Source organism: Cupriavidus pauculus, from assembly GCF_003854935.1.
GTDB classification, from domain to species: domain Bacteria; phylum Pseudomonadota; class Gammaproteobacteria; order Burkholderiales; family Burkholderiaceae; genus Cupriavidus; species Cupriavidus pauculus_C.
Genome location: NZ_CP033970.1, coordinates 1,423,200 through 1,478,264, shown reverse-complemented (window position 1 = coordinate 1,478,264; position 55,065 = coordinate 1,423,200). Strand labels below are relative to the sequence as shown.

Annotated in this window: 53 protein-coding genes (1 of these 53 cut by a window edge); 28 read left to right on the top strand and 25 right to left on the bottom strand. The window is 70.0% G+C overall.

The window, feature by feature from the left end:
• Positions 1-98: 98 nt before the first annotated feature.
• Positions 99-1,280, top strand: coding sequence for a Fic family protein (locus EHF44_RS24720; protein WP_124686313.1), 1,182 nt, complete (start codon positions 99-101; stop codon positions 1,278-1,280).
• On the opposite strand, the gene EHF44_RS24715 is transcribed toward EHF44_RS24720, so the two are convergent.
• Together EHF44_RS24715 and EHF44_RS24710 are read right to left on the bottom strand one after the other, a co-directional pair.
• Positions 1,255-2,640, bottom strand: a complete 1,386-nt coding sequence (locus tag EHF44_RS24715) for a heavy metal sensor histidine kinase (protein ID WP_124686312.1) — start codon at positions 2,638-2,640, stop codon at positions 1,255-1,257. The genes EHF44_RS24720 and EHF44_RS24715 overlap by 26 nt on opposite strands.
• Positions 2,637-3,326: a heavy metal response regulator transcription factor gene (locus tag EHF44_RS24710; RefSeq protein WP_124686311.1), complete on the bottom strand. Its 690-nt coding sequence runs from the start codon at positions 3,324-3,326 to the stop codon at positions 2,637-2,639. Before EHF44_RS24710 ends, EHF44_RS24715 begins: the two co-directional genes overlap by 4 nt.
• A gap of 178 nt (positions 3,327-3,504) precedes the next feature.
• On the opposite strand from EHF44_RS24710, the gene EHF44_RS24705 reads away from it, so the two are divergent.
• The 4 genes from EHF44_RS24705 to EHF44_RS24695 all read left to right on the top strand — a co-directional run bounded on the left by EHF44_RS24705 (position 3,505) and on the right by EHF44_RS24695 (position 7,451).
• Positions 3,505-5,325 carry a copper resistance system multicopper oxidase gene (locus EHF44_RS24705; protein ID WP_124686310.1) on the top strand — a complete coding sequence of 607 codons (1,821 nt, stop codon included), beginning with the start codon at positions 3,505-3,507 and terminating at the stop codon, positions 5,323-5,325.
• Positions 5,322-6,410: a copper resistance protein B gene (locus tag EHF44_RS24700; RefSeq protein ID WP_124686309.1), complete on the top strand. Its 1,089-nt coding sequence runs from the start codon at positions 5,322-5,324 to the stop codon at positions 6,408-6,410. The genes EHF44_RS24705 and EHF44_RS24700 overlap by 4 nt, the downstream gene beginning before the upstream one ends.
• A gap of 91 nt (positions 6,411-6,501) precedes the next feature.
• On the top strand, positions 6,502-6,639 hold the full coding sequence (locus tag EHF44_RS28490) for a hypothetical protein (protein ID WP_172966177.1): 138 nt from the start codon (positions 6,502-6,504) through the stop codon (positions 6,637-6,639).
• Positions 6,640-6,722: 83 nt separating this feature from the next.
• Positions 6,723-7,451, top strand: coding sequence for a hypothetical protein (locus tag EHF44_RS24695; RefSeq protein WP_124686308.1), 729 nt, complete (start codon positions 6,723-6,725; stop codon positions 7,449-7,451).
• A gap of 21 nt (positions 7,452-7,472) precedes the next feature.
• Here EHF44_RS24695 and nfsB read toward each other — a convergent pair whose 3' ends face one another.
• A complete protein-coding gene (gene nfsB, locus EHF44_RS24690; protein WP_124686307.1) occupies positions 7,473-8,126 on the bottom strand; it encodes an oxygen-insensitive NAD(P)H nitroreductase in 654 nt (217 codons plus the stop codon).
• A 69-nt stretch (positions 8,127-8,195) separates the two neighbouring features.
• On the bottom strand, positions 8,196-9,203 hold the full coding sequence (locus EHF44_RS24685) for a zinc-binding alcohol dehydrogenase family protein (RefSeq protein WP_124686306.1): 1,008 nt from the start codon (positions 9,201-9,203) through the stop codon (positions 8,196-8,198).
• Positions 9,204-9,336: 133 nt separating this feature from the next.
• Here EHF44_RS24685 and EHF44_RS24680 point away from each other — a divergent pair, with 133 nt between their 5' ends.
• Positions 9,337-10,269 (top strand): LysR family transcriptional regulator, encoded by a 933-nt coding sequence (locus EHF44_RS24680; protein WP_124686305.1) that lies wholly within the window; start codon positions 9,337-9,339, stop codon positions 10,267-10,269.
• A 22-nt stretch (positions 10,270-10,291) separates the two neighbouring features.
• Here EHF44_RS24680 and EHF44_RS24675 read toward each other — a convergent pair whose 3' ends face one another.
• On the bottom strand, positions 10,292-10,951 hold the full coding sequence (locus EHF44_RS24675) for a response regulator transcription factor (protein WP_124686304.1): 660 nt from the start codon (positions 10,949-10,951) through the stop codon (positions 10,292-10,294).
• A 4-nt stretch (positions 10,952-10,955) separates the two neighbouring features.
• Entirely contained in the window at positions 10,956-11,363 is a 408-nt protein-coding gene (locus EHF44_RS24670; protein WP_124686303.1) for a response regulator transcription factor, read from the bottom strand.
• Positions 11,364-12,253: 890 nt separating this feature from the next.
• Here EHF44_RS24670 and EHF44_RS28485 point away from each other — a divergent pair.
• The 3 genes from EHF44_RS28485 to EHF44_RS24660 all read left to right on the top strand — a co-directional run bounded on the left by EHF44_RS28485 (position 12,254) and on the right by EHF44_RS24660 (position 14,016).
• Positions 12,254-12,409: a hypothetical protein gene (locus EHF44_RS28485; RefSeq protein WP_172966176.1), complete on the top strand. Its 156-nt coding sequence runs from the start codon at positions 12,254-12,256 to the stop codon at positions 12,407-12,409.
• 148 nt (positions 12,410-12,557) lie between these two features.
• Positions 12,558-13,568, top strand: a complete 1,011-nt coding sequence (locus tag EHF44_RS24665; RefSeq protein WP_124686302.1) for a helix-turn-helix transcriptional regulator — start codon at positions 12,558-12,560, stop codon at positions 13,566-13,568.
• Positions 13,561-14,016, top strand: coding sequence for a DUF3331 domain-containing protein (locus tag EHF44_RS24660; RefSeq protein ID WP_124686301.1), 456 nt, complete (start codon positions 13,561-13,563; stop codon positions 14,014-14,016). The genes EHF44_RS24665 and EHF44_RS24660 overlap by 8 nt, the downstream gene beginning before the upstream one ends.
• Before the next feature lie 20 nt (positions 14,017-14,036).
• Here the strand turns inward: EHF44_RS24660 and EHF44_RS24655 are convergent, their stop codons facing one another.
• From EHF44_RS24655 to EHF44_RS24645, 3 genes are all read right to left on the bottom strand, one after another.
• The gene (locus EHF44_RS24655; protein WP_124686300.1) at positions 14,037-14,441 is read right to left on the bottom strand and encodes an Hsp20/alpha crystallin family protein; all 405 of its coding nucleotides are present in this window, start codon (positions 14,439-14,441) and stop codon (positions 14,037-14,039) included.
• A gap of 32 nt (positions 14,442-14,473) precedes the next feature.
• A complete protein-coding gene (locus tag EHF44_RS24650) occupies positions 14,474-14,914 on the bottom strand; it encodes an Hsp20/alpha crystallin family protein (protein WP_124686299.1) in 441 nt (146 codons plus the stop codon).
• Positions 14,915-15,109: 195 nt separating this feature from the next.
• Positions 15,110-15,583 carry a Dps family protein gene (locus tag EHF44_RS24645; RefSeq protein ID WP_124686298.1) on the bottom strand — a complete coding sequence of 158 codons (474 nt, stop codon included), beginning with the start codon at positions 15,581-15,583 and terminating at the stop codon, positions 15,110-15,112.
• A gap of 241 nt (positions 15,584-15,824) precedes the next feature.
• On the opposite strand from EHF44_RS24645, the gene EHF44_RS24640 reads away from it, so the two are divergent.
• Positions 15,825-17,300 (top strand): sensor histidine kinase, encoded by a 1,476-nt coding sequence (locus EHF44_RS24640; RefSeq protein WP_124686297.1) that lies wholly within the window; start codon positions 15,825-15,827, stop codon positions 17,298-17,300.
• 113 nt (positions 17,301-17,413) lie between these two features.
• Here EHF44_RS24640 and EHF44_RS24635 read toward each other — a convergent pair whose 3' ends face one another.
• On the bottom strand, positions 17,414-17,686 hold the full coding sequence (locus EHF44_RS24635) for a hypothetical protein (RefSeq protein WP_124686296.1): 273 nt from the start codon (positions 17,684-17,686) through the stop codon (positions 17,414-17,416).
• A 608-nt stretch (positions 17,687-18,294) separates the two neighbouring features.
• Between EHF44_RS24635 and EHF44_RS24630 the strand changes: the two genes are divergently transcribed.
• Together EHF44_RS24630 and EHF44_RS24625 are read left to right on the top strand one after the other, a co-directional pair.
• On the top strand, positions 18,295-20,421 hold the full coding sequence (locus EHF44_RS24630) for a di-heme oxidoreductase family protein (RefSeq protein WP_124686295.1): 2,127 nt from the start codon (positions 18,295-18,297) through the stop codon (positions 20,419-20,421).
• 79 nt (positions 20,422-20,500) lie between these two features.
• Positions 20,501-21,475 (top strand): glycoside hydrolase family protein, encoded by a 975-nt coding sequence (locus EHF44_RS24625; protein ID WP_124686294.1) that lies wholly within the window; start codon positions 20,501-20,503, stop codon positions 21,473-21,475.
• On the opposite strand, the gene EHF44_RS24620 is transcribed toward EHF44_RS24625, so the two are convergent.
• Together EHF44_RS24620 and EHF44_RS24615 are read right to left on the bottom strand one after the other, a co-directional pair.
• Positions 21,435-22,451 (bottom strand): hypothetical protein, encoded by a 1,017-nt coding sequence (locus tag EHF44_RS24620; protein WP_124686293.1) that lies wholly within the window; start codon positions 22,449-22,451, stop codon positions 21,435-21,437. The two genes, EHF44_RS24625 and EHF44_RS24620, sit on opposite strands and share 41 nt — an antisense overlap.
• Before the next feature lie 162 nt (positions 22,452-22,613).
• The gene (locus EHF44_RS24615) at positions 22,614-23,363 is read right to left on the bottom strand and encodes an SDR family NAD(P)-dependent oxidoreductase (protein WP_124686292.1); all 750 of its coding nucleotides are present in this window, start codon (positions 23,361-23,363) and stop codon (positions 22,614-22,616) included.
• A 98-nt stretch (positions 23,364-23,461) separates the two neighbouring features.
• Here EHF44_RS24615 and EHF44_RS24610 point away from each other — a divergent pair, with 98 nt between their 5' ends.
• On the top strand, positions 23,462-24,346 hold the full coding sequence (locus EHF44_RS24610; RefSeq protein ID WP_124686291.1) for a LysR family transcriptional regulator: 885 nt from the start codon (positions 23,462-23,464) through the stop codon (positions 24,344-24,346).
• 170 nt (positions 24,347-24,516) lie between these two features.
• Positions 24,517-25,224 (top strand): glutathione S-transferase N-terminal domain-containing protein, encoded by a 708-nt coding sequence (locus EHF44_RS24605; RefSeq protein ID WP_124686290.1) that lies wholly within the window; start codon positions 24,517-24,519, stop codon positions 25,222-25,224.
• Between the two features lie 3 nt (positions 25,225-25,227).
• On the opposite strand, the gene EHF44_RS24600 is transcribed toward EHF44_RS24605, so the two are convergent.
• Positions 25,228-26,034, bottom strand: coding sequence for an IclR family transcriptional regulator (locus EHF44_RS24600; RefSeq protein ID WP_124686289.1), 807 nt, complete (start codon positions 26,032-26,034; stop codon positions 25,228-25,230).
• 101 nt (positions 26,035-26,135) lie between these two features.
• Between EHF44_RS24600 and EHF44_RS24595 the strand changes: the two genes are divergently transcribed.
• Positions 26,136-27,116 carry a Bug family tripartite tricarboxylate transporter substrate binding protein gene (locus tag EHF44_RS24595; protein WP_124686288.1) on the top strand — a complete coding sequence of 327 codons (981 nt, stop codon included), beginning with the start codon at positions 26,136-26,138 and terminating at the stop codon, positions 27,114-27,116.
• Between the two features lie 27 nt (positions 27,117-27,143).
• The gene (locus EHF44_RS24590) at positions 27,144-29,483 is read left to right on the top strand and encodes a cytochrome P450/oxidoreductase (RefSeq protein ID WP_124686287.1); all 2,340 of its coding nucleotides are present in this window, start codon (positions 27,144-27,146) and stop codon (positions 29,481-29,483) included.
• Positions 29,484-29,689: 206 nt separating this feature from the next.
• Here the strand turns inward: EHF44_RS24590 and EHF44_RS24585 are convergent, their stop codons facing one another.
• The gene (locus EHF44_RS24585) at positions 29,690-30,610 is read right to left on the bottom strand and encodes a LysR family transcriptional regulator (protein WP_124686286.1); all 921 of its coding nucleotides are present in this window, start codon (positions 30,608-30,610) and stop codon (positions 29,690-29,692) included.
• A 102-nt stretch (positions 30,611-30,712) separates the two neighbouring features.
• Here EHF44_RS24585 and EHF44_RS24580 point away from each other — a divergent pair, with 102 nt between their 5' ends.
• Positions 30,713-32,134, top strand: coding sequence for an aldehyde dehydrogenase family protein (locus EHF44_RS24580; RefSeq protein WP_124686285.1), 1,422 nt, complete (start codon positions 30,713-30,715; stop codon positions 32,132-32,134).
• Between the two features lie 69 nt (positions 32,135-32,203).
• Here the strand turns inward: EHF44_RS24580 and EHF44_RS24575 are convergent, their stop codons facing one another.
• Positions 32,204-33,271: a VWA domain-containing protein gene (locus tag EHF44_RS24575; protein WP_124686284.1), complete on the bottom strand. Its 1,068-nt coding sequence runs from the start codon at positions 33,269-33,271 to the stop codon at positions 32,204-32,206.
• A 73-nt stretch (positions 33,272-33,344) separates the two neighbouring features.
• Here EHF44_RS24575 and EHF44_RS24570 point away from each other — a divergent pair, with 73 nt between their 5' ends.
• Genes EHF44_RS24570 through EHF44_RS24555 form a run of 4 tightly spaced genes read left to right on the top strand, consistent with a single transcriptional unit; the run spans position 33,345 to position 37,343 of the window.
• Entirely contained in the window at positions 33,345-34,289 is a 945-nt protein-coding gene (locus tag EHF44_RS24570; protein ID WP_124686283.1) for a S1C family serine protease, read from the top strand.
• 12 nt (positions 34,290-34,301) lie between these two features.
• Positions 34,302-35,315 carry an AAA family ATPase gene (locus EHF44_RS24565; protein WP_124686282.1) on the top strand — a complete coding sequence of 338 codons (1,014 nt, stop codon included), beginning with the start codon at positions 34,302-34,304 and terminating at the stop codon, positions 35,313-35,315.
• Entirely contained in the window at positions 35,293-36,294 is a 1,002-nt protein-coding gene (locus EHF44_RS24560; protein ID WP_124686281.1) for a DUF58 domain-containing protein, read from the top strand. The genes EHF44_RS24565 and EHF44_RS24560 overlap by 23 nt, the downstream gene beginning before the upstream one ends.
• Positions 36,291-37,343 (top strand): VWA domain-containing protein, encoded by a 1,053-nt coding sequence (locus tag EHF44_RS24555; protein ID WP_124686280.1) that lies wholly within the window; start codon positions 36,291-36,293, stop codon positions 37,341-37,343. Before EHF44_RS24560 ends, EHF44_RS24555 begins: the two co-directional genes overlap by 4 nt.
• Positions 37,344-37,361: 18 nt before the next feature.
• Here the strand turns inward: EHF44_RS24555 and EHF44_RS24550 are convergent, their stop codons facing one another.
• Complete coding sequence (locus EHF44_RS24550) at positions 37,362-38,612, bottom strand: GGDEF domain-containing protein (protein ID WP_124686279.1); 1,251 nt, start codon at positions 38,610-38,612, stop codon at positions 37,362-37,364.
• Positions 38,613-38,958: 346 nt separating this feature from the next.
• Complete coding sequence (locus tag EHF44_RS24545) at positions 38,959-39,726, bottom strand: IclR family transcriptional regulator (RefSeq protein ID WP_124686278.1); 768 nt, start codon at positions 39,724-39,726, stop codon at positions 38,959-38,961.
• 202 nt (positions 39,727-39,928) lie between these two features.
• Here EHF44_RS24545 and EHF44_RS24540 point away from each other — a divergent pair, with 202 nt between their 5' ends.
• Entirely contained in the window at positions 39,929-41,155 is a 1,227-nt protein-coding gene (locus tag EHF44_RS24540; RefSeq protein WP_124686277.1) for an MFS transporter, read from the top strand.
• On the opposite strand, the gene EHF44_RS24535 is transcribed toward EHF44_RS24540, so the two are convergent.
• The 5 genes from EHF44_RS24535 to EHF44_RS24515 form a co-directional block, all read right to left on the bottom strand.
• Entirely contained in the window at positions 41,156-41,923 is a 768-nt protein-coding gene (locus EHF44_RS24535; RefSeq protein ID WP_124686276.1) for a class I SAM-dependent methyltransferase, read from the bottom strand.
• Positions 41,924-41,990: 67 nt separating this feature from the next.
• Positions 41,991-42,860, bottom strand: coding sequence for an ABC transporter permease (locus EHF44_RS24530; RefSeq protein ID WP_124686275.1), 870 nt, complete (start codon positions 42,858-42,860; stop codon positions 41,991-41,993).
• Positions 42,857-43,711: an ABC transporter ATP-binding protein gene (locus EHF44_RS24525; protein ID WP_124686274.1), complete on the bottom strand. Its 855-nt coding sequence runs from the start codon at positions 43,709-43,711 to the stop codon at positions 42,857-42,859. The genes EHF44_RS24530 and EHF44_RS24525 overlap by 4 nt, the downstream gene beginning before the upstream one ends.
• A gap of 1 nt (position 43,712) precedes the next feature.
• Entirely contained in the window at positions 43,713-44,738 is a 1,026-nt protein-coding gene (locus EHF44_RS24520; protein ID WP_124686273.1) for an ABC transporter substrate-binding protein, read from the bottom strand.
• Positions 44,739-44,791: 53 nt separating this feature from the next.
• Positions 44,792-45,667: a TauD/TfdA dioxygenase family protein gene (locus EHF44_RS24515; protein WP_124686272.1), complete on the bottom strand. Its 876-nt coding sequence runs from the start codon at positions 45,665-45,667 to the stop codon at positions 44,792-44,794.
• A 251-nt stretch (positions 45,668-45,918) separates the two neighbouring features.
• Here EHF44_RS24515 and pdhA point away from each other — a divergent pair, with 251 nt between their 5' ends.
• From pdhA to EHF44_RS24495, 4 genes are all read left to right on the top strand, one after another.
• Positions 45,919-47,010 carry a pyruvate dehydrogenase (acetyl-transferring) E1 component subunit alpha gene (pdhA, locus tag EHF44_RS24510; RefSeq protein WP_124686271.1) on the top strand — a complete coding sequence of 364 codons (1,092 nt, stop codon included), beginning with the start codon at positions 45,919-45,921 and terminating at the stop codon, positions 47,008-47,010.
• On the top strand, positions 47,003-47,983 hold the full coding sequence (locus EHF44_RS24505; protein WP_124686270.1) for an alpha-ketoacid dehydrogenase subunit beta: 981 nt from the start codon (positions 47,003-47,005) through the stop codon (positions 47,981-47,983). Before pdhA ends, EHF44_RS24505 begins: the two co-directional genes overlap by 8 nt.
• 48 nt (positions 47,984-48,031) lie before the next feature.
• Positions 48,032-49,165: a dihydrolipoamide acetyltransferase family protein gene (locus tag EHF44_RS24500; protein WP_124686269.1), complete on the top strand. Its 1,134-nt coding sequence runs from the start codon at positions 48,032-48,034 to the stop codon at positions 49,163-49,165.
• Positions 49,166-49,289: 124 nt separating this feature from the next.
• Positions 49,290-49,946, top strand: a complete 657-nt coding sequence (locus tag EHF44_RS24495) for a peroxiredoxin (RefSeq protein ID WP_124686268.1) — start codon at positions 49,290-49,292, stop codon at positions 49,944-49,946.
• Between the two features lie 379 nt (positions 49,947-50,325).
• Here EHF44_RS24495 and EHF44_RS24490 read toward each other — a convergent pair whose 3' ends face one another.
• A complete protein-coding gene (locus EHF44_RS24490) occupies positions 50,326-51,288 on the bottom strand; it encodes a chemotaxis protein (RefSeq protein ID WP_124686267.1) in 963 nt (320 codons plus the stop codon).
• A gap of 429 nt (positions 51,289-51,717) precedes the next feature.
• Between EHF44_RS24490 and EHF44_RS24485 the strand changes: the two genes are divergently transcribed.
• A complete protein-coding gene (locus tag EHF44_RS24485; RefSeq protein ID WP_124686266.1) occupies positions 51,718-53,097 on the top strand; it encodes an NCS2 family permease in 1,380 nt (459 codons plus the stop codon).
• Positions 53,098-53,695: 598 nt separating this feature from the next.
• On the top strand, positions 53,696-54,010 hold the full coding sequence (locus EHF44_RS24480) for an H-NS histone family protein (RefSeq protein ID WP_124686265.1): 315 nt from the start codon (positions 53,696-53,698) through the stop codon (positions 54,008-54,010).
• A 52-nt stretch (positions 54,011-54,062) separates the two neighbouring features.
• Here the strand turns inward: EHF44_RS24480 and EHF44_RS24475 are convergent, their stop codons facing one another.
• Both EHF44_RS24475 and EHF44_RS24470 read right to left on the bottom strand, forming a co-directional pair.
• The gene (locus EHF44_RS24475) at positions 54,063-54,626 is read right to left on the bottom strand and encodes a hypothetical protein (protein ID WP_124686264.1); all 564 of its coding nucleotides are present in this window, start codon (positions 54,624-54,626) and stop codon (positions 54,063-54,065) included.
• A 255-nt stretch (positions 54,627-54,881) separates the two neighbouring features.
• A protein-coding gene (locus tag EHF44_RS24470) for a LysR family transcriptional regulator (RefSeq protein WP_124686263.1) crosses the window boundary here: on the bottom strand, positions 54,882-55,065 show its final stretch. The gene runs 746 nt beyond the window's last position; only the last 184 of its 930 coding nucleotides appear in the window; the start codon falls outside the window, past its right edge; it ends in the stop codon at positions 54,882-54,884.

Genomic DNA, 55,065 nt, shown 5'->3' with positions numbered 1-55,065 from the left:
TGATGCAAAGACCATTTGCGGGGAATAGACCAGCCAATCACCGCAAATCCTGCGGCGAATAACTTGTGGCTGCGGCGAATAGCGCCGATAATCACCGCATGAATCGCGTCGAATACAAGTACATCTGGGAAGACCCGGACTGGCCGGTCTGGCGGTATGACCTCGCGGCCCTGGCGGAGCCCATGGCCGCCGTCAGTCGTGCCCAGGGCCTGCTCGCCGGTCGACTGGCCGACCTTGGCATGGGCTTGCGCGATCAGGCGTGCCTCATCGCGCTGACCGACGACGTGGTCAAGACGAGCGAAATCGAGGGCGAGAGCCTGAACGCGCAGTCCGTGCGTTCGTCGATCGCGCGCCGGCTCGGGGTAGATATCGGCGCCCTGGCGCCTGTTGACCGCCATGTCGAAGGCGTGGTCGAAATGGTGCTGGACGCCACGGCCAACAGCGACGCCCCCGTCACCAAGGCGCGCTTGCTGAACTGGCATGCCGCGCTGTTTCCCACGGGCTATTCGGGCTTGTCGCGGATCCGCGTTGCCGCTTGGCGGGACGATTCGGCCGGCCCCATGCAGGTGGTTTCCGGCCCCATCGGCCGACAGCGCGTGCATTTCGAGGCACCGCCCGCCGAGCGCCTGGAAGCCGAAACGGCGCGCTTCCTCACATGGATCAACGGCCCGGCCGCCGAGCCGCCGCTGATCCGCGCCGCACTGGCGCATCTTTGGCTGGTGACCCTGCATCCGTTCGACGATGGCAACGGCCGGATCGCCCGCGCGGTCGGGGATCTGATGCTGGCGCGCGCCGATGGCAGTTCGCAGCGCTTCTACAGCTTCTCGGCCCAGATCCAGCGGGAACGGTACGCCTACTACGACATCCTGGAACGCACGCAGAAAGACTCGATGAACGTCACCCGGTGGCTGCAATGGTTCCTTTTCACGCTGCACGAGGCGGTGGACCAGGCGCACGGGACGCTGGACAAGGTACTGGCCAAGGCGCGTTTCTGGCACCACTGGGGCATGGCGTCGCTCAATGCCCGGCAGGTCAAGGTGCTGAATCGCCTGCTGGACGGCTTCGAAGGCAAGCTGACGAGCAGCAAGTGGGCCGCCATCGCCAAGTGCTCCGCCGATACGGCGCTGCGCGACATCAACGATCTTCTGGCGCGGGGTGCCCTGCGCAAGGCGCCGGCGGGCGGGCGCAGCACGAGCTACGAACTGGCCGACGTTCCGCCGCAACAAACCCCGCCCACGACCTACCTCCAGCCCTTCAGCGCCCCGGAAACACCAGTGTGAATCGTGTCCGGCCGGCGGCCGAGGTGGCGGCGATGGTGCCGCCGTGCGCGTCCATGATGGCCTTGGTGATGGCCAGGCCCAGGCCGGTGCGTTCCGACCCGGCGCGGGCGCGGGACTTGTCTTCGCGGTAGAAACGGTCGAACAGCAGCGGCAGCGCGGCGGGGTCGATGGGGTCGCCGTCGTTCTCCACCGCGATTTCGGTGCGGCCGGCGGGCTCGCCGATCTCCACGCGCACCTGGCCGCCTGCCGGCGTGTGCCGGATGGCGTTCGACAGCACGTTGCTGAGCGCCCGGCGCAGCATCAGGCAGTCGCCGACGATGGCGCCGGTGCCGGCCACCCGCAGCGTCACGCCCTGGTCCTCGGCCAGTGCGTCGTAGAAATCGAACAGCGCACGCACCTCGTCGTCGACCTGGATCATCTCCTCGCTCGGCAGCGTGATGCCGTGCTCCATCTTGGCCAGGTCCAGCATCTCGGAGACCATCCGGCCCAGCCGCTGCAGTTCCTCGGCGTTCGATGCCAGCACCTCGCGGTACTTGTGGTCGTCGCGCGGCCGGGACAGCACGACCTGGGTCTGGGTCAGCAGGTTCGTGATCGGCGTGCGCAGTTCGTGGGCGAGGTCCGACGAGAACTCCGACAGCCGCTGGAACGCCGCCTGCAGGCGGTCCAGCATCGCGTTCAGCGTGGCGGCCAGGTCGCCCATTTCGACGGGCACGGCCTCCACGGGCATCCGTGCGTCCAGCCGGTTGGCGGTCACGCCCCGGGCCCGCGACGCCATCATGCGCAGCGGCTGCAGCCCGCGCCGCGCGGCCCACCAGCCCAGCAGCCCGCTCGCAAACACGGCCAGGGCGATGTAGAGCCCCAGCGACCGCCCGAAGGCATGCATGAAGTGGCCGTGGATCTCGGTGTCCAGCGCGGCCACCACCGTCAGCGGGCCGGCCGTCGATGCGGGCAGCGCCAGCCGCGTGCGCAGGCCCCGATAGGCCCGCTCGCCGTCGCGCCAGGCAAACCGTTGCTCGCCGGCCGCGTCTGGCGCCGCCACGCCCGCCGCAGCCGCCGCGCGGGCGAAATCGAAACCGCCGCTGTCGTACAGCACGGTCCCGTCCGCCGCCCGCACCTGGGCCACGAAGCCGGGATGATGGCCGACCATCTCGCCCAGCCGGGCGGGCAACTGGCCCGCAGGCGTCTCGCGTGCCACCTTCTCGATCAGCCGCAGGTTGCCGCGCAGGTTCACGTAGTCCTCGGTGGCGAAATGCCGATCCATCGCCAGCCAGATCAGCACGCCCAGCCCCAGCAGCACGACGGCCGACGACAGCGAGAACAGGACGGTCAGCCGCACCGTCAGCGACAGCCGCCGCGTCATGCCGGCCCCGCTTCGGGCGCCTCCAGCACGTAGCCCATGCCGCGCACGGTCTGCAGCAGCTTCACGTCGAAGTCGTCGTCGATCTTGGCGCGCAGCCGGCGGATGGCCACGTCGATCACGTTGCTGTCGCTGTCGAAATTCATGTCCCAGACCTGCGACGCGATCAGCGACCGCGGCAGCACCTCGCCGCGCCGGCGCGCGAACAGTTCCAGCAGCGCGAACTCCTTGCTGGTCAGCACGATGCGGCGGCCCGCCCGCGTGGCACGGCGCCGGGGCAGGTCCAGCACGAGATCGCCAATCTGGATGCGTTCCATTGCCAGTTGCGCGTTGCCCCGGCGCAGCAGCGTGCGCACGCGCGCCAGCAGCTCCGAGAACGCAAACGGCTTGACCAGATAGTCGTCGGCGCCCAGTTCCAGCCCCTTGACCCGGTCCGCCACGGCGTCGCGGGCGGTCAGGAACAGCACGGGCACCGACTTCTCGGCCGCGCGGATCGACTGCATCACGCGCCAGCCGTCCAGGTCTGGCAGCATCACGTCCAGGATCACAAGGTCGTAAGCCTCGCTGAGCGCCAGATGCCGGCCATCCACGCCGTTGCCGACAAGGTCGACCACGAAACCGGCCTCCGTCAGCCCCTGGCGCAGGTATTCCCCGGTCTTCGGCTCGTCTTCCACGACCAGCAACTTCATCGTCGACCTTCCTGAGATTGGCTATCGGCGGCAGTCTACCGAGACGCCGCCCAACATGACAGCAACCTTACCGGAATGTAATGTTCGAGTCAGTTGCCGGTGAGTCCGCCGCCATTACGCTTGCCCCTGCCCGCCACCGAGGCGGCACGTTTTCGAGCCAAACACGAGGAACATCCTGATGCGACGTGATGGATCGCCGCGCCTGGTCCTGCCCAACCTGCCGCGCCGCCGCTTTGTCCAGGGCCTGGCCGCGGGCGGAGTCCTGGCCGGCATGGCGGGGCTGGTGCTGCCCGCCCGGGCCGGGGCGCCGGGCCAGCCCGCGACCGCCGCGCTGGGCAGCGCGCCGGTGCTGCGCGGCACCGAGTTCGACCTGGAGATCGGCGAGACGCTGGTCAACTACACCGGCACGCCGCGCCTGGCCACCACGGTCAACGGCATGCTGCCGGGCCCCACGCTGCGCTGGCGCCAGGGCGACACGGTCACCGTGCGCGTGACCAACCGGCTGCGCGAGCCGACGTCGATCCACTGGCACGGCATCATCCTGCCGTTCGAGATGGACGGCGTGCCCGGCATCAGCTTTGCCGGCATCCCGCCCGGCCAGACCTTCACCTACCGCTTCAAGGTGCAGCAGGCCGGCAGCTACTGGTATCACTCGCACTCGGGCTTCCAGGAGATGACGGGCGTGTACGGCGGGCTGGTCATCGATCCCGCCACGGGCACCGACGGCCCGGCGGCCGACCGCGACTACACGGTGCTGCTGTCCGACTGGACCGACGAGGACCCGATGCGGATCCTCTCGAAGCTCAAGACCCAGAGCGACTACTACAACTACAACCAGCCGACGGTGGTGGACTTCTTCCGCGACGTCTCCGCCGACGGCCTGCGCAGCGCGCTGGCCAGGCGCCAGATGTGGAACCAGATGCGGATGAGCCCGACCGACCTGGCGGACCTGTCCGGCGCCACGCTGACCTACCTGACCAACGGCACGACGCCGGCCGGCAACTGGACCGGCCTGTTCACGCCGGGCGACAAGGTGCGGCTACGCTTCATCAACGGCGCCGGCAACACGTTCTACGACGTGCGCATCCCGGGCCTGAAGCTCAGGGTGTTCCAGGTGGACGGGCAGAACATCGACCCGGTCACCGTCGACGAATTCCGCTTCGGCCCCGGCGAGACCTGCGACGTGCTGGTGGAACCGCGCGACGACGCCTACACGATCTTCTCACAGTCGATGGACCGCAGCGGCTTTGCGCGCGGCACGCTGGCCGTGCGGCCGGGGCTGGCCGCGCCAGTGCCGGCCCTGGACCCCGTCGAATGGCTCGGCATGACCGACATGATGGGCAGCATGGGCGGTGCGGCTGGCGCGGGCGGCATGGCGATGCACGGGATGGACCATGCGGGCCACGGCGCGCATGCCGATCACGGCGCCCATGCCGCCCACGACGCCGCCGCCCCCGCGTCGCTAAAGGTACCCAGCACGGTTGCCCGCCACGCGCGCACCGAATACGGCGCCAGCACCGATATGCGCGTCGACATGGCGCGGACCAACCTCGACGATCCCGGCGTCGGCCTGCGCCACACCGGCCGGCGCGCGCTGACGCTGGCGGACCAGCACACGATTGGCGGCCCGCTGGACCCGCGCGGCCCGGGCCGCGAAGTCGAGCTGCACCTGACCGGCAACATGGAGCGGTATTCCTGGTCGTTCGACGGCGTGGAGTTCGGCAAGTCCACGCCGGTCCATTTCCGCCACGGCGAGCGGCTGCGCGTGATCCTGCACAACGACACGATGATGACCCACCCGATGCACCTGCACGGCATGTGGAGCGAGCTGGAAGCCCCCGACGGCCGCTTCATGGCGCGCCGCCACACGATTGGCGTGCAGCCGGCCCAGCGCATCAGCTTCCTGGTGACCGCCGACGCGCTGGGCCGCTGGGCCTGGCATTGCCACCTGATGCTCCACATGGATGCGGGCATGTTCCGCGAGGTGGTGGTGGCATGAGCGTCGACCTTCGCACCCTTCGAACCTTTCGCTACGTTCGGATCGCCGCCGCGCTGGTCGCCTGCGCTGCGACGTCCGCCGCGTGGGCCCAGCACGACCATGGCGCGCGCGGCGGCCACAGCAGCCACGGTAGCCACGGCGACCATGCGCAGCACGCCCCGGCCGCCACGCCGGCAGCGTCCACCACGCCCCAGCCGGCCCCGGCGGCGATGCCCGGCATGGACCACAGCCAGATGGAAGGCATGGCCGACATGGCACCGGCCAGCGCGCCCAGCCCCGATACGCCACCGCCCGCGCCATCGCCAGCCCCGTCCATGGACCACGGCGCCATGCGCATGCAGGGCGGCAGCGCCCCGCCCGACGCGCGCGACCCGGACGCCTATTCGGGCGGCTACCGCCTGGGCGTTGGCCAGTACGCGCTGGGGTCGCACCGCTCGCTGCACATGGCGGACGAGCATCTGTTCGCGTCGGTGCTGGTGGACCGGCTCGAATGGACGCACGGCAACGGCAGCAACGCCGCCGCCTACGAGGCGCAGGCGTGGATCGGCAACAGCTTCGACAAGTTCGTGGTCAAGGCCGAGGGCCACGTCGAGCACGGCCGCTTTGCCGAGGCGCGCACCGAACTGCTCTGGGGCCATGCGGTGGCCAGCTACTGGGATACCCAGCTCGGCCTGCGCAACGACGCCGGCTACGGCCGCCCGGCGCGCAACTGGCTGGCCTTCGGCGTGCAGGGCCTGGCGCCCTACTGGTTCGAGGTGGAAGCCACCGGCTACGTCGGCACCGAGGGCCGCACCGCGCTGCGGCTGGCGGGCGAGTACGAGCTGCTCATCACCCAGCGGCTCATCCTGCAGCCGCGCGTGGAAGCCAACCTCTACGGCAAGAACGATCCGGCCACCGGCACCGGCAGCGGGCTGTCCAACGGCACGGTCGGCCTGCGCCTGCGCTACGAGTTCAGCCGCCAGTTCGCGCCGTATGTCGGCGTGGAGCGCTACCAGGCATTCGGCAACACGGCCGACATGCTGCGCGCCGCCGGCGGCCGCAGCGGCGAGACGCGCTTCGTCGCGGGTGTCCGCATGTGGTTCTGAGCCGGCCAGCGGCAGCCAGGCGCCGCTTGGCACACATCCTGCACGTCCTTGCCGCAACGGCCCCTCGGGGCCCACTCTTCCAGGAGGACTCATGCAGCAGAACGACGTGCAGGACCGAGACCAGAAGATGCAGCGACTGCGCGGCAACCGCCGCTATACGTGGACCCATCCCATCTTTCTGATCGCCATCGCGCTGATCGTGGTCGGCTACGCGGCCACGTTCTGGTAGCCCGCGCGGCCGGCTCAGGATTGCAGGGCCGTGTAACGATTACCGGCCCGGCCTGCGCCACCGCCCGCGCTACACTGCCGGGCATGCAGGCCAACTCCCCTTCCCTCGTTTCGTGGTACTGGCAAGACGATGCGCTGCGCAGCCGGCGTGTCGGCGGGCGCGTGATCGCTGGCGTGGTCGACGTTCCCGCGCCGCCGCCCCGCTTGCTGGCCGACTGGGCGCGCGAGATCGCCACGAACATGGTGCTGGAGCCCGGCGAAGTGGAGGTGCTGCCGCTGGCCCGCGCGCGGCTGCGCTGGCCCGACTATCGGCAGTGCGTGCAGGCCGTGGCGGACTGGACCCGCGCGCTGGGCCTGCCCGATGTGCTGGACGACTGCGAGGTGGCCCTGATGGTGTGCCGCGGCGCGCGGTATCACCATGACGGCGGCCAGTATGGCGGCGCCGCGTTCTGCAACCTGTTCCTTGCCGACGACAAGGGCCAGGACGTGCATTTCGTCGCGCTGGACCAGCGCATCGCGCTGCGTCGCGGCACCGTGCTGCTGTTCGATCCCTGCCAGCCGCACGGCGTGATCCGGCGCGGCGGCGCCGGCTTCGACGCCGCCGACTTTCCGGACGGCCAGGACACCACGCAGGTGTTCCTGACCTGGGAATTGCCGATCGAGGACGCCCGCGTCGCGCAGGCGCTGGGCGTCACGTTCGATGCGGCACCCACCGGGCCGGCCGGCGACGCGCCAGGACTGCGCCGCGACGGCCGGCCGGTCGATGTCTGCCCGGCAACCGGCCAGTGGCAGCCCGCCGGCCCGGCCGCCTGACGCACTGGCCGGATGGCGCGGTCAGATGTGCGTGAACACCGTTTCGCGCGGCAGCCGCGACTTCGGCAGGCCGGCGTTGAAGTCCTTCTCGCTGCGGCGGCCCAGCGCCACCAGCACCACGCCGGTCAGGCCCCGCTCGCGCAGCTTCAGCGCCTGGTCCAGCGCCGCGCCGTCAAAGCCTTCCATCGGCGTGGCGTCGATCCCGAGCATGGCGGCGCCCAGCAGCAGCCCGCCCAGCGCCAGGTAGACCTGCTTTTCCATCCATTGCGGCATGTCGCGCTGCACGTAGCGGTGCAGGTCGACGTACGACCGGCGCGACTTGTCCTGGCCTTCGCGCGCACCCTCGGCGCGAAAGCGGCCGTCGGCCTCTTCCTGCGCCAGCACGGCGCGCAGGTGCGCCTCGTCCAGATCGGTCCGCATGCACAGCGCGATCACGTGCGACGCATCGACGATCTTCGGATGGTTGTAGGCAAACGTGCCCGTGGCGGCCTGGGCGATGGTGTCGCGGCCTTCCGGCGTCGACGCCACGACAAAGTGCCAGGGCTGCGAATTGACCGACGACGGGCTGTTGTGCAGCCACGTCAGCAGCGTGTCGACCTGCTCTTGCGGCAGCGTCTGGCCGGCTTCGTACGCCTTGACGGTATGGCGGGACAGGATGGCGTCCTTGACTTGCATGCTTCTCTCCTCGAATGACAGTGAAAATGGGTGGCACGGCGGCGGGCCCGGCCGGGGCGCGCCGCGCGCTCAGAATCCTTCCAGCACGATCTTGCCGCGCGACCGGCCGCTCTCGATCAGCGCGTGGGCGCGCCGCAGGTTGTCGGCGCGGATGGTACCGAAATGCTCGCCCCTGGTGGTGCGCAGCACGCCGGCATCCACCAGTTCGCCCACGCGGTTCAGGATCTCGTGCTGGCGCACCATGTCCGGCGTCTCGAACAGCGAGCGCGTGAACATCAGCTCCCAGTGCAGCGACGCGGCCTTGCGCTTGAGCGGCACCACATCCAGCGTGTCGGGGTCGTCGATGACGCCCAGGCGCCCCTGCGGCGCCAGCGCCTCCACGATCTGCGCGTAGTGCTCGTCGGTATGGGTCAGGCTGGCCACGTAGTCCACCTGCGGGGCGCCGATGCCGCGCAGCCCTTCCAGCAGCGGGCGGGCATGGTCGATGACGTCGTGCGCGCCCTGGTCGCGGATCCACGCGTCGGTCTCCGGGCGCGAAGCGGTGCCGATCACGCGCAGGCCGGTCAGCTGCCGCGCCAGTTGCGTCAGGATCGATCCCACGCCACCCGCCGCGCCGATGATCAGCAGCGACTGGCCCGCGCCGCCGCCTTCGGCCACGCCCAGCCGGTCGAACAGCAGCTCCCAGGCGGTCAGCGACGTCAGCGGCAGCGCGGCGGCATCGGCGGCCGACAGCGACGCCGGCTTGCGGCCCGCGATGCGCTCGTCGACGAGCCCGTATTCGGCATAGGCGCCCGGCCGGGCAATCGAGCCGGCGTAGTAGACCGCGTCGCCCGGGCGGAACAGCGTCACGCCGGCGCCCACGGCCTCGACCGTGCCCACCGCGTCCCAGCCCAGGATGCGCGGCTGGTCGGCCGGAGAGCCGGCGCGCACCTTGGTGTCGACGGGGTTGACCGCGATCGCCTCGATCTTCACGAGCAGGTCGCGCGAGCCCGGCGTGGGCCGGGCGACGTCGGCGTCGTAGAGCGACGCGGGGTCTGCAATCGGCAATCCGTGCTGGCTATAGACAACGGCTTTCATTTCCGCAACTCCGATAGTGTTTTCCGCCCGCCCAGGCCGATGCACGGCGGCGGGGTACGGGTTGCATGATCGCCACTGCGCCGCGTCCGAAAAACTGGGAGAATCCGGCAGGACTTTCACTGCCAGAGTGAAAATGATCAGACTCGACGACCTCCATCTTTTTGTCCGCACGGCCGCGCTGGGCAGTTTCTCGAACGCCGCCCGCGAGGCCGACCTGCTGCCCGGCCAGGTCAGCGCGGCCATCCAGCGGCTGGAACGGGAGCTCGATATCCGCCTGTTCGCGCGGTCCACGCGCAGCCTGCGGCTGACCGCCGAGGGCGAGCAGTACCTGCCCTATGCGGACGAGGTGCTGTCGATGCTCAAGGAGGGGCGGGAGCGGATGCATGGCGAGCCCACGGCGCTGCAGGGCACGCTGAAGATCTCGGCGCCGTCCGACCTGGGCCGCAACGTGCTGCTGCCGGTGCTGACCGACTTCCAGGCGTCGCATCCGAAGCTGGTGCTGCGGCTGTCGCTGTCCGACCAGGTGACCGATGTGTTCCGCGATCCGGTGGACATCGCCATCCGCTACGGCGTGAACGAGGGCGCCAGCTACGTGGCGCTGCCGCTGGCCGAGAACAACCGCCGCGTGCTCGTGGCCTCGCCCGACTACCTGGCGCGGCACGGCCGCCCGGCCATGCTCGACGACCTGCTGATGCACCGCTGCCTGCCGTACGTGCTGGGCGGGCGCGTCTACGACCGCTGGATCTTTCCCACCGCCGGCATGCGGCGCCAGATCACGGTCAAGGGCACGCTGCTGTGCGACGACGCGGAGATTGCCCGGCGCTGGGCGCTGGACGGGCGGGGCATCGCCTACAAGTCATGGATCGACGTCAGCGACGACGTGGCGCAGGGCCGGCTGGAACTGCTGCTGCCCGACCAGCCCGGCGAGCCGGTGCCGCTGAACCTGGTCTGCCCGCACCGCAAGCAGTTCTCGCCGGCGGTGCGCTACCTGCACGCGGCGCTGCGCGCGCACCTGCTGCCCATCAGCGCCCGGATGCTGGACCACACGCGGTTCGCCGGGCACTGACGGCCCGGGCGGTGGATGGCGGCTAGGCGCCGGCGCCGCTGCGCGCGGCATCGATGATGCCCAGCGCCTCGGCCTTCAGCACAAAGTCGGCCAGCGACTTGGCGCCCATCTTCTTCATGGCCTGGGCGCGGTGAATCTTCACCGTGATCTCGCTAAGCGCCAGTTCGGCGGCAATCTGCTTGTTCAGCAGGCCGCGCACCACGTAGGCCATGACTTCCTTCTCGCGCGGCGTCAGCTCGTCGTAGCACTGGCGCAGGCCGGCCTCGGTGGCGTCGGACTGCCGCCGCGCCGCGTCGCGCGCCAGCGCGCTTTCCACGGCGTCGAGCATGTCCTGGTCGCGGAACGGCTTGGCCAGGAAGTCCATCGCCCCGGCCTTCATGGCCTTGACCGACATGGCGATGTCGCCGTGCGCGGTCATGAAGATGATCGGGATTGGCATCTTGCTGGCCGCGAACTGCTCCTGCACGGCCAGCCCGCTCTGGCCCTTGAGCCGCACGTCCAGGATCAGGCAGCTCGGCACATCCGGGCGCGGCGCGGCCAGGAAGTCCGTGGCCGACGCGAAGGTCTCCACCTGGTAGCCGACCGAGCGCAGCAGCATCGACACCGCGCGGCGCATCGACTCGTCGTCGTCGACCACGTAGACCATCGATGGCGCGTCGCCCGACGCAATCGGTTTGTTCATGGATTCACTTTATTCCGTGGCAGCCGGGGGGAACGGCGGGAAGCCGCCCGGACGCCACGTCGTCCAGGAACCGCTGGACAGCCGCCTCGTCGACAGGCTTGCTCAGGCATGCCTGCGCGCCGGCACGCAGGGCCTCCCGGCGGATCGCTTCCGTGCAAAACGCGGTGATGAATACTACCGGAACCCGGCTGCCCTGGGCATTCAGGATACGCAGCAGCTCCAGCCCGCTGGTGCGGGGCATCTGCACATCAGAAAGGATGCACTGCACCAGCGACGCGCCGCCGGTGTCCAGAAAGGCCTGCGCCGAATCGTAGGTGTGCGCGTCCCATCCCAGCGAGCGCACCAGCCGGGAAGTCGCCGCGCGGATCGATTCATCGTCGTCAATGATGGCGACTACCTGTTTCTTGGCCAAGGCCGGTACCTCACAACAATCTCATGGCGCCATGGTAACGAGCTACCCCTGCCGCCAACACTATGCCTTCGTATAGGCGGACGGGCGGCGTTGCGGCGGGGCCGCGGCGGCGGCTTTCGGGGCGCCGCCGAGCTGTGGCTCGGCTTGTTTTTCTCCGCGCTCCCGCGTCGCGGGAGAGGGGAGCCAAACCATCGCGATCGTTCCAGGCCCGGTGGCGAGTTCCATGCCCGCGGCTGATTCTCCATGCCCGTGGTTTTCTCCCCTCTCCCGCCTGCGGGAGAGGGGTCGGGGGTGAGGGCAAGGCGTCTCAAGACCCGACCTGTTCGGATCACAACCGCCGGCCCTCACCCCCAGCCCCTCTCCCGCGTCGCGGGAGAGGGGAGCCAAACCATCGCGATCGTTCCAGGCCCGGTGGCGAGTTCCATGCCCCCGGCTGATTCTCCATGCCCGTGGTTTTCTCCCCTCTCCCGCCTGCGGGAGAGGGGTCGGGGGAGAGGGCAAGGCGTCTCAAGACCCGACCTGTCCGAATCGCAACCGCCGGCCCTCACCCCCAGCCCCTCTCCCGCGACGCGGGAGAGGGGAGCCAAACCATCGCGATCGTTCCAGGCCCGGTGGCGAGTTCCATGCCCCCGGCTGATCCCCCATGCCCGTGGCTTTCTCCCCTCTCCCGCCTGCGGGAGAGGGGTCGGGGGTGAGGGCAAGGCGTCTCAAGACCCGACCTGTCCGAATCGCAACCGCCGGCCCTCTCCCCCGCCCCATCCCGGTGCACCCGGGTGGCCAGACCTATACCTTCGTTTGATTGCGTACCTCCTACGCGGCGATTGTGGGCATCCGTGCCCGGCTCCTAGGATTCGTTCAACGCACCGACTGCTTCCCTGGGAGCCACCGACATGAACCGCCATCAACGCTGGATACCGGCCCTTGCCGTCGTCCTTGCCTTCGCCACGGTAGGCGTGGCCGGCGCGACGGTGTATCGCATGTGGGCGCAGGCCATCGCCCCCGTCCACGCCACGGCGCCGGCCGGGCGCACCCATTCTCCTGCATGAGGCCCGCCATGAACGACCAGGAAAGCCTGCTGCTGATGTACGGCTGGATCGTCCTCGCCGTGCTGAACCTGATTCTGATCGCCACCGCCTTCATCCAGTACGCCGGATGAACGCCCGCCCACCGATTTCCGTATCCGGGAGCATCGCCATGAAAGAGGTATCGACCAACGTTCTGGAGGCGCCCGCCCGCGCCGACGCCTCGCGCCCCGCGCAGCGGCTGCAGTGCCGCGTGGCCGCCGCGCAGGCGCCCGCGTTCGTGCGCCGCGAGACGCGCTGGCGCGAGGCCCCGGATGCCGAGGCCGCCGGCCAGCGGCCGGACACCATCGTCGTATCGCGCTGGACGTGCGAGGGCGAGCCGCCCGACATGGTGTCGCACCCGGGCGATGACACCCGTCACTGCATCTCGATCAACCTGCGCTCCAGCTCGGTACGATTCCTGTGCGGCGGCATGCCGGTGTTCGACGGCCGGCTCGGTGCCGGAGCGGTGCACGTGGCGGCGCCCGGCACGCCCACGGCCGCGGTCTACGCGTCGGCCGCCGACGTGCTGCACCTGTTCGTGCCGCAGCCGGTGCTGGCGGCCTGCTACGCCGACCAGTTCGGCCACCCGTACGAAGGCGACCTGCGGCTCGACGACCCGTTCTTCCACGCCGATCCGGCGCTCGAACGGCTGGGCCAGGCGCTGGCCGTGGCGCATTCGCAGGACCCCGGCCTGGGCCGGATCTTTGCCGACAGCGTCGCGCTGGCCATCGTGGCGCGCGTGGTTGCCAACCACTTCCAGCGGATCGAATCGAACACGCGGGCCGTCACCATGCTGCCGCAATGGCGCCTGCGCCGGGCCATCGCGTTCATCGACGACAACCTGGCCGCGCCGATCGGGCTGGCCGACATCGCGCGCAGCACGGGCCTGACGCGCATGTACTTTGCGGCGCAGTTCCGCCGCACGACGGGCATGCGCCCGCACGAATACCTGGTCCGGCGCCGCATCGAGCACGCGCAGGACCTGCTGCGCAGCGGCGACGGCAGCGTGCTGGAAGTGGCCATGCGCTGCGGCTTTCGCTCGCAGGCCCACTTCACCACCGTCTTCAAGCGCTTTGTCGGCGACACGCCGCACTGCTGGCGCGTCAAGGTCACCTCGATTCCCGGGAGCTCCCATGGCTGAACTGCTGCAATCCGCGCGGGCCGAAGACGTCCGCGACAGCGCCTGCGACACCTGGCTGCGCACCATCGCGCTGCTCGGCCCGCAGCACCCCACCCCCAGCGGGCATGCGCAGCCTTACGCGCCGCGCGCGCACGCCCCGATCGTGACGATCATCGAGCGCCTCAGCACGGCCATGGCCGTGGTGAGCTGGCGCGATGCCACGCACTGCCGCTACGGCGCCCAGGTGTGGACCATCGGCACCGCGCGCGACCCCGGCCAGTGCGCGCTGAGCGGCGCCCCGATCGATCGCAACGACCTTGTGTTCCGGCCGCAGCGCAGCCGGCCGCCCGCGCTCAATGCCGACGCGATGATCCTGGCCTCGGCCATGGACGACGCCTCGGCGCCCGAGCTGCCGGCCGCCGAGCCGGCCCCGCGCCACGCGTTCCACTACCGCTCGAACGCGCGCTGAGGCGGCCCGTGCGCGGGGGATCAGCCCGCGCTGACCTCGATGCGGCGCGGACGGGCCTCCTCGCGGCGCGGCACGAACACCTTCAGCACGCCGTCGTGCAGGTTGGCCGAGATCCGCGACGTGTCGAAGTCCGGGCTCACCGCGAACGCGCGGGAAAAGCGCGGCTGCTGCAGCTCCAGGTACTGGACGCGCAGGTTCGGCGGCACCGGCACCGATGCCTCGCCCTCGATCGACAGCGTGCCGTCATGCACCTTGACTTCCAGGTTCTCCAGCGCCACGCCGGGCAGGTCGGCCCAGACGGTCACGCCCAGCGCGTCCTCGTAGATGTCGACGGGCGGCGTCACCGTGGCGCGCCGCGCGGCGGCCTCCTGCGACGGCGCCGGCTGTTGCGGATTGGCCTGGGTCAGCTGGTTCGCGTTGCTCATGATGTTCTCCTGACGTTGACTGCGCCACATGGTTACTGGACCTGGATCGCGCGCGGCTTCGACGCCTCGCGCTTGGCCACCGACACGACCAGGCAGCCGTTGGTGTATCGCGCCGTGACCTTCTCGGGGTCGGCGTTCTGCGGCAGCTCGATCACCCGCCGGAAGCTGCCGGCAAAACGCTCCTGCGCGTAGGTGCGCGTGCCCTCGGCGGCGGCGTCCTGCACCGGCTTGCGCTCGCCGCTGACCGTCAGCAGGCCCTTGTCGATGGACACGTTGAAGTCGGATGCCTGCATGCCCGGCGCAAAGGCGACGATTTCCACCGAGTCGTCGGTGGCGCCGATGTTGAGCTGCGGAAAGGCCCCCTGGCGCGAGGCCCGGAGGCTGGAGGGGAAGCCGCCCATCAGGCCGGCCATCTGCCGCTGGACGCGGTCGATCTCCGAAAAAAGGGCGTTCCCGAAGAGGAAGTCGTTCATGTCTGTTCTCCCAGTCAGCATTGGAGGGCATGTGAAAATCCGTTCACATGCCAGCCTCCGGCCTTGCCGGATCGACCCCAAACTATTGGCGCCGCGCCGGTTTTCAAGAGGGAGAAAGACGGGGTGCGCGCGGCCCTTGAAGACCCGCGCGGGCGCCCCGACATCGGACGGGCAGGCGCCCGTCCCGGTGCCGCGCTACCGGACCGATTCCGCCAGGAACCAGGCGCGGCGCTGCGCCTCGTCGATCCAGTTTTCCAGCAGGCTGGCGGTGGCCACATCGGCGTGGTCGTCGCAGATCGCGTGGGCGTCCAGCATGGCTTCCACGAGTTGCAGGTTGTCGGCGTGCAGCTCGCGCAGCATGGCCTTGGGCGACACGTCCTCGGCGTCGTTGTCGCGCACGCGCTGCAGGCGGGCGATGGCGCCAATCGAGCGCAGCGTGGTGCCACCCAGCTTGCGCACGCGCTCGGCCACGTCGTCGGTGATGGCGAAGATCTGCGACGCCTGCTCGTCAAGCATCAGGTGGTAGTCGCGGAAGTGCGGGCCGGACATATGCCAGTGGAAGTTCTTGGTCTTCAGGTACAGCGCAAAGACGTCGGCCAGCAGGCGGTTCAGGTGGTCGGCAATCTCGGTGACGGCCAGGCCGGCGTCGTCGATGGGGGATGGGGTCATCACGGCTCCTTGGGAACGATAGGGCGACACGCCGACTATGCCCCGGGCCGCGCGCGGCGGTTTCCGCGGCGGGCCGACCGGTTTCAGATACGCCCGCGCCGGCCCGGCGGCCCCATGATCCATACGTTCTCCTATACCTTCATATGATTCCTCGACCAGTCATGCAGGGCTAGTATCATCGTCGATCCATGCCGCCGGCCGGGCGCATGGCAACCAGAACAACAAAGAGAGGCGGAAGGGCATGTACAACCCAGCATCGAACCGGCTGTTGATGGGCGCCGCGGGCGTCCTGGCCTTGTGCGTGTTCGTGATCGACGCCTTCACGCCGCTGGACTTCGCCATTGCCGTGGTCTACGTGCTGGTGATCCTGCTGGTGGCGCTGACCGGCTCGATCGGCGCCACCCGCGTGACGGCCGCCTCCGCCATGGTGTTGACCGTGGTGGCCTACGTGGCATCGCCCAACCCGGCCGAGCCCGATCACGGGCAGGTGGCCCGCTTCATCTTCGCGCTGCTGGCCATCGGCACCACCACGCTGCTGGCGCTGCGCAACCTGGCCGACATGGAGCGCCGCCGCCGCACCGAGGCCGCGCTGGCCCGCAGCGAAGCCTTTCTGGCCGAGGCGCAGCGCCTGAGCCGCACCGGCAGTATCGCGCTGCGCCTGCCGGGCAACGCCATGACGTGGTCCGACGAGGCGTTCCGCATCCTGGGCTATCCGCGCGGCGAGCCGCCCCACTTCGGCATGATGCTGACGCGCGTGCACCCCGACGACCTGGCCGAGGTGCAGCGCATGCACGCCGCCATGCTGGGCGGCACCGACAGCGTCGACCTGCGCTACCGGCTGCAGATGCCGGACGGCGCCATCCGCCACGTGCACGTGGTGGCGCGCCGCAGCGCATCGGCCGGCGACCAGCACGAGTACGTGGGCGCGCTGATGGACACCACCGAGGCCACCGAGATGCAGCAGACGCTGCACCGCACGCTGACCGAACTGGCGCACGTGTCGCGCGTGACCACGCTGGGCCAGCTCGCGGCGTCCATCGCGCACGAGGTGACGCAGCCGATGGCGGCCATCGTCACCTGCGGCAGCTCGGCGCTGCGCTGGCTGCGGCGCGAGACGCCCGACATCGGCGAGGCCACGGAATCCATCGAGCAGGTGATCCGCGACGCCAGCCGCGCGAACGACATCATCCGCCAGATCCGTGCCATGGCGCAGAAATCGGAACCCAAGTACGTGGAGATTGCGGTCGACAAGCTCGTGACCGATTCGCTGGAACTGGTGCGCCGCGAGCTGCAGGACCACCAGGTGTCGGCCGTGCTGGACCTGGACGCCGGCACCACGCAGATTCACGGCGACTGGACGCAGTTGCAGCAGGTGCTGGTCAACCTGATGGTCAACGCCGCGCAGGCCATGGCGCAGATGTCCGGCCGGCGCCGGCTGACGCTGGCCAGCCGCGTCCTGCCCGACCAATCGGTGGTCGTGGTGGTCAGCGATACCGGCCCGGGCATCGCGCCGAAGGACATGGACCGCCTGTTCAACGCGTTCTACACCACCAAGCCGGACGGCATGGGCATGGGGCTGTCGATCTGCCGGAATATCGTGGAATCGCATGGTGGCAGCATTGCCGCGGAGTCGCCGCCGGAAGGCGGGGCCCGGATGATCGTCCGCCTGCCGCAGCATGCGGCGCAGGCCGAACAGGCCGGCGCGCAAGCCGCCTGAACCGCGCGCTCACACGCCGCCCCACAACGCCGTGACCAGCGCCATGCCGACGCTGGTGGCGCATACGCCAAGCCACGCCAGCGTGGCCTGGATGCCGTCGAACGATGCCGCGATCATGCCGGCGCGCCGCCCGGAGGCGCGGATACGCCGGTCAGGTCGCGGCCGGTCAGAATCAGCCGGCCCTGCGTGGCGGGCGTTACCTCGAAGCGCGCGCCCTGCGTGAACGGGTCGCGCGGCTGGTCGATGTTGTACGACGGATGCGACGGCTTGGCCGGATGCCGGCCGCCGTCGTTCGCGCTGGCCGCGCTCGCGGTGCCGGCGCCGAACGCGCCGGCGACGCCCAGCGCGGCTGCCACGATGACGGGAACCATGTGTCTGCGGATCATGATCTGCTCCTGTTGGACTTGCCTGGAGGGCCGGACCATCGTGGCCGGCCGCCGGGGCCGCATTGCCGGCCCGTGCTTTGCATCGTAGGCCCCGCGCCCGCGCAGCGCATTCGTGCCTCGGGGGCCTGCCGCTAGTCGATTCGTAGCGGCGTCTCATCCTTTGGTTTGTCCCGCGCGCCGGCGGACGCAAATCCCGCGATTCCGGCCACCATGCGTGACGTGGGCCCGTTTTGGTGCATGCGTGCCTGCGGCATCCGCGCAACGGTTGCGGCCATCGCTACGGCCCTGTACAAAAAATTTCGCGCGTCACCGCTGCCCCGCCCCGGCCGATTTCGACCGCCGGCTGTCATGTACCTGACACGGACGGCGCTGCAGCCCGCATGGCACAAGGCAGTGACGATCCTCGTCACCGCAGGGCGCAAATTTTGTCACCCCGGGCGCCACATAATGACAATTGACATCTATTTGACCCCCTCCCGATAATCGCCGCGGCTTTCAGGGAATGCGCCTTTTTTCCGGCACCGCCAGCGTGCGGGCAGCCGGCCGGGAGGCAAAGACATCGCAAGAGCGGAGCCCCGAGGTTCCCATAAAAAGAAGGGTCAATAACGATGAAACAAGTCGCGCACTATCGCGGCCCGGCGTTGCTGCTGGCCGCAGTCCTGGCGGTTGCCGCGTGTGGCGGCGGCGGTGGCGACAGCGCCAGCGCGCCGCCGCCCCCGACCGTCACGCCGTCGCTCTACGAACCGCTCTACGGCGCCGACACGCCGGTCATGGAGCAGATCCAGTACCGCGAGGCCGACGGCACGCTGGTCACGCTGATGGGCTCGCGCCCGACCGAGCGCCACGCGCGCGAGCGCGGCGAGGCGTGGGACGCCCCCGACGCCGGCCCGGGCCGCTACCTGACCTTCCCGACGTTCTACTTCCAGAACCGCACGTTCGGGCTGGAGATCCGCGACCACGTGCCGGCCGGCAAGCAGCTGATCGAGGTCTACCTGCGCGTGAACCAGGGCATCTTCGACGGCACCACGTTCAGCCTGTTCCGCAACGTGCTGGACCCCACGGTGCGCGACTACGGCTGGTCCCTGAACTACGGGTTCAACAACCCCAAGGAAGGCGGCCTGCCGATCTGCCGCGAGAACCAGCCGCGCGAAGACTGCATGATGACGTTCGACTCGAACTGGCGCACCGACCCGCACAGCCCGCTCAAGATCGGCGACAAGGTGGAACTGGCGCCCGCGCCGCGCCTCAAGCGCGACCCGGTGGTGGACGGCGGCGGCAGCCGCTACTACTCGTTCGAGCAGCTCTACGTCGTGGGCGTGGGCATGCGGCCCTGGTACGGCATCGCGCCGAACCTGGACTCGGAGCCGCTGCCCGACGACGCACTGCTGGGCGGCCAGGCCAGCCTCTCGTACAACTACTCGGAAGAGCCGATGCGCGTCTTCCAGCAGATGGCCAACAACATCGGCATCGCCAACACCCAGCGCTTCGTGGAGGGCCGGCGGCTGTTCCACACGTCGTTCGCCGACGGCACGCACTCCGAGCACGACCGCGACAACCCCGTGTTCACCGCCCACATCGGCCAGCTCGGCGCGCGCTACAACCAGCCGCGCTGCATCGAGTGCCACACCAACAACGGCCGCAGCAAGCCGCTGGCGCTGGGCGCGAAGCTGGACACGATGTCGTTCCTGACGGCCAACGCCGACGGCACCGGCGCCGACCCCACCTACGGCCACAACATCCAGCAGCACGCGCAGGACGCCAAGGCGCCGGCCTTCGACGTCAGCGTGGCGTCGTTCGACACCACGGTGCGCACGCTGCCCGATGGCGAGAAGGTCGAGCTGGTCAAGCCCGTGTTCGCGTTCAAGGGCCCCGCGCCGGCGCGCTACTCGGCGCGGCAGGCGGCGCAGGTGATCGGCATGGGCCTGCTGGAGGCGGTGCCCGAGACCACCATCCTGGCGCAGGCCGATCCGAACGACGCGAACGGCGACGGCATCAAGGGCGTGGCCAACCTCGTGGTCGATCCGCAGACCGGCAAGACGCACGTGGGCCGCTTTGGCTGGAAGGCGTCGAAGGGCAGCATCCGCCAGCAGGTGGCCGATGCGCTGATCAAGGACCTGGGCGTGACGTCGCCGATGTTCCCGGACGCGGGCTGCCAGCGCGGTGCCGCCAACTGCCACAGCGTGACCACGCCGACGTCGGTCAGCGAGTTCGAGCTGGAGCGGATGACGCACTACCTGTCGCTGATCGCGGTGCCGGCCCAGCGCAAGCTGCGCAGCGGCTTTCCGGACGGCGTGCGCGTATCGCCCGAGCATGACGTGAACCCGGCCCAGATTGCGCGCGGCAGCGACCTGTTTGCCCAGGTGCGTTGCGTGGCCTGCCACACGCCGACCATGAAGACCGGCAACACGCACCCGTTTGCCGAGCTGCGCGAGCAGACCATCCATCCGTACAGCGACCTGCTGCTGCACGACATGGGTCCGGGCCTGGCCGACACGCTGGCCGAAGGCCGCGCCTACCCCAGCCAGTGGCGCACGGCCCCGCTGTGGGGGCTGGGCTCGCTGCGCTTCGTCCAGGGTGCCGACGCCAACGTCCGCCTGCTGCACGACGGCCGCGCGCGCACCATCACCGAAGCCGTGCTCTGGCACGGCGGCGAGGCCACCGACAGCCGCACCCGCTACGAGGCCCTGCCCAAGGCCGACCGCGACGCCATCAGCGCGTTCCTGCAGTCGCTCTGATCGCCACCGCGCTGTGCGCGCCCCTCTCCCGCGTGCGGGCGAGGGGCGCCACGCAACCCGTCAATCAACCGCATCCACCATGCACCTCCACCCCTTCCGCAGCCGCTTCCTCGCGCCGCTGCTCCTTGCCTTTGCGCTGGCCGCCTGCGGTGGCGGCGGCGATGGCGGCACGTCGGCCGGCAACTCTGGCGGCGGCAACAGCAACAATGGCGGCACGCTGGTGCCCACCACGCCGCCGGCCAGCCCCGCCCCGCCGCCCTCGGCCACGCCCGGCGTGACCAAGAGCGCCAAGCGCGGCATTGCCTATGACCTTGGCAGCCAGGCCGACTTTGCCGCGCTGGCCCCGGGCGTATCGTGGTGGTACAACTGGTCGCCCCGGCCGAACCCGGCCGCGCCCACGGACACGCGCGCAGCCTACGGCATGGACTTCATCCCGATGCTGTGGAACGACTACGCATTCGACGCCACCGCGGTGCAGGCGTGGCTGCTGGCGCATCCCGAGGTCAAGTACCTGCTGCTGGTGAACGAGCCGAACCTGACCGACCAGGCCAACCTGACGCCAGCCGTGGCCGCCGCCGCGTGGCCGCAGTTCGAGGCCATCGCCGCGCGCACCGGCGTCAAGCTCGTGGGCCCGGCCATCACCTGGGGCACGATGCCCGGCTACAGCGATCCCGTGGTCTGGCTCGATGCGTTCTACACGGCCTACCGCGCCGCCAACGGCAACCGCGACCCACGCATCGACTACCTGGCCTTCCACTGGTACGACTACGGGCTGGGCGGCCAGCTCGACCGGCTGGCGAAGTACGGCAAGCCGTTCTGGGTGACCGAGTTTGCCAACTGGCACGCCAATGCCGACGGCGCGCAGATCGACACGCTGGACAAGCAGAAGGCGCAGATGCGCGAGATGGTGGCCACCTGCGAGCAGCGGCCCGACGTGTTCCGCTATGCGTGGTTCACGGGCCGCTGGCGCCCCGACCCGCATTTCACGAGCCTGCTGGGCGCCGACGGCGAACTCACCGAGCTGGGGCGTTACTACCTGAGCCTGCCGTTTTGAGGGGTGGCGGCGTCGCCGGCGCGGCCCCCGGCGTGCCGCGTGCCGCCTGGATGGCTTCCTGCTCCAGCCGGGCCTGGTCGATATCGGCACCCACGTCGCCGACATTGCCCGCCTCGCTCACGCCCAGCGCGACGACCACCGTGCCCTTGGCCACCGGCACGGGCACCGGCGGCGACATACCGCTGCACTGGCCCGGCGCGCATGTCGTGGCTTCGCCGTCCAGCCGCACGCGCGCGACGGTCGTTGCCGCCGAGCCAAGTTCGGCAAACCGCGCCGCGCCCTGGTTGTCGACGACCAGTTGCCGCGCCACCAGCGCGAACGCCAGCGTTACCTGCGCCGCTTGCCCGCCGCCGCCGGCCGCCGTCTTGGCCGTGGCGTTGGCCGCGCGCACGTGCAGCGGGCGGAAGCGGAAGTAGTCGGTGAACTTGCCGTCCTGCAGTTTCTGTTCGATCGCCAGCACGGCCAGCAGGCCCGGCTGCGCTGGTGCGTCGCCCTCGGCGTAGCGTGCCAGCACCACGCATCGCACGCCCCGGAAGCCTGCAGCGGAGAAGCCCACGTCCACCCCGCTGGCGTCGATCGCGTCGCGCTTGCGCTGTTCGGGCCGGCTGTCGTCGGGATTGGTATAGAGATCGGTGACCAGCCGCGTGCCGCTCACCAGGAATGCCGGGGACGATGCATTGGCCGCCGCCGCCGCGCGCGCCGCAGCCGTGCGGGGCGCGGGCTCCGAGCATTGCGCAGAGGCCAGCACGTCGCGCGCGCCGCGCTGCTCCGGCTGCGCCAGGATCGCGGCAAGCTCCTTGTCCGCCCCCCACGCCCGGTTGGCGGCAATCCAGCCCTGCATGGCGCGCTTGGGCTTGCCGCTGCGCGCGTCGGCCTGAAAGGCGGGCACGGTCGGCGCTTTGGGTGCCGACGTGCTGCAGCCGGCCACGAGCGTGCAGCCGGCGAGGAGCCCGAAGAGCCCCGTGATGATCCTCATGCTGCCCTCCGTTCGAAGAAGCTTGAGGATAGAAGGCGCCGGCGTGCCGCGCCTACCCTCCAGATGATTGAACAGCCAAATGGAGGGTGGTCACGCGGGTTGAATCGTGCCAGCGCCGCACGTCATGCCACATCACACCAAGTCACCGCACGTCACCCCGCGTCAGGTCAGCGCAATGCCGCCGTCGACGCGCAGGTTCACGCCGGTGATGAAGCTGCCCTCGCTGCCGGCCAGCAGCAGCGCCGCCGCCGCGATCTCCTCGGCGCGGCCCAGGCGGCCGAGCGGAATGGCGCCCGCCACGGCGGCCTCGAAGGCGGGGCGGTCGGCCGCCGCCACGCCCAGCTTGCCAAGGATCGGCGTATCGACCGGGCCGGGGCTGATGACGTTGACGCGGATGCCGCGCGCCTTGAACTCCAGCGCCCAGCTCTGCGCAAACGCCTCGATCGCGGCCTTGCTGCCGGCGTAGACCGCGTGGCCGTCCAGCACCTTGGCGGTGGCGATCGAGCTGACCAGCAGGATCGCCCCGCCATCGCGCAGCACCGGCGCAATCTTCTGCACGCCGAAGAACGCCGCCCGCGTGTTGGTGGCGAAATGCGCGTCGTACTCGTCCACGCTCACCTGGTTCGATGCCGTGATCTGGTTCATGCCGGCGTTGGCCACGTAGATGTCGGCGCCGCCGAACTTCTCCGCTACCAGCGCCGCCACGCGGTCGTGCGTGGCCAGGTCGGCGATGTCGCCGGTCAAGCCAACGGCCTGCGGGCCCAGCCCGTCCACCGCCGCTGCCACCGCGTCGGCGCGGCGCCCGACGATGACCACCTGTGCGCCCTCGTCGACAAAACGCCGCGCCATCGCCAGTCCGATGCCACTGTTGCCGCCCGTGACGACGGCGACCTTTCCTGCCAGCTTGCTCATGATGCTGCTCCGTGTTGGGTACGGCGCCGACTCTACGGCAGCGCGCCGGGCCCGGGCAGCCCTACAATGCACCGATCACTTGTGCCAATTTGTCATCCATGTCGATGGAACGCCTGCACGGCCTGTCTGCCTTTGTCCGCGCCGTGGAAGCCGGATCGTTCACCGCTGCCGCCCGGCTGCTCGGTACCACGCCTTCGGCCGTGTCGAAGAGCATCTCGCGGCTGGAGGCGCGGCTGGGCACCAGGCTGTTCCACCGCTCCACGCGCGCGTTCGTGCTGACCGACGAAGGCAACGCCTACTACGGCCGCGTGGCGCCGCTGGTGCGCGGGCTGGAAGAAGCCACCGAGGTGCTGGCCCGCCCGACGGCGGCCGTGGGCCGGCTGCGCGTGAGCATGCCGAGCGATCTGGGGCGGACGCTGCTGGGGCCCATCACGGCGACGCTGCTGCCGCGCCATCCGCGCCTGTCGCTCGATGTCAGCGTGACCGACCAGCACGTCGACCTGATCCGCGAAGGCTTCGACCTGGCCCTGCGTGCCGGGCACCCCGGCGACAGCGGCCTGTACGCGCGCCCGCTGGCAGACCTGCCGCTGATGCTGGTGGCGTCTCCGGCCTACCTGGCCAGCCACGGCGAGCCGCGCACGGTGGCCGACCTGTCCCGCCACCGCCACGTGCGCTACCGGCTGGCCGGCCAGCCGCTGCCGATCACGTTCGCCGACGGGCTGCGGCTACCCGTGGACGGCACGTTCGACACCGACAGCGGCGAGGCCATGCGCGTGGCCGCCGTCAACGGGCTTGGGATCGCGCAACTGCTGCGCACCATCGTGCAGGACGACCTCGCCGCCGGGCGCCTGCGCCAGGTACTGCCCGACGCCCCGCTGCGCGCGGTGCCGCTGCAAGTGCTGCACGGCTTCGGCCGCCGCCTGCCCACGCGCGCCAGGGTCTTCGTGGATTTCGTGGCGGCCGAACTGGGCGGCACAAGGTAATGCTGCGTTTTTGCTCCCCTCTCCCGCCCGCGGGAGAGGGGTTGGGGGAGAGGGCGTCGAGCTTCAAATTGCGACTTGCCCCGAATAGAACCCCCTGCCCTCACCCCCGCCCCAGCAAACAACGCCACCCTGCATTACCATGGCCCCTTTCGCCCAAACGACACCGCCACATGACTGCCCTGTCCGATTTCCCGATCACCGGCAAATGGCCGGCGCAACACCCAGACCGCCTGCAACTCTATTCGCTGAACACGCCCAACGGCATCAAGGTCTCGCTGATGCTGGAGGAAACGGGGCTGCCGTATGAGCCGCAGCTTGTGCGGTTCGACAAGAACGACCAGACCTCGCCGGAATTCCTGTCGCTGAACCCGAACAACAAGATCCCGGCGATCATCGATCCCAATGGCCCGAGCGGCCAGCCGCTGGCGCTGTGGGAATCGGGTGCGATCCTGGTGTACCTGGCCGAGAAGACCGGCAAGTTCATGGCCGCCGATCCGGCGCTGCGCTACGAGACGATCCAGTGGGTCATGTGGCAGATGGGCGGCATCGGGCCGATGTTTGGCCAGGTCGGCTTCTTCCACAAGTTCGCCGGCAAGGACTACGAGGACAAGCGTCCGCGTGACCGCTACGTGGCGGAGTCCAAGCGGCTGCTGAACGTGCTGAATGACCGGCTCAAGGGCCGCCAGTGGATCATGGGCGACGACTACACGATTGCCGATATCGCCACGTTCCCGTGGGTGCGCAACCTGCTGGGGTTCTACGAGGCAGGCGAACTCGTCGGCATCCAGGACTTCCCCGAGGTGTCGCGCGTGCTGGCGGCCTTCGAGGCGCGCCCGGCCGTGCAGCGCGCGGTCAACATCCCCAAGCGTCCGGAATGACGCCTAGGCGGCGTAGCCCAGCAACGTGCTGATGGCCGCCGCCTCTTCGCGCACGGCGCGGCCGATGGGTCCGTCCAGCGACGCATCGAAGCCGCCCGTGGCGCCCAGCGCGGTCAGCACCGCGCAGACGCGGCCCGTGTAGTCGCGCACCGGCGCCGCCACGGCGCTGATCCCCTTCAGGTTGGTATCGCGCACCGCCGCGCAGCCCTGTGCGCGCACGGGCTCGCGCAGCACGCCGAGCGGGTCGTCGGCGTCCAGGTCGGCGCGCTGCGCTGGCGGCAGCGCATCCAGTTCGGCCCGCGCCAGCGCCTGCACGTTCGAGTCGTCGAGCAGGCCCAGGAAGACGCGGCCCGTGGCCGACCACAGCAGCGGCATTACCGATCCCACCCGCACATTCACCGTCACCGGCAGGCCCGGTTCCTCGATCCGTACGATGGTCGGCCCCTTGTTGCCCATCACCGTGATGAAGCACGTCACTTCCAGCCGCTCGCGCAGGCGTACCAGCGGCGCCTCGGCCAGCCGGATCGGGTCGGCCTGGCGCATCGCGGCCAGCCCGATCTGCAGCGCCTCGATACCCAGGTGGTACTGCTGCGTATTGGCCTCCTGCGCCACAAAACCCTGCTCGACCAGGCTCACCAGGTAGCGGTGGACCTTGGCCGGGCTTTCTTCGATCTCGGCCGCGATGGCCGTCAGGCTGGCGCGGCCGCCCAGGCGGGCCAGCGCCTTGAGCACGGCCATGCCGGTTTCGGCGGCCTGCACGCGCTGGCGGCGCTCGCGGGGACGGGGGGTGGAGGCGGCGGACGTAGACATGGGGCCGGAGGTTAACCCTCATTCCTGGATTACGCAATGCGTATATGATTTACGCAAAACGGGCCGACCACCATCCGGCCAAATACCAAGGAGACAACCCGATGCCCCGCTACCAGCCCGCCGCGCTGCTGGCCGTAACCCTTGCCATGGCGCTGGGCGCCGCGCCAGCCGTGGCCGCCGATGCCTATCCCGCCAAGCCCATCCGCTGGATCGTGCCGTATCCGGCCGGCGGCGGCTCCGACTTCCTGGCGCGCACGATCGGCCAGGGGCTGTCCGCCCGCGTGGGCCAGCCCGTGGTGGTGGACAACAAGCCGGGCGGCAACACCGCCATCGGCGCGTCGGAAACCGCGCGCGCCGCCGCCGATGGCTACACCGTGCTGTCCGCCGACAACGGCACGCTGGTCTTCAATCCCGCGCTGTACAAAAGCCTGTCCTACAACCCCACGCGCGATCTGGCCCCCGTGACGCTGCTGGGCCGCTTTCCGATGATCCTCGTGGTCGGCCCCGGTACGCAGGCCAGGACCGCGCAGGAGTTCATCGCGCAGGTCAAGGCGACGCCGGGCGGCGTGAACTACGGCTCGGCCGGCGCCGGCAGCCCGCACCACCTGGCCATGGAGCTGCTGAAGACCGAGGCGCACCTGACGATGACGCACGCGCCCTATCGCGGCGCCGCGCCGGCGCTGTCCGACGTCGCCGCCGGCCAGATTCCCGCGATGATGGTCGACTACGCGGCCGGTGCCGGCTTCATCAAGGGCGCCAAGGTGCGCCCGCTGGCCGTGGCCAATGCCACACGCCTGCCGCAGTTGCCCGACGTGCCGACCTTTGCCGAACTGGGCTACAAGAACGTGGAAGCGGCGGCGCTGGTCGGCATGGTGGTGCCGGCCGCCACGCCACCGGACGTGATCGGCACGCTGAACCGGCAGGTGGTGGCGGCGGTCAGGGACCCAGCCATCAACAAGAAGCTGGTGGACTTTGGCGTGGAGCCGGTGGGCAACACGCCGGCCCAGTTTGCCGACCTGCTGCGCAGCGAGACCGCGCGCTGGACCCGCCTGATCCACGACCTGAAGATCTCGCTCGACTGACGCCCCACATTGCCGTTGGAGTACCGCATGACCCAGCCCACCCCGCCGGCGCCGCGCGCCGGCTGCCCGATCGACCACACCGCGCTGCGCGCGCCCAACGGCTGCCCGGTCAGCCACAACGCCGCCGCGTTCGACCCGTTCGAGGACGGCTACCAGCAGGACCCGCCCGACTACGTGCGCTGGTCGCGCGAGCAGGAGCCCGTGTTCTACAGCCCGCGGCTGGGCTACTGGGTGGTCACGCGCTACGACGACATCAAGGCCATCTTCCGCGACAACCTCACGTTCAGCCCCGCCATCGCGCTGGAGAAGATCACGCCCACCGGCGACGCCGCCAACGCGGTGCTGGCATCGTACGGCTATGCGATGAACCGCACGCTGGTCAACGAGGACGAGCCCGCGCACATGCCGCGCCGCCGCGCGCTGATGGAGCCGTTCACGCCGGCCGAGCTGATGCACCACGAGCCGCTGGTACGGCGGCTGGCGCGCGAGTACGTCGACCGCTTCATCGACGACGGCCGCGCCGACCTGGTCGACCAGATGCTCTGGGAGGTACCGCTGACCGTGGCCCTGCACTTCCTGGGCGTGCCCGAGGAAGACATGGACCTGCTGCGCCAGTACTCCATCGCCCACACGGTCAACACCTGGGGCCGGCCCAGGCCCGAGGAACAGGTGGCCGTGGCCCATGCCGTGGGCAACTTCTGGCAGCTCGCGGGCCGCATCCTCGACAAGATGCGCGCGGACCCGTCGGGCCCCGGCTGGATGCAGTACGGCATCCGCAAGCAGCAGGAACTGCCCGACGTGGTCACCGATTCCTACCTGCACTCGATGATGATGGCCGGCATCGTGGCCGCGCACGAGACCACGGCCAATGCGTCGGCCAACGCGATCAAGCTGCTGCTGCAGCATCCCGACGTCTGGCGCGAGATCTGCGACGACCCCGCGCTGATCCCGAACGCGGTAGAGGAATGCCTGCGCCACAACGGCTCGGTGGCCGCATGGCGCCGCGTGGTGACGCAGGACACCGAGGTCGGCGGCATCCCGCTCGCGGCCGGCAGCAAGCTGCTGATCATGACCGCGTCGGCCAACCATGACGAGCGGCACTTTGCCGATGCCGACCTGTTCGACATCCACCGTGACAACGCCAGCGACCAGCTGACGTTTGGCTACGGCGCGCACCAGTGCATGGGCAAGAACCTTGCGCGCATGGAGATGCAGGTCTTCCTGGAGGAACTGACCAGCCGCCTGCCCCACCTGCGGCTGGCCGAGCAGACCTTCACCTACGTGCCGAACACGTCGTTCCGCGGGCCGGAGCACCTGTGGGTCGAATGGGACCCGGCGCGCAATCCGGAACGCACCAACCCGGCCGTGCTGGCACCGCGCGACGCGGTGCGCATCGGCGAGCCCACCGGCAACATCGGCCGCACGCTGGTGGTGGCATCGGTGACGCCGGCCGCGCAGGACGTGCTGCGCATCCGCCTGGTGGCGCCCGACGGCCGCCCGCTGCCGCGCTGGTCGCCCGGCTCGCACATCGACGTGGAATGCGGCAGCACCGGCATCTCGCGCCAGTATTCGCTGTGCGGCGATCCGGCCGATGCCGGCGCGTTCGAGATTGCCGTGCTGCGCGAAGCGGAAAGCCGCGGCGGCTCGGCCTGGATCCACGCCAGCCTGCGCGCCGGCAACCGGCTCAAGGTGCGCGGGCCGCGCAACCACTTCCGGCTCGACGAAGGCTGCCGCCGGGCGCTCTTCATCGCCGGCGGCATCGGCATCACGCCGGTCAGCGCGATGGCGCGCCGCGCGCGCGAGCTGGGCATCGACTACGCGATCCACTACTGCGGCCGCTCGCGCGCGGCCATGGCCATGCTCGACGAACTGGCCGCGCTGCATGGCAGCCGCCTGCACATACACGCCCGCGACGAGGGCAGCCGCGCCGACCTTGCCGCGATCGTCGGCGCGCCCGACGGCATTACGCAGGTCTACGCCTGCGGCCCGGCCCGCATGATCGAGGGGCTGGAAGCCGCCTGCGCCGCCTGGCCCCCCGACACGCTGCGCGTGGAACATTTCAGCTCGCAGCTCGGCACGCTGGACCCATCAAAGGAACAGCCGTTCACGGTGGAGCTGAAGGACTCGGGCCTGACGCTGGAAGTGCCGGCCGACCAGACACTGCTGACGGCCCTGCGCTGCGCCAACATCGACGTGCAGAGCGACTGCGAGGAAGGGCTGTGCGGATCGTGCGAAGTCCGCGTGCTGGCCGGCGACATCGACCATCGCGACGTGGTGCTCACGCGCACCGAACGCGAGGCCAACGACCGCATGATGTCGTGCTGCTCGCGGGCGAAAACGGGCGGGAGGATTGTGTTGGCGTTGTGAGGGCGCACCAACGACCTGCTACGTCCCGTTGTTTGCTCCCCTCTCCCGCTTGCGGGAGAGGGGTCGGGGGTGAGGGCAGGCGACGCAAGACGCGACCATCGCAGTTTGAACCGCTGGCCCTCACCCCCAGCCCCTCTCCCGCGATGCGGGAGAGGGGAGCAAACCCGCGCAGATCAATACGTCCACCCACCGCCCGACCCCCACGCTCACCCCCTCCCCCGCCGCCCCTTCCGCTGCCCGGCCGCATGTTCCTGGATCACCGCGATCAACGCGCGCAGCGCCGCCGGTGCATGGCGGCGGCTCGGGTAGTACAGGCATAGCCCGTCCAGCGGGGGCGTCCAGTCTTCCAGCACGCGCACGAGCGTGCCGGCTGCCAGGTCGGCGGCCACGTTCCATTCGGTCAGGTAGGCCAGCCCCACGCCCGCACGCGCCGCGGCCAGCATCAGGCCGGCGTCGTCGAGCGTCAGCGCGCCGGGGCCGTCGAGGCGCACCGTTTCGCCGTGGCGCTCGAATTCCCACTGGTAGATCGTGCCGCTCGGCATCCGGCTGCGAATGCACTGGTGGCCCTTCAGGTCGGCCGGTGTGCGCGGCTTGCGATGGCTGGCGAAGTAGGCCGGGCTGCCGACCACGGCAAAGCGCTGGCGGTCGCCGAACGGCACGGCCACCATGTCCTGCGGCACCGTGCCGGCCAGCCGGATGCCCGCGTCGAAGCCCTCCACCACGATGTCGATCAGCTTGCCCTCGGTGACGATGTCGAGCCTCACGTCCGGATAGCGCGCCAGGAACGCGACGAAGACCGGCATCACCTGGTGCGCCGCGCCAGCCGACGTGTTGATCCGCAGCGTGCCGGACGGCTGGCTGCCCAGGCTGCCGGCCTGGTCGATGGCGTCGCGGATTGTCGACAAGGCCGGCGCCACGCTGGCCACGAACTGCGCGCCGGCTTCGGACAGCGACACGCTGCGCGTGGTCCGGTTAAACAGCCGCACGCCGATGCGCGACTCCAGCGCGGCCACCGCATGGCTCAGCGCCGACGTCGACACGCCCATCTCGGCCGCCGCCGCGCGGAAGCTGCGATGGCGCGCCACGGCCAGCACGGCTTCCAGCTCTCCCAGACCCGAAGTACGCATTGTCCTAAATCGTTTAACGAGACATATACGATTGTATGTCTAGTCAACACAATGCCCACGGCCTATCTTGGTCACAACGCAACCACGTCTCAGGCATACACCATGCATCGCATCGACAGGATCTACATTGACGGAGCCTTTGTCACACCGCACGGTGACGAGCGCTTCGACCTCTTCAATCCGGCCACCGAGGCCGTGATCGGCCATGTCCGGCTGGCCGATGCCGTGGACGCCGACCTGGCCGTGGCCGCCGCGCGGCGCGCGTTCCCGGCGTTCTCGCGCACGTCGCCGCAGATGCGGGTCGACATGCTGCGCCGCATGCACGAGGCCGTGCGCGCCCGCGAGGACGACCTGCTGGAGGCCATCGTCGAGGAATATGGCGCCCCGGCGTCGCGCGCGCGGTGGATGGCGCGCCATGCCAGCGAGGTGCTGCGCGACGCCGCCGCCGTGCTGGAAAACTACCCGTTCACGCGCCGCGTGGGCACGTCGGAAGTGGTGATGCAGCCGATTGGCGTGGCCGGGCTGATTACGCCGTGGAACAACGACGCCGGCTTCATCACCGGCAAGCTGGCGGCGGCGCTGGCGGCCGGCTGCACCGCCGTGGTGAAACCGAGCGAAATGAGCGGCCTGCAGACGCAGGTGGTGACCGAGGCGCTGCACGCGGCCGACGTGCCGCGCGGCGTGTTCAACATCGTCACCGGCCGGGGCGATACGGTCGGCGCGGCGCTGGTGGCGCACCCGGACGTGGCCAAGCTGTCGTTCACGGGGTCCACGGCCGTTGGCAAGGGCATCCTGCGCACGGCGGCCGAATCGCTGAAGCGGACCACGCTGGAACTGGGCGGCAAGTCGCCAGTGATCGTGCTGGACGATGCCGACCTGACGCAGGCCGCGACGCTGGCGCTGCAGGCCGGCTTCATGAACAGCGGGCAGGCGTGCATCGCCGGCACGCGCATCCTGGTGCCGCAGGCGCGGCTCAAGGCGTTCGAGGCCAGCCTGGTGTCGGCCATGGCCGATGTCCGCGCGGGCGACCCGCGCGACGCCGCCACGACGATCGGGCCGATGGTCAGCGAGAAGCAGTGGCAGCGCGTGCAGCGCTACATCCGCGTCGGCATTGCCGAGGGTGCCCGGCTGATCGCCGGCGGCGAGGGGCGGCCGGCCGGCATCGGCGCCGGGTGGTTCGTGCGTCCCACGGTGTTCAGCGACGTCACCAACGACATGACGATTGCCCGCGAAGAAATCTTCGGGCCGGTGCTGTCGATCCTGACCTATCGCGACGAGGCGGACGCCATCTCGATTGCCAACGACACGCCGTACGGGCTGCAGGCGTACGTGGTGTCGGCCGACCCGGCGCGCGCCCGCGAGGTGGCCGGCCGCATCGACGCCGGGCGCGTGCTGGTCAATACGGTCGCGCACGATCCGGCCGCGCCGTTCGGCGGGTTCAAGCAGTCGGGGCTCGGCCGCGAATACGGCACTTACGGGATCGAAGCGTTCCTGGAAACCAAGGCGGTGCTCGGTGTGGCGTGATGCCGGCGGCGCCCGGCGCATGACGACCGGGTGTCCGTATCGCCGGCATTCCTCACAGGCGGCGCCCCGTCAGCGCCGGAACCAGATCAGCGACAGCGCGCCGGCCAGCAGCAACAGCAGGCCGGAAGCCGCCGCGAACAGCGCGCCAACCTCGGTCTCGCGCCGTTCCAGCGCAAAGCGGGCGCTCAACTGGCGATAGACGCGGCTCAGGTCGGCCGCCGATCCGGCCTGGAAGTACTCGCCGCCGGTAATCGTCGCCACCGCGCGCAGCGCCGGTTCGTCGAGCTGCATGAAGTACGACAGCACCGGCTCGCCCGGCACCGCGCCGCCCTGCACCGAACCAAAGCCGACCGTGTAGACGCGTACGCCGCGCTGCGCGGCCATGCGCGCGGCGTCCAGCGGATCGGGGCCCGTGGTGCGGCGCCCGTCGCTGAGCAGGATCACCGCGCCGTGGCGATAGGTGCCCGGCTGCACCGGCTGGCGCTGCTTCTCGCGCTTGCGGGCGGCATCGGCCGCGGCGGCCTCGTCCAGCGACGTGGCCGGGCGGCCACCCAGCACCGATGCATCGTTGAACAGCACGGCCTCCAGGTCGATCCCGTCGTCTGGAAACAGCACGGCCAGCGCCTGGATCAGCCCGCTGCCGGTGGCCGTGCCGCGCTGCAACTGAAAGCGGTCCAGCGCGTCGAGCATGTCCTGCCGGTTCTCGGTCGGCGCCAGCACCTGGGCGGCCGTGGCCGCGAACGAGACGATGCCCAGCCGCACGCTCGACGGCAGCCCCACCACGAGGTCGCGCGCGGCCTGCTGCGCCGCGGCGATTCGCGTCGGGGCCACGTCGGTGGCCTCCATGCTGCGCGATACATCCATGGCCAGCACCAGCGTGATGGTGTCCGACGGCAGCGTGATCGTGGCGCTCGGCCGCGCGCACGCCAGCAGCGCCGCGCCAAGCGACAGCAGGAAAAGGACGGGGGGAATATGGCGCCGCAGGCGCTGGCCGGGGCCCAGCGCGGCGCGCGGTAATGCAAGGCTGGCATAGAGCAGGGCCGCCTTCTTGCGCCGGGCGATCAGATACAGATAGGCGGCCGCCAGCAGTGGTAGCAAAAGCAGCAGCCAGAGCATTTGCGGCCAGAGAAACTGCATGCCCTGCTCCTTGGCGCGTGGGTAAGAGGATGGTACTGTATTTTCCACGGCGCGATGGCAACCAGGGGTAGCGATGAAACGCGTGACGATCTACGGGTTCGTTTCCATGGCCGTCGCCCTGGTCTTTGCCGCCGGCGTCGGTGTCGCGTGGCTCACGCAGCCACCCCCGCGCAAGCTCACCCAGGCGGATATCGACGCCGCCGTGATGCACACCCTGCAGACCAAACCCCTGCCCTCGCAGACCGCGCGCGCCGCCGAGGCCATCCGCGAATCGGTGGTCGAAATCCGCAGCTATGCGCCCGACAGGGCCGCCGAAAAGCCGGCCGAGAAACCGCCTGAAGCCAAGCCGGCACCCAAGCCCCGGCGCGGCCAGCCCGAAGCCAAGGGCAAGGCGGCGCCAAAGACGCCGCCGTCGCCGCGCGAGGAATCGGCCATCGTCGAAGCGCCCAAGGGCAAGGACACCCCGGCCAGCAAGTCGGAAGCGCGCCACATTGGCTCGGGCGTGGTGGTCACCGAGACCGGCACCATCATCACCAACTACCACGTCGTGGCCGACGCCACGCGCCTGGAAGTGCGCTTCCACAATGGCCAGACGTCCGAGGCATCGGTGCTGCAGGCCATTCCCGAGAAAGACCTCGCCATCGTCCAGCCAAAGTCGATCCCCGACGACCTGCCGGCCGCCACGCTGGGCTCCAGCCAGGCGCTGGTGCCGGGCACCGAGGTGGTGGCCGTCGGCTTTCCGTTCGGCATCGGGCCATCGGTATCGGCGGGCGTGATCTCGGGGCTGGACCGCCAGTTCGTGTCGCCCGACCGCAAGCAGAACCTGGACAAGCTGATCCAGTTCGACGCCGCGGCCAACCCCGGCAACTCGGGCGGGCCGCTGGTCAACATGAACGGCGAGGTGGTGGGCATCGTCACCGCCATCCTGAACCCGAATCCGAGCGGCACCTTCCTTGGCATCGGCTTTGCCATCACGATCGAAAGTGCCGGCATGGCCCTTGGTTCCTCACCCTTCTAGACGCGGAGGCCTATGAACGACCAATCCTGGGGCGCCCCTGACAGCGCCAGCCTGATGGAACGCCTGCTGTACGAGGTGAAACGCGTGGTGGTTGGCCAGGACCACTTCCTGGAGCGGGTGCTGGTGGCGATGCTGGCCGGCGGCCACCTGCTCGTGGAAGGGGTGCCCGGGCTGGCCAAGACGCTGACCGTCAACACGCTCGCCCGCACCATGAGCGGCACGTTCAAGCGCATCCAGTTCACGCCTGACCTGCTGCCGGCCGACCTGATCGGCACGCGCATGTACAACCAGGGCACCGGCGAGTTCTCCACCGTGCGCGGGCCCGTGTTCGCCCACCTGCTGCTGGCCGACGAGATCAACCGGGCGCCGGCCAAGGTGCAGAGCGCGCTGCTGGAGGTGATGCAGGAAAAGCAGGTGACGATTGCCGGCGAATCGCATCCGGTGCCGTCGCCGTTCCTGGTCATGGCGACGCAGAACCCCATTGAGACCGAGGGCACCTACCCGCTGCCCGAGGCACAGGTGGACCGTTTCATGATGAAGGTGCTGGTGGGCTATCCCAGCGAGGAGGAAGAGGTCGTCATCGTCAACCGCGTCACCGGGCCGCGCATTGCCGTGAGCCCCATCGCCACGCCCGAGCACCTGGCGGCGCTGCAGGAAGAGTGCCGCAAGGTGTACGTGGACCCGGGGCTGATCCAGTACGCGGTGCGCGTGGTGGCGGCCACACGCAAGCCCGGCGGCTACGGGCTGGAAGACCTGGACCGCTACGTGTCGTTCGGCGCCAGCCCGCGCGCGACCATCGGCCTGATCGAGGGCGCCCGCGCGCTGGCGTTCCTGCGCGGGCGCGACTACGCGCTGCCCGAGGACGTGATCGACCTGGTGCCCGACGTGCTGCGCCACCGCGTGGTGCTGTCGTACGAGGCCATCTCCGATGCCGTGACGGCCGACCAGCTCGTCGCCCGCATCCTGCAGGCGCTGCCGGTGCCCGAGCGGCCGATGGAATCCCATGTTCGGGCTGCTGCGCGGTAAGCGCCGCCAGGCGCCGCCGCTGGCCGTGGTACCGGCCAGCCCGGCCGCCGCGCACCTGGGCGCCCGCCAGACCGACGCGCTGCTGCGCCGGCTGGAATGGACCGTCGTGCGCCGGCTGGACGGCCTGCTGCAGGGCGACTACCGCACGCTGTTCCGCGGCTTCGGGCTGGATCTGGCCGACCTGCGCGAATACCACCCCGGCGACGACGTGCGCCACATCGACTGGAACGTCACCGCGCGGCTGCAGGTGCCGCACGTGCGCGAGTACCAGGAGGATCGCGAGGTGGCCGTGTGGTTCCTGCTGGACCTGAGCGGATCGATCGACTTCGGCTCCGGCACCGTGCGCAAGCGCGACCTGCTGGCCGATTTCACCACGGTCATGGCGCTGCTGCTGACGCGCTACGGCAACCGCGTGGGCACCGTGCTCTATGGCGGCGCGGCCGACATCAGCCCGGCGGTGGTGCCCGCGCGCGCCGGCCGCCGGCACCTGCTGCATCTGCTGGACCGCATGCACGCCACGCCGCCCGCCGCGCCCGGCGACACCCGGCTGGAAGACCTGCTCAATCGCGCACGCGCCGTGGCGCGGCGGCGCTCGGTCATCTTCGTCGTGTCCGATTTCATCAGCGCGCCGGGCTGGCAGGCGGCGCTGGCGCTGCTGGCGCGCCGGCACGAGGTGGTGGCGGTGCGGCTGGTCGATCCGCTGGAACGGGCGCTGCCCGACCTGGGGCTGGTAGTGATGCAGGACGCCGAGACCGGCGAGCAGTTGTTCGTCGACACGCACGACCGGGGCTTTCGCAAGCGCTTTGCGGCGATGGCCGAGGCGCGCGAGGCCGAGCTGCATCAGGCGCTGGTGCGCGCGGGCGTGGACTGCCTGACGCTGTCCACCGATACCCGTCTCGATCTGGCGCTGCTGCAGTTTGCCCGCCAGCGCAGCCGACGGCTTGGCGGCGCGCGCGAAGCCAACCGGGGTACAGCGTGATCGACGCCATCGGGCGCCTGCCCGTCTTCAGCTTCCTGTGGCCCATCATGCTCTGGCTGCTGCCGTGTGTGGTGCTGGTGGCCGCGGGCTACGTCTGGCTCGATGCGCGCCGGCGCCGCGCGCGCGCCCAATATCCCACGCTGCGGATGACCGGCGCGGCGGGCAAGCCCGTCACCGGCTGGCGGCGCCACGTGGCCCCGGTGCTGGCGCTGCTGGCGCTGGCCGCGTTCGTCGTCGCCATCGCGCGGCCGCAGGCCGTGATGATGCTGCCGTCGCGCATCGAGACCGTGATCCTGGTGATCGACCTGTCCGGCAGCATGCGGGCACCGGACGTCAAGCCCACGCGCCTGCGCGCCGCGCAGAACGCGGCCAAGGTGCTGCTGGACGCGCAGCCGTCGGGCGTGAGCATGGGGCTGGTGGCGATGGCCGGCACGGCGGCCGTGGCGCAGGCGCCAAGCCGGCGCAAGGACGACGTGGCCGCCGCCATCGACAAGCTGCAGCCGCAGGGCGGCACCGCGCTGGGCAACGGGCTGCTGATTGCGCTGACCGCGCTGATGCCGCAACTGGCCGACGATGCCGCGCGGTTGATGAACGACGACAGCCCGAAGTCCAGGCCGTTCACCCCGGACAGCGACGGCGTGGCGCCGGGGTCGTACGCGTCCGGCGCCATCGTGCTGTTCTCGGACGGCGAGAGCAACGCCGGTCCCGGCGCCGCGCTGGCCGCCCAGCTGGCCGCCGCCCACGGCGTGCGCATCTACACGGTGGGCGTGGGCACGCCCGAGGGCGTGGTGCTGAAGGCCGACGGCATGTCGGCCCGCGTGAAGCTCGACGAGCCCGTGCTGAAGCAGGTGGCCGATGTCACCGGCGCCGAGTACTTCCGGCTGGAGGATGCGTCGCGGCTCAAGTCGATCTACCGGGCCATCAACGCCCGGCTCAGCTACGGCAAGCGCGACCAGGTGGAGGTCACCGCGTTCTTCGCCGCGCTGGGGGCCTTGCTGGCCACCTGCGCCGCGCTGCTGTCGATGTGGTGGTTCGGCCGGGTGCTGTAGCGGCGCGGGCGCCGTGGCTCAGGCCGGCGTGATGCAGTCTGACTCGCCCGCCACCGGCAGCGCGGTGTCGGCCGTGTCGGGCTCGGGACGCATGTGCGAGGCCAGCACGAACTGGTCGCGCCCCCGCTTCTTGGCCATGTAAAGCGCGCGGTCGGCATCGGCGAACAGCCCGCGCCAGAGCGCCTCGCGGCTGGACGCACCGCCCTGCAACTGGGCGATGCCGATGCTGACGCTGGCATGACCGCAGCCGGGGCCATCGCCGTCGGGCAGTGCGATGGCGCGCACCTTGCGCAGGATGCGGTTGGCCAGCGCCGTGGCCTGGTGTTCGTCGGTATGCGGGCAGAGGATGCAGAATTCCTCGCCGCCGTAGCGCGCGGCGATGTCGGAGGCGCGCCGCGAGTTGTCCAGCGCGGCGGCAATGTCGCGCAGAATCTGGTCGCCGGCGTGATGACCGTGGCGATCGTTGACGCGCTTGAAATGATCGACGTCGATCACCAGGCACGACAGCGGGTCGCCGTCGCGCTGCCAGCGCGCCACCAGGCCGATGGCCGTCATGTCCAGCGCGCCGCGGTTGAGCAGGCCGGTCAGCGCGTCCAGCCGGGCGCCGCTTTCGTTGCGGGCGATGATCTGCTCCATCGCCATCAGGCTGAAGCCGAACAGGCCCAGCAGCACGGCCACCAGCGGCGCCAGCGGCCACACGGATGTACTGGTCTGGAGGAAGAACGGCGTGATCGCCAGCCCCTTGAACGCCGCGCCGTAGCTCAGCGCCGCCACCTGCGAGCCGAGCAGGACCAGGTGCGACGCCAGCACCAGCGGCCCGCCGATGCTGGTGCGGCCGCGGCGGCCCCGCAGCATCGTCACGATGGTGCTGAACGAGATCATCGCCAGCATGCCGTAGGCCACGCCGTGCAGCAGCAGCCGGGCGTCGGCCAGGCCGCTGACCAGCAGCAGCAACGCCAGCGTGGCCAGGCCAGTCACCCGCAGCGGCACCGCGTGGTCGGCCAGCCCGTAGTAGACGCGCACGCCGCGATAGATCGTCAGCCGGCCGATCAGGTAGGCGCCGGCCCCCAGCGCCGCCAGATGCAGCGAGCCCTCGGCCGCGCTGGCCGCCACCACCAGCCCGGCACCCGACGCCACCACGTGCCCCACCGCCCATAGCCGGCCGGCAGCACTCGCGCGCAGCGCGAGCACCAGCCCCGCCGCCATGACCAGCGTGCTGGAGAACACCACCATCATGACGACCAGAATCGTCTGCTGAGCCAGGTGCACGGGAATCGGTTTCCTCTTAAAGCTACCGGGGGCGGCTGCCGTTATCCACGTTAACCCGCAAAGGGCAGGCCGCGAAAACGCCGGATTGAAACGAGGCAAAACACGCATCATAGCCCGCGCCGGCGCCGCGGCGCACCCCCGGCAAGCCGGGGGTGGCGGGTGGTGTGGTGGGGGTGGCCGGCCGATGTCTTGCTCCCCTCTCCCGCGCGCGGGAGAGGGGTCGGGGGTGAGGGCATGGAGGTCCAGATGCCAACCTGTCGCGGCAGAACCGCCGGCCCTCACCCCCAGCCCCTCTCCCGCAGGCGGGAGAGGGGAGCCTGCCTGCGGTCAATCGTGGAGAAAAAAATCAATCCTCCTCCGCGCGCCCCTCCACCTCCGCCTCGCCCGGTACCACCTCCGGAAACCGGCCGCCCAGCGTGCGCGTCAGGGCGCGGGCGGCGTCCAGCACCTGCTGGCGGAAGGCGTTGCTGAAGCGGGGCGTGGGACAGGTCAGCGTCAGGGCGCCCTTCAGTTCGCCGTTGGGGCCGAAGACCGGGGCCGAGACGCCGGCGATATCGGGGCTGCGATCGCCCACCAGCGCGATCACGCCTTCGTCGCGGATCTTCTGGTAGATCTCGCCACGGGCGCCGGCGAACGCGCGCAGCACGCGGCCGCCCGCGCCGCGGTTGCGTGGCAGCAGGTCGCCGGCGCGGATGTGGTCGCGCACCGGCTGGGGCGAATCCACGCGGTAGAGGCACAGCCGGTGTTCGCCCTGCTCGACGTGGAACGCGGCCGATTCCCGCGTCACCCGCACCAGTTCGCGCAGCGCCGGCATGACCACCTGCTCCAGCGAGAACGACGCCGCGTAGACCGCGTTGAGCCGGGCGATCTCGGCGCCCAGCGCATACCGGCCGTCGGCCAGCCGCTGGATCAGCCGCGCATGTTCCAGCGACGCCAGCAGCCGCAGCAGCGTGCTCTTGTACAGGCCGCTGCGCTGGGCCAGTTCGGCCAGGCCAAGTGACGTATCGCCCTCGCGGAACACGGACAGCACGAACAGCGCCCGGTCCACGGCCACGGCGCCTCCCTCGGCGGCGTGCTTGTCGGCTTCGGAGAGCTGGGCGGCTTTGCGTGGCATGGATGCAGGGATGGGCGGCAGGCCAATCGGAACGGGCGTCCACCGTATAGAACGGCCAAAGTGTTGTCAATCGGACCACCCGGCGGTATCGGGCGTACGCAAATTGCTGCATTGCCGTATCATGGCGCCTTCCGGGTTTTCCCTGAGTCGTCGTACAGGTTCGGCGATACCCCGGCCCACACAGCGCCCTCCGAATCACCCAATGTCCGCCCCCAGTTCCTTGCCGGCCACGCCGCCGCATGGCGAAGCCGAAACCGGCGACGTCACCCGCCGCATCCTTTCCGTTGTTGCCTTCAACTTCATTGCCTATCTGGCGGTGGGCCTGCCCATCGCGGTCGTGCCGGGGTTCGTCCACGGCGACCTGGGCTACAGCGCCGTGCTGGCCGGGCTGGCCGTCAGCATCCAGTACCTGGCCACGCTGTTGAGCCGGCCGTGGGCCGGCACCCTGTGCGACACGCAGGGCCCCAAGCGCTCGGTGCTGACCGGCCTGGCGCTGGTCACCGGCAGCGGCCTGCTGACGCTGGTGGCCGCGCTGTGCGCCGGCACGGACTGGATCGGGCTGGCGTGGTTGCTGGCGGCCCGGCTGATGCTCGGCGCCGGCGAGAGCCTGGTGACGACCGGCACGATTGCCTGGGGCATCGGCAGCGCCGGTGCGCGCCATACAGCCAAGGTGATTTCGTGGAACGGCATCACCACGTACGGCGCGCTGGCCGTGGGCGCGCCCGTGGGCGTGGTGCTGGCGCACTGGGGCGGGCTGGCCGCCATTGGCGTGGTGACCACGCTGGTGGCCGGCGCGGCGCTGCTGCTGGCGCGCCACCGCGCGCCGGTGCCGATCCTCAAGGGCGACCGCCTGCCCTTCCGCCGCGTGTTCCGCGCGATGACGCCGTTCGGGCTGTGCCTGGCGCTGGGCTCGGTCGGCTTTGGCGTGATCACCGCGTTCATCACGCTCTACTACGCCAGCCACGGCTGGCAGAACGCGGCGCTGGCGCTGACCGCGCTGGGCGTCTGCTTTGTGCTGACCCGGCTGGTCATGGCCGATGCCATCGGCAAGTTCGGCGGCTATCCCGTGGCGCTGGTGTCGTTCGCGGTGGAAGCGGCCGGGCTGGCGATCATCTGGATGGCCCACGCGCCGTGGCAGGCGCTGGCCGGCGCGGCCGTGGTGGGCTTCGGCTTCTCGCTGGTGTTCCCGGCGCTGGGCATGGAGGCCGTCAAGCGCGTGCCGGCCACCAACCGGGGGTCGGCGCTGGGCGCCTATGCGCTGTTCCTGGACTTCGCGCTGGGCCTGACCGGCCCCGTGGCCGGCTTCATCGCCAAGCAGGGCGGCTATCCAACCGTCTACCTGTTTGCCGCGCTCAGCGCGGTGCTGGCGCTGGGGCTGAGCCAGGTGCTGGCCGCCCGCTACCGGGCCCGGCTGGCCCCGGCGGCCTGACTACTCCCGCGTGCAGCAGTACGCTTCGGTGCTGTACGGAAAGGCCACCACGTCGCGGCCCCGCAGCGCCGGGTCGGTGTCGATGACTGCCTGCAGGCGGGCGCGGACGGCGTCCTGCTCCACGGCCGGCAGCGACGCGATAAAGCTGACCGACATCACGCGGTCGACAATGACCTGCGCCGGGGCGCCGGTGTGGGTGTACGGAAAGCGCGCCAGCGCCAGCGGACCGAAGCCCGGCGCCGGAAACACCCGCTTCCAGTCACCCTGGTAGAAGCGCGGCGCGTCGCCCTCGTAGGGCGTCATGATGGCCGTCAGCGCCGCCACCCATGGCGTGGCTTCGTCGCGCACGTTCCAGATCAGGCCCAGCCGGCCGCCCGGCTTGAGCACGCGATGGATTTCCCGCATCGCGGCGGCGTTGGCGAACCAGTGGAACGCCTGCGCGCAGACCACGGCGTCGACGCTGGCGTCGGCCAGCGGCATCGATTCGGCGCTGCCGGCCAGGGCGCGGACGTCGGGCAGGCGGGCGGAAAGCTGGGCGCGCATGGCGTCCACCGGTTCCACCGCCACGACGCTGGCGCCCGATGGCGCCAGCAGCCGCGTGAACTTGCCGGTGCCGGCGCCCAGGTCCACCACGGTGGCGCCGGGCGCCACGCCCAGTGTGTCGCGCAGCCAGTGGCCCAGCGCTTCGGGATAGTCGGGACGCCCGCGGGCGTAGGTGTCGGCCTGGGTCGAGAAACCCTGGGCCGCGGCAGGATGGAGGGTCGTCATGGCCCGTCACGATACGCCGGGCGCATGGCATCGACAAGACGCGCCGCAGCAACCTGGGGCTTCCGCGTCAGTGCTGCTGGCCCCAGCGGCGCACGGTCACGCGCTCCAGCGTGGCGAACACCAGCCCTTCCACGGCCAGCCCGATCAGGATCACCGTCGCCAGCCCCGCGAACACGCGGTCCGTGTAGAGCTCGTTGCGGTTCTGGAAGATGTACCAGCCCAGCCCGCCCTTGCCGGACGACGCGCCGAACACCAGTTCCGCCGCGATCAGCGTGCGCCACGCGAACGCCCAGCCGATCTTGAGCCCGGACAGGATGGCCGGCAGCGCGGCCGGCACCAGGATCAGCACCACATAGCGCAGCCCGCGCAGGCCATAGTTGCGCCCGGCCATGCGCAGCGTCTCGGGCACGCCCCGAAACCCGGCGTAGGTGTTCAGCGCCAGCGGCCAGAGCACCGAATGGATCAGCACGAAGACCAGGCTCTTGGTGCCCAGCCCGAACCACAGCAGCGCCAGCGGCAGCAGCGCGATGGCCGGCAGCGGGTTGAACATCGCCGTCAGCGTGTCCAGCAGGTCGCGCCCGGCGCGCGTGGACACGGCCAGCGTGGTCAGCACGAACGCCAGCGCCACGCCGGCCGCGTAGCCTTGCAGCAGGATCGACAGCGACACCAGCGCCTTGCCGGGCAGCTCGCCACTGACGATGGCGTCGGCAAACGCGCGCGCGGTCGACAGGAAGGTCGGCAGCAGCAGGTCGTTGTCCTGGATGCGGGCGATGATTTCCCACGCCAGCGCCAGCAGCGCCAGGATCACGGCCTTGCGCAGCCACCCCTGCTGCCACAGCCGGCGCGGCCAGGGCAGCGCGCGCGACACCGGCACGGCGGTAAACGGTTCGAGCGCCCGTTCGTACTCCGGACGCAGTGCGGGATGAGCGGTGGTCATGATCCGTGCCTCGCATTGGGGATGGCAACGGCCGGCGCGGCATCGGCCGGCGTCTCGAACAGCATCGCGTGGATGCGCTGCGCCGCCAGCTGGAATTCGGCGCTGCCCTGGCTGGCCAGCGTGAACTGGTGGCTGTTCAGCTCGGCGCGCACACGGCCCGGATGCGGCGACAGCAGCAGGATGCGACTGCCAACCACCAGCGCTTCCTCGATCGAATGGGTCACGAACAGCAGCGTGAACGCGGCATCGTCCCACAGCGCCAGCAGTTCTTCCTGCATGCGCCGCCGCGTCAGCGCGTCCAGCGCCGCGAACGGCTCGTCCATCAGCAGCACCTTGGGCCGCATGGCCAGCGCCCGGGCAATGGCCACGCGCTGCTTCATGCCGCCCGACAGCGTGTGCGGAAAGGCATCGGCAAACGCGGCCAGCCCGACCTTGTCGAGGTAGTGCATGGCGACGTCCGCCGCCTCCGCCTTCGACAAGCCACGCGCCTGCCGCAGCGGGAACATCACGTTCTGCCGCACCGTCTTCCACGGCGGCAACTGGTCGAACTCCTGGAACACGACGATGCGGTCCGGCCCGGGCGCCTGCACGCGGCGGCCGTCGAGCCGAATCTCGCCCTCGGCGGCGGGCACGAACCCGGCCACGGACTTCAGCAGCGTCGACTTGCCGCAGCCGGACGGCCCCAGCAGCACGAAGCGGTCGGCCGCATGGACGTCGAAGCTGACCTGGTGCGTGGCCCGTACCACGCGCTGCGGCGTGCGGTATTCCAGCGATACGTGGTCGACTTCCAGCAGCGGCTGCGGCTGGGGCACGACGCGCAGGCGCGTGCCGGCGGGATGGGCCTCGGCCATGTCAGCTCCCCTGCGCGGTGGCGGCATCCTGGAAGAAGTAGTCCTGCCAGGACTTCGGCTGGTTCTTGATGGCGCCCACGCGGTGCATGAACGCGGCCAGCGGGAACGTGTTCTGCGGCGTGATCTTGAACTGCACCTGCGGATTCCTGAGCACCTTGACCAGCAGCGCACGGTCGATCCTGGCCTTGTTCACGCGGATGTACAGGTCGGCGGCGGCCTCGGGGTTTTTGGTCGCCAAGGCGGCCGCCTCGGCCAGCGCGTCAACGAAGGCGCGGTAGGTCTTGGGATTGTCGTTGCGGAATTTCTCGGTGGCGTAGAGCACGGTGGCCGAGCTGGGCCCGCCAAGCACGTCGTACGAACTCAGCACGATGTGCGCGTTCGGGTTGCCGGCCAGTTCCTGCTCCTGGAACGGCGGATTGCCGAAATGGCCCGTGATTTCCGTGCCGCCGGCGATGATCGCCGCCGCGGCATCGGGGTGCGGCACGGCCACGGTCCACTTGTCGAGCCGGTTGAATTCCTTGTCGCCCCACTGCTTGGCCGCCGCCAGTTGCAGCACGCGCGACTGCACCGACACGGTCACGGCCGGCAGCGCGATGCGGTCCTTGTCGGTGAAGTCGGCAATCGACTTCACCTTGGGATTGTTCGAGACCAGGTAGTACGGGAAGTTGCCCAGCGACGCCACGCCCTTGACGTTCTGGCGGCCGTGCGTGCGGTCCCACAGCGTCAGCAGCGGGCCCACGCCGGCGCCGGCGATGTCGATGGCGCCCGACAGCAGCGCGTCGTTGACGGCCGCGCCGCCCGACAGCTGCGTCCATTCCACCTGGATATCGACGCCCTGCTGCTTGCCGTGCTTCTCGATCAGTTGCTGGTCGCGCGCCACGTTGAGCAGCAGGTACACCACGCCGAACTGCTCGGCGATGCGGATGCGCCCCTCCGCGTGCGCGGTGCCGGACAGGGCCAAGCCGGCGGTCAGCACGGCCAGCGTGGCGCGGCGCGAAAAGGTGGTGGCAAGGGCAATCAGGGACATGCGAAAGGCTCCGGGGACGCGGGATGGAAGAGTGGAAGACGGGCGGGCGAAGATCAGAACGGCGTGTCGCCCTCGATCGTCGTGCGGTACATCACGCGGCGCAGGTGGTCCGGCGTGCCGCCGGCCAGGTGCAGCAGCGAGCGGTTATCCCAGAAGACCAGGTCGTGCGCGCGCCAGTGGTGGCGGTAGACGTACCGGGGCTGCACGCTGTGCGCGAACAGTTCGTCCAGCAGCGCGCGGCTTTCCGCTTCTGGCAGGCCGACGATCCGCGTCGTGAAATGCTCGCTCACGAACAGCGCCTTGCGGCCCGTTTCGGGATGCGTCCGCACCACGGGATGCACCACGGGCCGGACCTGCGCGATCTGCTCGGGCGTCAGGTTGGGCCGCCACGGGCTGCGCTGCTGCAGTTCGGCGTAGCGCGCCAGATACGTGTGCTCGGCGGTCAGCCCTTCGACCCGGCGCTTCAGCGCGTCGGACAAGCCGTCGTACGCGGCATGCATGTTGGCGAACAGCGTGTCGCCGCCCTCGGCCGGCAGTTCGATGGCGTGGAGCAGCGAGCCGAGGCTCGGCTTTTCCTTGTACGACAGGTCCGAGTGCCAGAAATGGCCCGCATCGCCCAGCCCGATTGGCTTGCCGTCGCGCAGCACGTTCGACACGATCAGGATCTCGGGATGGTTGGCAAGCTGGAACTGGTGCAGCACGTGGATCTGCAGCGGCCCGAAGCGGCGGCTGAACGCAATCTGCTGGTCTGGCGTGATGCGCTGGTCGCGGAACACCACCACGTGGTGATCCAGGTGCGCGCGATGGATGCGGCGGAAGTCATCGTCGGACAACGGCTGGCTCAGGTCCAGCCCGACGACTTCGGCACCCAGCGCGGCACCCAGCGGGCGAATCTCGAAATCCTGGCGGGTGGCTACGGCAACGGTCATGGCGGAATCGGCTCCTGGGGGCAAGCACAAGCCTTGCACTGTAGGGACGCGCAGCACCGCAGACAACGAACAAAAAAGCGGGGCGATATGCGGGGAGCGCATATGGGCGCCCTGCTGCTGAGCCTCGGCCGTCCCCAGCCCGTGCGCCACCGCACACCCCCTCCCCGGATTCCTGCCCTATAGTCGAAGGCAGCAGCGTCCACAAGATGCTGCGCCGCACAGGACACAGCGAACCACAAGGGGACCATCACATGGGCACTGTTGCGCGCTTTGACATTGGATTTACCCGCTACCTCTCCCCCGAGGGCAGCCCTGCCCCCGACCTTCCCGACTTTGCCCGCGACCCGGCCGCGCTGCTGCCGCTCTATCGCGCCATGGTGCTCACCCGGCAGTTCGACCTGAAGGCCATCGCGATGCAGCGCACGGGCCAGATCGGCACGTTTGCGTCGGCGCTCGGGCAGGAGGCGATTGGCGTGGGCGTGGCGATGGCGATGCGGGCGGACGACGTGCTGATCCCGTCGTACCGCGACCACGCCGCGCAGTTCGTGCGTGGCGTCACGATGACAGAGAGCCTGCTGTACTGGGGCGGCGACGAGCGCGGCAGCGGCTTTGCGGCGGTGCCGCACGACTTTGGCAACTGCGTGCCGATTGGCACCCAGGTGGGCCATGCGGCCGGCGTGGCCTATGCGTTCAAGCTGCGCCAGCAGCCGCGCGTGGCCGTCTGCATCATCGGCGACGGCGGCACGTCCAACGGCGCGTTCTACGAAGGCATGAACATGGCGGGCGCGTGGCAGGTGCCGCTGGTCATCGTCATCAACAACAACCAGTGGGCCATCTCGATGCCGCGCGCGCGGCAGACGGCGGCGGCCACGCTGGCGCAGAAGGCCATCGCGGCCGGCATTCCCGGCGAACAGGTGGACGGCAACGACGTGATCGCCGTGCGCGAGCGCGCGGGCGCGGCCATCGAACGGGCGCGCGACGGCGCGGGGCCGGCGCTGATCGAGGCCGTCACGTACCGGCTGGGCGACCACACTACGGCCGACGACGCGTCGCGCTACCGCGACGAGGCCACCGTCAAGGAAGCCTGGCGGCAGGAGCCGATCAAGCGGCTGCGCGACTACCTGGCCAGCGTGGGCGCGTGGGATGCCGCGCGCGAGGAGGCGCTGGTGCGCGAGACCCAGGCGGCCGTCGGCGCGGCGGTGCAGGCGTACCTGGACCTGCCCCACCCCGACGTCACCGCGATGTTCGATTGCCTGTACGAGACGCTGCCGGCCGCGCTGGCCGACCAGCTCGATACCGCCCGGCGCTACGCCGCCCCCGCCACGGAGACCGATCATGGCTGAACTCCATCTCGTGGAAGCGGTGAACCTGGCGCTGGCCCACGCGCTGGCGCACGACCCCGACGTGGTGCTGCTGGGCGAGGACATCGGCGTCAACGGCGGCGTGTTCCGCTCGACGGTCGGCCTGCAGGCGCGCTTTGGCGAGGCGCGCGTCATCGACACGCCGCTGGCCGAAGGCGGCATCGTCGGCGCGGCCATCGGCATGGCGGCGATGGGTCTCAAGCCCGTGGCCGAGATCCAGTTCGCGGGCTTCATCTACCCGGCCATCGACAACATCCTGAACCACGCCGGCCACCTGCGGCACCGCACGCGCGGGCGGCTCACCTGTCCGCTGGTGGTGCGCGCGCCCAGCGGCGCCGGCATCCACGCGCCCGAGCATCACTCCGAAAGCCCCGAGGCGCTGTTCGCGCATATCCCCGGCCTGCGCGTGGTCATGCCGTCGTCGCCGGCGCGGGCCTACGGGCTGCTGCTGGCCGCGATCCGCGACCCCGACCCGGTGATCTTCTTCGAGCCGACGCGGCTCTACCGGCTGTTCCGGCAGGAGGTGGCCGACGACGGCGCGGCACTGCCGCTGGACGCATGCTTCACGCTGCGCGAAGGCAGCGACATCACGCTGGTCAGCTGGGGCGCCATGGTGCAGGAGACGCTGGCCGCCGCGGACCAGCTGGCCGACGACGGCATCTCGGCCGCCGTCATCGACGTGGCGACGCTGAAGCCGCTGGACATGGAGACCATCCTCGAATCGGTGGCGCAGAGCGGCCGCTGCGTGATCGTGCACGAGGCGCCGCGCACGGCCGGCGTGGGCGCCGAGATTGCCGCGAACCTGGCCGATGCCGGGCTCTACTCGCTCAGCGCGCCGGTGCAGCGCGTGACCGGCTACGACACCGTGGTGCCGCTGGCGCGGCTGGAGCACAGCTACCTGCCGTCCGTGGCGCAGATTGTGGACGCGGCGCGGCGCGCGCTGGACGCGGCGTAGGCCCGCTCGGGAACCAGCCAGGAACACCGGAGACGACAGGAGACGACCATGCGGATCTTCAAGCTGCCCGACCTGGGCGAAGGGTTGCAGGAGGCCGAGATCGTGACGTGGCACGTGAAGCCCGGCGACGCCATCGACGCCGACCAGCCGCTGCTGTCGGTGGAGACCGCCAAGGCCATCGTCGAGATTCCGTCGCCGTTCGGCGGGCGCGTGGAAAAGCTGTTCGCCCGGCCCGGCGACATCGTCCACCTGGGCGCGCCGCTGGTGGGCTTCGAGGGCGCGGGCGCGTCGGAGGATGCGGGCACGGTCGTGGGCGCCGTCAAGGTGGGCACGCACGTGGTGCGCGAGGACACGGCCCGCGTGGGCGCCGCCGGCATCCACGGCGGCCACGGCCTGCGCGCCACGCCCGCGGTGCGGGCGCTGGCGCGCAAGCTGTCGGTCGATCTGGCGATGGTCACGCCGTCGGGCCGCGACGGCGTGATCACGGCCACCGACGTGCAGCGCGTGGCCACCACGCTGTCCGAACTGGGTCCGGCCGAGGTGGTCCGCGGCGTGCGGCGCGCGATGGCGCAGAACATGGCGCGCGCGCAGAGCGAGGTGGCGGCGGCCACGGTCATGGACGATGCCGACCTGCACGCATGGCAGACCGTGGGAACCACCGCCGCCGGCCACGACGTGACGATCCGGCTGGTGCGCGCGCTGGTGGCCGGCGTGCGCGCCGAGCCGGCGCTGAACGCGTGGTACGAGGGGCGCACCGGCCATCGGCATCTGCTGGAACGGATCGACGTCGGCATCGCGGCGGACCTGCCCGAGGGGCTGTTCGTGCCGGTGCTGCGCAACGTCGGCAAGCGGGACGCGGCCGACCTGCGCGCCGGGCTGGAACGGATGCGCGCCGACATCAAGGCGCGCACCATCGCGCCCGAGGAGATGCGTGGCAACACCATCACGCTGTCGAACTTCGGCATGATCGCCGGCCGCTATGCCGCGCCCATCGTGGTGCCGCCCACCGTGGCGATCCTGGGCGCCGGCCGCATCCGCGACGAGGTGGTGGCCGCCGGCGGCGTGCCGGCCGTGCACCGCGTGATGCCGCTGTCGCTGACGTTTGACCACCGCGTGGTCACGGGCGGCGAGGCCGCGCGCTTTCTGCGTGCCGTGATCGCCGACCTGGAGCGGCCCGACTGAGGGAGTGACGAACGCGCTACCGGCGCCGCCCTCGGCCATTGGGCGGACGTGCAATGTCCGCCGCAGTTCCTATACTGGATGGCCGGACCGATCGACAACCGCAACCCATCCAAGGAGCCTGACCATGGCCATCCGCATTGGCGAGACCGCCCCGGACTTCACCGCCGAAACCACCGAGGGCCCGATCCACTTCCACGAATGGATCGGCGACAGCTGGGCGATCCTGTTCTCGCACCCCAAGGACTTCACGCCGGTCTGCACCACCGAACTGGGCTACATGGCGCGGCTCAAGCCCGAGTTCGACAAGCGCAACACCAAGGTCATCGGGCTGTCCATCGACCCCGTGGGCGACCACTCGCGCTGGGCCAAGGACATCGAGGAGACCCAGGGCACCGCCGTGAACTTCCCGATGATCGGCGACCACGACCTGACCGTGGCCAAGCTCTACGACATGATCCACCCCGAGGCCAGCGGCAGCGGCCCGCGCACGGCCGTGGACAACGCCACGATCCGCTCGGTGTTCTGGATCGGCCCGGACAAGAAGATCAAGGCGATGCTGGTCTACCCGATGAGCGCCGGCCGCAATTTCGACGAGGTGCTGCGGCTGCTGGACTCCCTGCAGCTCAATGCCAAACACACGGTGGCCACGCCGGTCAACTGGAAGCCGGGCGACGACGTGATCATCCCGACCTCGGTGTCCGACGAGGACGCAAAGAAGAAGTATCCGGAAGGATTCAAGACGCTCAAGCCGTACCTGCGCACGGTGGCCCAGCCGAAGTAGCCGCGCGGCTAACTGGTTTGAGTTAAGCCTTCTGGCGCGTGGAACTATCCACAGGTTGCGTGGATAATCGCCCTCTTGACAGCCCGCAAACCCGCGCCAGCCCTCACAGGAGCTGGCGTGCCTTTTTTTTGGGCAAAGCCGGTTCAGGGGGTTTTGTTGCGTGCGACGGGGTTTTGTGCGGGGGTGGGGGGTGGCGTTGCCTGTGGCAGGACGCAGGGTTTTGCTCCCCTCCGCCGCCGGCGGGAGAGGGGTTGGGGATGAGGGCCAACGGTCCAGTTCGAGACCGGTCGGCAAGCAGAGCCTCCATGCCCTCTCCCCCGGCCCCTCTCCCGCGTCGCGGGAGAGGGGAGACAACCATCGGTAACTCAATACATCCCGATCACGGGTGCCGCGCCAGCACGCCGCGGATCGTGTCGGCCAGGTCCTTGGCCAGGAACTTCGACACGTAGGCGTCGGCGCCGACCTTGCGCACGTGTTCCTCGCTGGCCTCGCCCGACAGCGACGAGTGGATGACCACGGGCAGCGACTTGAGCCGCGCGTCGGCCTTGATCTTGCGCGTCAGCGTGAAGCCGTCCATCTCGGGCATTTCCAGGTCGGTCAGCACCAGCGACACCTCGTCGCGGATCGACCTGCCCTGGCTTGCGGCCAGGTCGGCGATCTCGCCCAGCATGTCCCACGCTTCCTGGCCGGTCTTGGTCATCACCACGGGCACGCCCATGGCCTTGAGGCCGTTCTCGATCAGGCCGCGCGCCAGGGCGGAATCGTCGGCGCACAGGATCTTGGTGCCCGGGCGCAGGCTGAGCTGCGGGCCCACGGTGGCCGGGTCCACGTCGGGCTGGCGCGTGGGCAGCACGTCGCGCAGGATCTGCTCCACGTCCAGCACCTGCACCAGGCGCGGGTTGTCGCCGCCGGCGTCGAGCTTGGCGATGCTGGTCACCAGCCCGCCCTTGACGCTGTTCTCGGCCGAGATCACCTGGCTCCAGTCCAGCCGCACGATTTCCTCCACGGCCTCGACGGCAAAGCCTTGCGTGGAGCGCGCGTATTCGGTCACGAGCATGATGTTCAGGCCCGACTTCGGCTTGCATTCCAGCAGGCGCGGCAGGTCGATGACCGGAATCACCTGCCCGCGGATGTCCGCCATGCCCAGGATCGCCGGCTCGGCGCCCACCACCGACGTCACCGACGGCATGACCAGGATTTCCCGGACCTTGAAAACGTTGATGCCGAACAGTTCGGACTGTCCGCTGTGCGTCGCGTCGCCAAGTCGGAACAACAGCAACTCGAACTGGTTGTTGTTGGTCAGGTTGGTGCGCTCGTCGATGTCTCTCATCGCGCTGGTCATGCTGGGGCTCCGCTGGCTCGCTGTGTGGATATGAGGGTTGCCAAAGGGCTATCGGCGGCCCGGCCGTGACCTTTAGCGCGGCGTGGCCCGTGTGACCGATGCATGGCCCCGGCGGCCCACCGAGGGAAATCCCTGAGGCGCCGCAGGCACCGCATTACCGTGGATATTCGGCGCCGGGCATGTTCCGCATCCGGGCCCGATGATGACCCGGCAGGACGCCTCGCCTACCTTTGAGCCCGCTGGAACCGGCCCGCCAGAGGCCCGGACCGGCGCCCCGGCCTCACTGGCCGGACACCGAGGAAAGAGACACCCGCACCCCTTGCCCGATGCCGACGGGAACTCCGCCCTCACACCCCGGAACCACGTGAGACGAGGCTGACGCCCGATCCGTACGCGGACGCGCGCAGCGCCCCAGCAAGGAGACTGACCATGATCGAACAGCCCTATCCGTCCGTCACGGACGTGGACGCCGCGCCCCCGGCCAGCGGCCGGATCGACCAGTATTTCGGCATTACCGCGCGCGGCAGCACGCAGCGCCGCGAGGTGGTGGCCGGCGTCACCACGTTCATGGCGATGGTCTACGCCGTGTTCGTGGTGCCCGGCATGCTCGGCAAGGCCGGCTTCGACACCAGCGCCGTGTTCGTGGCCGTATGCCTGACCACCGCGTTCGGGTCGCTGCTGATGGGCCTGTGGGCACGCCTGCCCATCGCCATCGGCTGCGCCATCTCGCTGACCGCGTTCATGGCGTTCGGGCTCGTGCTGGGCCAGAAGCTGTCGCCGGCGGTGGCGCTGGGCGCCGTATTCCTGATGGGCGTGGTCTTCACGGCCATCTCGGTCACGGGCGTGCGCTCGTGGATCCTGCGCAACCTGCCCGCCGGCGTGGCACACGGTGCCGGCATCGGCATCGGGCTGTTCCTGCTGCTGATTGCCTCGAACGAGGTGGGGCTGGTGGTCAAGAACCCCGCGCCGGGCCTGCCGGTGGCGCTGGGCCATATCACGTCGTTCCCGGTGATGATGTCGGTGCTGGGCCTGGCCGCGATCTTCGGCCTGGAGCGCCGCCGCGTACCGGGCGGCATCCTGCTCGTGATCGTCGGCATCTCCGCGCTGGGGCTGGTGTTCGATCCGGCCGTCAAGTTCACGGGCGTGTTCGCGCTGCCGTCGCTGTCCGCGCCGGGCCAGACGTCGCTGATCGGCGCGATGGACGTGCGCGGCGCGCTGTCGGCCGCCGTGCTGCCCAGCGTGCTGGCACTGGTCATGACCGCCGTGTTCGACGCCACGGGCACCATCCGCGCCGTGGCCGGACAGGCCAACCAGCTCGACGCCACGGGCCGCATCCACAACGGCGGCCGCGCGCTGACCGCCGATTCGGTCAGCTCGATCTTCTCCGCGTTCTTCGGCGGCGCCCCGGCGGCGGCCTATATCGAATCCACCGTCGGCGTCGCGGCCGGCGCCCGCACGGGCCTGGCCGCCGTGACCGTCGGCGTGCTGTTCCTGGCCGTGATGTTCTTCTCGCCGCTGGCCGGGCTGGTGCCGTCGTACGCCACGGCGCCGGCGCTGATGTACGTGGGCCTGCTGATGCTGTCGAGCGTGTCGCGCCTGCACATGGACGACCTTGTCGATTCCTTGGCCGGCCTGGTCTGCGCGGTATTCATCGTGCTGACCTGCAATATCGTCACCGGCATCATGCTCGGCTTCTGCACGCTGGTGATCGGCCGCATCGTCGCCGGCGAATGGCGCAAGCTCAATGTCGGCACGGTAGCCATTGCGGTGGCGCTGGCCGCGTTCTATGCCGGCGGCTGGGCCATCTGACGGCATCGTATTTTCCGTAGAACACGGTCCGCCAATATCGACCGGCACACCGAAATTCCGCCCTGCCACGGGGCGGCACCGATGTCTCCTCCACCTGGGATGACCGGTGGATTTGCCAGCCCTCGGGTACTTTCCCCCGGGGGCTTTTTTTATTGGCACGAGCTGCCGTGGCCCGGCCGAATATATCCGCGCCCGGGTGCCAAAACCTGTCAAAAATACCAGCGTCGCCAATCGTGCAAAGCGCCGCGGCGTCCCGGCAAATTTCGGAATCCGCTGAATGGCGGGTCGGACGACCACCGATTTGGTTATCGCGATTGCGGCGGCAGATTCTCGATTATCCGGCGATTCGAGGTTGCCTCGCCTTGCCGATTGTGGTTAGGATGCGAGCCAGCGCGACAAATGCCGGATAGCGCCAGATTCCGCCGGACAATCCCATAACTGGTCATTGCGATACCGTTTCTCCGCAAATCGGTTAGCGGGCCTTTTGCGAATTGGCGTTTGAATGCGTGCTTTTCGCGATAATTCTTGTAATATTTTTGTTATGCGGACCCGTTTGCAGCGTCACGCAACGGCCGCCAATCTGAACGGGGATCCAAAAATGCCGACATACAAGCAACTGCTGGCCGAAAAAGAAGCGCTGGAAGCCAAGCTCAGCGAAGTGCGTGCCAATGAAGTGGCCGGCGTGATCGAACAGATTCGCAAGCTGATGGCCGATTATGATCTCAGCGTCGAGGACATCGCGCCCAAGCGCCGCCGTGGCCGTCCGGCCGGCACCGGTGCCGCGCGCAAGACCGCGTCGGCGCTGCCGCCGAAGTATCGCGATCCCAAGACCGGCAAGACGTGGTCGGGCCGTGGCCGCGCGCCTGCCTGGCTGGGCAAGCGCCCCGAGCGCTTCCTGATCGAACAGGCCTGACCCACCCCTCCCCTGGCCCGGCCGCCCGGCCGGCCGCCATCGCCCGCGCGCCCTAGCGCGCCTCGCACAGGTACTCGGGCCGCAGGGCCCGGAAACCCTGCTGCGAAGGTTCCGGTACCACCGTCGCACCACCATCGGCCGTCGGCCTCAACTGCAACACGCGCGCCGCGCATTGCGTGGCGGCATCGTCGCGGGTGTAACGGATTTCATATTGCTGGTTCACTTGCGGGATGAACGACACCCCGGCCGCGCAGCGGGCGTCGTCGGCCGGCGGCGCGGCGTACGACGTCACCGCGATAAAGATCCGCTTGCCCGGCACCACCTTGCGCTCGCGCGTGCGCGACGGCGGCTCCGGCGCGATGCCCGCCATGTCCAGCGTCGAGTCGCGCCCCATCGCCGCCAGTTGCTTGCCGGTGCCGGCCAGTACCAGCGGGCGCGGCGACGGACACCGGGCCGGGTCCAGCACGCTGAACGTGGTCCGGTCGTCGGTGCTGGTCATCAGTCTTACGCTGGCGTACGGCGCATCGGACGGCACGCGGTAGTACGACACGCAGCCACCCAGCGCGACGGCCACGGCCAGGGCGGACGGCACGGCAGCAAACGGAATCCTGCGCATAGCGGGCACGAAGCGGACAGTTGGACGAGGTTGGTGCCACAGCATGGCGACATCGGGCCAGGCCGGACGTGCGCCGGGCCACGCTGAGGATATCCACAGCTTCTGTGGATATCCTGCCGGCCCGATCCGCCGGGGGCCTGTCGGTGCGGTATCGCACCGGACTGCCCAAGAATTAGGCAGCCGGCCCGGCCCCGTTCGCTCCCGATCCCCAACAGATCCCCCGCCCGCCGCGCGGCCGTAACTAGGCAATGTAGGTCAGGATCGCGGCGAACCCAAGGCCGGCGTACCGGGCGGCGCATCGCGCCAGCGCTCGGCCAGGAAGTCGACGAACGCCCGCACCCGGGCCGGCACCAGCCGGCGCTGCGGCATGACGGCGTAGATGCCGTTGGCGGCGATGGTATAGTCCGGCATCACCCGCACGAGCCGGCCCGCCCGCAGA

Coding starts and splice junctions, on each gene's coding strand:
- EHF44_RS24570 (WP_124686283.1), top strand. CDS start 33,345: ATGAAACGCGTGACGATCTACGGGTTCGTTTCCATGGCCGTCGCCCTG.
- EHF44_RS24500 (WP_124686269.1), top strand. CDS start 48,032: ATGCGGATCTTCAAGCTGCCCGACCTGGGCGAAGGGTTGCAGGAGGCC.
- EHF44_RS24675 (WP_124686304.1), bottom strand. CDS start 10,951: ATGAACAAACCGATTGCGTCGGGCGACGCGCCATCGATGGTCTACGTG.
- EHF44_RS24575 (WP_124686284.1), bottom strand. CDS start 33,271: ATGCAGTTTCTCTGGCCGCAAATGCTCTGGCTGCTGCTTTTGCTACCA.
- EHF44_RS24660 (WP_124686301.1), top strand. CDS start 13,561: ATGGCTGAACTGCTGCAATCCGCGCGGGCCGAAGACGTCCGCGACAGC.
- EHF44_RS24480 (WP_124686265.1), top strand. CDS start 53,696: ATGCCGACATACAAGCAACTGCTGGCCGAAAAAGAAGCGCTGGAAGCC.
- EHF44_RS24625 (WP_124686294.1), top strand. CDS start 20,501: ATGCACCTCCACCCCTTCCGCAGCCGCTTCCTCGCGCCGCTGCTCCTT.
- EHF44_RS24695 (WP_124686308.1), top strand. CDS start 6,723: ATGCAGGCCAACTCCCCTTCCCTCGTTTCGTGGTACTGGCAAGACGAT.
- EHF44_RS24685 (WP_124686306.1), bottom strand. CDS start 9,203: ATGAAAGCCGTTGTCTATAGCCAGCACGGATTGCCGATTGCAGACCCC.
- EHF44_RS24490 (WP_124686267.1), bottom strand. CDS start 51,288: ATGACCAGCGCGATGAGAGACATCGACGAGCGCACCAACCTGACCAAC.
- EHF44_RS28485 (WP_172966176.1), top strand. CDS start 12,254: ATGAACCGCCATCAACGCTGGATACCGGCCCTTGCCGTCGTCCTTGCC.
- EHF44_RS24720 (WP_124686313.1), top strand. CDS start 99: ATGAATCGCGTCGAATACAAGTACATCTGGGAAGACCCGGACTGGCCG.
- EHF44_RS24645 (WP_124686298.1), bottom strand. CDS start 15,583: ATGACCCCATCCCCCATCGACGACGCCGGCCTGGCCGTCACCGAGATT.
- nfsB (WP_124686307.1), bottom strand. CDS start 8,126: ATGCAAGTCAAGGACGCCATCCTGTCCCGCCATACCGTCAAGGCGTAC.
- EHF44_RS24485 (WP_124686266.1), top strand. CDS start 51,718: ATGATCGAACAGCCCTATCCGTCCGTCACGGACGTGGACGCCGCGCCC.
- EHF44_RS24600 (WP_124686289.1), bottom strand. CDS start 26,034: ATGTCTACGTCCGCCGCCTCCACCCCCCGTCCCCGCGAGCGCCGCCAG.
- EHF44_RS24650 (WP_124686299.1), bottom strand. CDS start 14,914: ATGAACGACTTCCTCTTCGGGAACGCCCTTTTTTCGGAGATCGACCGC.
- EHF44_RS24705 (WP_124686310.1), top strand. CDS start 3,505: ATGCGACGTGATGGATCGCCGCGCCTGGTCCTGCCCAACCTGCCGCGC.
- EHF44_RS24535 (WP_124686276.1), bottom strand. CDS start 41,923: ATGACGACCCTCCATCCTGCCGCGGCCCAGGGTTTCTCGACCCAGGCC.
- EHF44_RS24505 (WP_124686270.1), top strand. CDS start 47,003: ATGGCTGAACTCCATCTCGTGGAAGCGGTGAACCTGGCGCTGGCCCAC.
- EHF44_RS24530 (WP_124686275.1), bottom strand. CDS start 42,860: ATGACCACCGCTCATCCCGCACTGCGTCCGGAGTACGAACGGGCGCTC.
- EHF44_RS24565 (WP_124686282.1), top strand. CDS start 34,302: ATGAACGACCAATCCTGGGGCGCCCCTGACAGCGCCAGCCTGATGGAA.
- EHF44_RS24595 (WP_124686288.1), top strand. CDS start 26,136: ATGCCCCGCTACCAGCCCGCCGCGCTGCTGGCCGTAACCCTTGCCATG.
- EHF44_RS24640 (WP_124686297.1), top strand. CDS start 15,825: ATGTACAACCCAGCATCGAACCGGCTGTTGATGGGCGCCGCGGGCGTC.
- EHF44_RS24525 (WP_124686274.1), bottom strand. CDS start 43,711: ATGGCCGAGGCCCATCCCGCCGGCACGCGCCTGCGCGTCGTGCCCCAG.
- EHF44_RS24540 (WP_124686277.1), top strand. CDS start 39,929: ATGTCCGCCCCCAGTTCCTTGCCGGCCACGCCGCCGCATGGCGAAGCC.
- EHF44_RS24715 (WP_124686312.1), bottom strand. CDS start 2,640: ATGACGCGGCGGCTGTCGCTGACGGTGCGGCTGACCGTCCTGTTCTCG.
- EHF44_RS24475 (WP_124686264.1), bottom strand. CDS start 54,626: ATGCGCAGGATTCCGTTTGCTGCCGTGCCGTCCGCCCTGGCCGTGGCC.
- EHF44_RS24630 (WP_124686295.1), top strand. CDS start 18,295: ATGAAACAAGTCGCGCACTATCGCGGCCCGGCGTTGCTGCTGGCCGCA.
- EHF44_RS24680 (WP_124686305.1), top strand. CDS start 9,337: ATGATCAGACTCGACGACCTCCATCTTTTTGTCCGCACGGCCGCGCTG.
- EHF44_RS24590 (WP_124686287.1), top strand. CDS start 27,144: ATGACCCAGCCCACCCCGCCGGCGCCGCGCGCCGGCTGCCCGATCGAC.
- EHF44_RS24515 (WP_124686272.1), bottom strand. CDS start 45,667: ATGACCGTTGCCGTAGCCACCCGCCAGGATTTCGAGATTCGCCCGCTG.
- EHF44_RS24710 (WP_124686311.1), bottom strand. CDS start 3,326: ATGAAGTTGCTGGTCGTGGAAGACGAGCCGAAGACCGGGGAATACCTG.
- EHF44_RS24635 (WP_124686296.1), bottom strand. CDS start 17,686: ATGATCCGCAGACACATGGTTCCCGTCATCGTGGCAGCCGCGCTGGGC.
- EHF44_RS24620 (WP_124686293.1), bottom strand. CDS start 22,451: ATGAGGATCATCACGGGGCTCTTCGGGCTCCTCGCCGGCTGCACGCTC.
- EHF44_RS24655 (WP_124686300.1), bottom strand. CDS start 14,441: ATGAGCAACGCGAACCAGCTGACCCAGGCCAATCCGCAACAGCCGGCG.
- EHF44_RS24495 (WP_124686268.1), top strand. CDS start 49,290: ATGGCCATCCGCATTGGCGAGACCGCCCCGGACTTCACCGCCGAAACC.
- EHF44_RS24615 (WP_124686292.1), bottom strand. CDS start 23,363: ATGAGCAAGCTGGCAGGAAAGGTCGCCGTCGTCACGGGCGGCAACAGT.
- EHF44_RS24520 (WP_124686273.1), bottom strand. CDS start 44,738: ATGTCCCTGATTGCCCTTGCCACCACCTTTTCGCGCCGCGCCACGCTG.
- EHF44_RS24665 (WP_124686302.1), top strand. CDS start 12,558: ATGAAAGAGGTATCGACCAACGTTCTGGAGGCGCCCGCCCGCGCCGAC.
- EHF44_RS24605 (WP_124686290.1), top strand. CDS start 24,517: ATGACTGCCCTGTCCGATTTCCCGATCACCGGCAAATGGCCGGCGCAA.
- EHF44_RS24610 (WP_124686291.1), top strand. CDS start 23,462: ATGTCGATGGAACGCCTGCACGGCCTGTCTGCCTTTGTCCGCGCCGTG.
- EHF44_RS28490 (WP_172966177.1), top strand. CDS start 6,502: ATGCAGCAGAACGACGTGCAGGACCGAGACCAGAAGATGCAGCGACTG.
- EHF44_RS24545 (WP_124686278.1), bottom strand. CDS start 39,726: ATGCCACGCAAAGCCGCCCAGCTCTCCGAAGCCGACAAGCACGCCGCC.
- EHF44_RS24580 (WP_124686285.1), top strand. CDS start 30,713: ATGCATCGCATCGACAGGATCTACATTGACGGAGCCTTTGTCACACCG.
- EHF44_RS24700 (WP_124686309.1), top strand. CDS start 5,322: ATGAGCGTCGACCTTCGCACCCTTCGAACCTTTCGCTACGTTCGGATC.
- pdhA (WP_124686271.1), top strand. CDS start 45,919: ATGGGCACTGTTGCGCGCTTTGACATTGGATTTACCCGCTACCTCTCC.
- EHF44_RS24560 (WP_124686281.1), top strand. CDS start 35,293: ATGTTCGGGCTGCTGCGCGGTAAGCGCCGCCAGGCGCCGCCGCTGGCC.
- EHF44_RS24585 (WP_124686286.1), bottom strand. CDS start 30,610: ATGCGTACTTCGGGTCTGGGAGAGCTGGAAGCCGTGCTGGCCGTGGCG.